Below are 46,833 nucleotides of genomic sequence, written 5' to 3'. Positions count from 1 at the left end.
GCGGCGGCACCAACTGAAGCCAGCTACCCACCCCGGGTTGGCGTCCCACCCCGGCGGGTAGTTGCTTCCCTTCGACTTGTCGCGGGAACTTCCCGCGACAAGTCACGTTCCGGCTTGGCCTGGCGCCTGCCAACGCAACCTCAGGGGACCGTGACGGCACCCAGCCACAGTCAACCCGACATCCGCAGCGTTCGCTGGAACGCGACGACAGCAGTTAAACCCGGAGAGGCGGGACTGCTAATTCCGGAGAGGCGGTGCTGTCAACCGCGTCCGGGTTGGATGGGGTAGATGGCTTCGACCCGGAAGCCGCCTTCGGGGGTGGGCCCGGCGTGGAAGCTGCCGCCGAGCAGCCCGGTTCGCTCACGCAGGCCGACCAGGCCGTGGCCGCCGGAGGGCAGACCGGCCGGTTTGTTCTCCGGCGGGTCGTTGCGCACCTCGACGAACAGGGTGTCCGGCCGGGCCACCACGCGTACCGCGGCCTCGGCGCCGACCGCGTGCTTGCGCACGTTGGTGAGGGCCTCCTGCACGGTCCGGTACGCCGCCCGGGACACCGGCGCCGGCAGCAGCTCCGGCACCGCCTCCATGGCCACGGTCACCTTCATGTCGTAGTCCCTGGCCAGCGCGCCCAGTTCGTCCAGCCCGGGGCGGGTGTCCTCCTCGCCGGTGCCGGAGCGCAGCACGCCGACCAGGTTGCGCAGCTCCTCCAGGGTCCGGGTGGACAGCTCGCGGATCGTGGTCGCGGCCTGGCGCGCCTCGTCCTCGTGCGTCGACACCTGCAACGCCCCGGCCTGCATGGCGATCAGCGTGACCTGATGGGAGACCAGGTCGTGCATCTCCCGGGCCAGCCGCGCCCGCTCGGCCGAGCGCACGGTCTGCTCCTGTAACCGGGACTCCCGGTCCCGGCTGGCGGCGAGCTGCGCGACCCGGGCGGACAGCTCCTGCTTGGCGGAGATCAGCAGGCCGATGGCGACCGGCATGCCGGCGTAGAGCCCGCCGTAGATGGCGTACCGGATGTGCGACTGGAGGCTCTGCGCGGCGAACAGGTTGAGCGGCCAGAGCACGAACCCGCAGATGAACACCAGCACTGCGCCGGCCCAGGTGAGCCAGTGCAGCTGCCGGCGCCGGGCCAGCGTGCCGAGCGCGATCATCGCGGCCAGCTTCGACCAGCCGGTGAGAAAGCCGGGCACGGTGACCAGCACGGCCAGGAACGGCCACTTGCGCCGGAACAGCATCGCCGCGCAGGCGACCGTGGACAGCACGATCTGGTAGGTGTTGGCGTTCTTCGGGAACACCAGCCAGACGTCGAGCACCGCGATGATCACCGCGACGCCGTCCGATGCGAAGCCCCTCGCCCGGCTGCTCGCTCGGAATCTGGCCAGCCGGTCGCGCAGCCTGGGTGCGGGCTGGGGGGAGGTGCCGGGTTCGCGGACCCCATCGGCGATGCTGTCGCTCGTGATGAGCGTGTGCGCGACCAGTGGGGCACCTCCCGTGTCGGTACCGACCCGACCGGTGGGTCGGTCGTCGGTGTTCACCCGTTGTTGTGGCAACTCGTCGCGGGTGCGAGCCTTGCGGCGCTGCTGGGCTGGCTGACGCTGTGGATGCGGCACGGATCGCCCTCCAAGTTGCTCGTCAATGGGGTAGACAGGGCGACGGTGCAGGTGGGACGGCGGACGGAAGAAAAGTGTGCGACAGCAAATCGCGCACTGGGGACGTGACGTGCCGGCTGAGCCTGTTCGTCCGGGTGCTGCCGGTGCCGGTGGCCGCCGAACAGGTGTACGAGGCGCTGTACCGGAACTCGCCGCACGCGTTCTGGCTGGACGGCGCCGGCTCCTCGAGGTTCTCGTTCCTCGGCGACGCCTCCGGCCCGCTGGCCAGGGTGGCGCGGGCGGACGTGTGGTCCGGGCGCGTGCGGGTGGACTCCGCGGCCGGGGCACAGACGATCGAATCGGGGTTCTTCGACTGGCTCCGGAGGGATCTTGCCCAACACTCCTGTGATACGCCCGGCATGCCGTTCGGGTTCACCCTGGGCTGGGTCGGCTACCTCGGCTATGAGCTCAAGGCCGAGTGTCACGGCGCCCGCGCGCACCGCTCGGCCCACCCGGACGCCTTCCTGATCTTCGTCGACCGCGGGCTGGCGTTCGACCACGACACCGGCGAGGTGTACCTGCTGGCACTGGCCCCGGCCGGCGACGAGTCGGCCGCGCACCGCTGGCTGGACGCGACGTGCTCCCGGCTGGGTGAGCTCGCCGCCACCGATCCGAGTGAACCCGCCGTCCCCCCGATCGGGGTTCACGGCGTCCGGCTGCGGCATGACCGGGATTCGTACCTGAGGATGATCGAGGCTTGCCTGGCCGCCATCCGGCACGGCGAGTCCTACGAGATCTGCCTCACCAACATGCTCGCCGTGGACGCCACCGTCGACCCCTGGCCGGCCTATCGCTACCTGCGCACCCGCAGCCCCGCCCCGTTCGGTGCGCTGCTTCGGCTGGGCGGACTGTCCGTGCTCAGCACCTCACCCGAACGGTTTCTCTCGGTCTCCCCCGAAGGAGTGGTGGAGTCCCGCCCCATCAAGGGCACCCGCCCCCGCGGCGCCACCCCCGCCGAGGACGCCCGCCTCCGCCGCGACCTCGCCACCAGCGAGAAGGACCGCGCCGAGAACCTCATGATCGTCGACCTGGTCCGCAACGACCTGAGCGTCTGCGCCGAGGTCGGCTCCGTCCACGTGCCCCGGATCTTCGACGTCGAGACCTACGCCACGGTCCACCAGCTCGTCTCCACCGTCCGCGCCCAACTCGCCCCGGGCCGCACCCCGATCGACTGCGTCCAGGCGGCCTTTCCCGGCGGCTCCATGACCGGCGCCCCCAAGATCCGCACCATGCAACTCATCGACGAGCTCGAACGTGGCCCCCGCGGCGTCTACTCCGGCGCCATCGGCTACTTCTCCCTCTCCGGTGCCGTCGACCTCAGCATCGTCATCCGCACCCTCGTCGTCGGCCCAACCTCAGCCACCCTCGGCACCGGCGGCGCCATCGTCGCCAACTCCGACCCCCACGCAGAATTCGAAGAAACCGCCGTCAAAGCCACCCCCATCCTCAACCTCCTCGGCATCGACTTCCCCGGCCGCTAACCCCCGAGGAACTGCACAACCTGCAACGCCGCCGCCAAACCTGTTGCACATCGGTCCGTGTCTGGTTCATTGCTGCCACTGACATTGATGCCGAACCCTTCGTCCGGTCCGGTGCCGACCACCACCTCGCAAATCCCCTTGGCCTCAGGGTTCACGCTTCGCGTCCTGGTCACCGGTGGGGCGACGGCCGGCCGCGGTGTCGAGATTGTTGTCGAGGCCGCGGTGGTCGGTGGTTGCGGTGTCGCACCTCCGGTTGTGCAGCCGGCCATCGCCGTAAGCAGGGCTGCACAGGCGACCATTACCGTGGCGCGGGCGCGGGCGGGTGATCGACGTGGTGTCCGTGACGTCATACCGGGCCCTTGTCGCCGCCGAGCCTCCGGCTGATTTCGCCATCGCCGTTCGCGTGCTCGGTTATTCCCAGCAAGTTGAGTTTGGTGCCCTCCTGGAGCATCCTGCTGAACTCGTCGTGGACCTTCTGGGGTTCCACGGACATGAAGTCCTCGGCGTCGGCGATGAAGGAGTTGACGAAGGTTTGGCGGGAGTCGGGGCTGGGGGTGCCGCCGGGGTAGGCGGGGAGGGAGACGGTGATGCCGGCTTTGTCGTACATGGCCATGACGGCGGTGCCGAGGCGGTGGGCGATGAGGGCTAGGTCCTCGTTGGTTGTCCAGCCGGGCATGGTCAGCCTTGGCCGTCGGCGCGGCGGTAGAGGGCGATGACTTCGCGGAGAGCCTGGCCCGTGGCGCTGATCCGGGTGCTGCCGGCGATCAGGCGCTCGCCGATGAGGTCGGTGAAGGTCTCGTAGGCGCCCTCGACGGTGGCGACCGCGTCGAAATGGCCGGGGCCTTCGACCGGATCATAGGTGAGGATCGTGGTGGCGGACGGCGCTAACGCGGCGGCGACGTCGGGGAGAACGGCGTTGGCCACCGGCTCCAAATCGGTGAGATCCAGTTCGAAGCCGCGGCAGGGCACGGGCACGGAATCGCTCCCCCTCAGGCGATGTGTCCGCGGGCAGATCCGTGGACAGCCCGGGTACGACGAGCTTAGTGAGCACTCCGTTCCGCGCTTAAGGCCATTCACTCGAATGGACCGGGTTTTCCCTTGTCGCTAACGCGATTGTGGACAAAGAATGGTCAGGCGAAGGGTGGGGTGAAGACGCCGGGGACCTTCGCGGCGGCGGGTTTGTCGAGGAGCCAGAGGGTGCGGCGCTGGCCGCGGGCACCGGCGGCGGGGACCTGGACCTCGCCGGCTCCGCCGAGGGCCATCGCGACGGCGGCGGCCTTGGTGGGGCCGGTGGTGGTCAGCCACACCTCGGCGGCGCGGCGGATCGCGGGCAGGGTCAGGGTGATCCGGGTGGGAGGTGGCTTGGGGCAGCCGTGTACGGCGACCACGGTCCGGTCGGTCTCGTAGACGGCGGGGGAGGAGGGGAACACCGACGCGGTGTGGCCCTCGCCGCCGACGCCGAGCAGGCAGACGTCGAAGTTCGGCACCGGGCCGTGGTCCTCCGGGCGGGAGGCGGCGGCCATCAGGTCGGCGTAGGCGTCCGCGGCGGCCTCCGGCTTGTCGCCGTACGGGCCGTCCGAGGGGGCCATCGCGTACACCCGTGAGGGGGTGACCGGCACGTGGTCCAGCAGGGCGGCGCGGGCCTGGGTCTCGTTGCGGTCCGGGTGCCCGGCCGGCAGGAACCGCTCGTCACCCCAGTAGAGGTCCACCCGGGACCAGTCGATGGCGTCCCGCGCCGGGGCGGCCCGCAGGTGCTGCAGGATGGCGATCCCGGTGCCGCCGCCGGTCAGCACCAGCGACGCCGAGCCCCGCGCGGCCTGCGCGTCGACCAACCGGGTTACCAGCCGCGCCGCGGTGGCCGCGGCCAGCAACTCGGCGTTCGGGTACACCACCACCTGGGGCGTCGTCATGTGCGGGTCTTTTCCCGGGTCTTGGCCGGGGCGGGTGCGGCGACGCGGCCGCGGACGATCTTGTCGAGGCCGTTGAGGGCGGACTCGTAGATCTCGTCGGGGTCGAGCCGGCGCAGCTCCTCGGCCAGGCAGTCGGCCACCGGGCGGCGTTGCAGGGCGACCCGGCGCACGGGCTGGCCGGGTTGGGTGAGTGTGCCGATCCGGCCGTCCGGGCGTTGGAGCAGGACGCTGCCCGACTTGCGTTGCAGCTCGACCGACACGACGCCCGGGCCGTCGGCCGTCTTGCCGCGCCGCACCGGCAGGTTCAGCCGCGCAGCGAGCCAGCCGGCGAGCAGGTCGGCGGAGGGGGAGTTGGCGTCGCCGACCACCGAGGCGCCGGTGATCGGCTCGAACGGCGGCAGGTCGAGGGCCGCGGACAGCAGGGCTCGCCAGAGCGTGAGCCGGGCCCAGGCCAGGTCCGTGTCGCCGTGGGCGTAGGACTTGCTGCGGGTGTCCAGCGCCCGGATCGGGTTGCGGTCGGAGGCCGCGTCGGTGATGCGGCGCTGGGCGAGCCGGCCGATCGGGTCCTTGGCCGGTACCGGCGGCGCCTCGAACGGCCACCAGGCCACCACCGGGGCGTCCGGCAGCAGCAGCGGGATCACGCAGCTCTCGCCGTGGTCGGCGAGCGGGCCGTACGGGCGCAGCACGATCACCTCGCTGGCGCCGGCGTCCCCGCCGACCCGGATCTGCGCGTCCAGCCGGGGCGCGGCCTTCTTCGCACCCCGGGCCACCACGATCACCCGGCACGGGTGTTCCCGGCTGGCCTGGTTGGCCGCGTCGATGATCTCCTCGGTGCGCGCGTCGTCCTCGGTGACGATCACCAGGGTCAGCACCCGCCCGAGTGCGTTGACCCCGCCCTGCTCGCGCAGGTGCACCAGCTTGCTGTTCACCTGCGACGTGGTGGTCGCGGGCAGGTCGATAATCATGGTCGCTCCAGCTCCGGCCGCAAAAGGTGTCGGCTTCCTCCGTGCGCTGCTCGGCGCTCGGTCCTCGCCCCTGGGCTGCTCCTCCGTCCAGCCGACACCGCGGCCTCCGCTTCCGCTCCTGTGATCACGGGCGCCTCCAGTGCCGCCCGGTGCGGGCGAGCATTTCGTCGGCCGACTCGGGGCCCCAGGTGCCGGCCGGGTACGGCTCGGGCTTGCCGTGCTTGTGCCAGTACTCGATCACCGGGTCGAGGATCTCCCAGGACCGCTCCACCTCGTTGCTGTTCGGGAACAGCGACGGCTCGCCGAGCAGAACGTCCAGCAGCAGCCGCTCGTAGGCCTCGGGGGAGGACTCGGTGAACGCGTGGCCGTAGGCGAAGTCCATCGAGACGTCCCGGACCTCCATGGTGGTGCCGGGAACCTTCGAGCCGAACCGCAGGGTGATGCCCTCGTCCGGTTGCACCCGGATCACCAGCGCGTTCTGGCCGAGCTCCTCGGTGGAGGTGTCGTCGAACGGCAGGTGCGGGGCCCGCTTGAACACCACGGCGATCTCGGTGACCCGGCGGCCCAGCCGCTTGCCGGTGCGCAGGTAGAACGGCACCCCGGCCCAGCGCCGGGTGTCGACGCCGAGGGTGATCGCGGCGTAGGTCTCGGTGGTGGAGTCCGTGGCGAAGCCCTCCTCCTCGAGCAGGCCGGGCACCTTCTGCCCGCCCTGCCAGCCACCGGTGTACTGGCCGCGTGCGGTGGTCTCGTTGAGCGGGCCGACCGGCTTGGTGGCCTCGAGCACCTTGAGCTTCTCGATGCGCAACGACCGGGGGTGGAAGGAGACCGGTTCCTCCATCGCGGTCAGCGCGAGCAGTTGCAGCAGGTGGTTCTGGATCACGTCGCGGGCCGCGCCGATGCCGTCGTAATAGCCGGCCCGGCCGCCCAGGCCGATGTCCTCGGCCATGGTGATCTGCACGTGGTCGACGTAGTTGGCGTTCCAGATCGGTTCGAACAGCTGGTTGGCGAAGCGCAGTGCCAGGATGTTCTGCACGGTCTCCTTGCCGAGGTAGTGGTCGATGCGGAACACCGACTCCTCGGGGAAGACGTCGTTGACGATTTCGTTGAGCTCCTTGGCGCTCTTCAGGTCGTGCCCGAACGGCTTCTCGATCACCACCCGGCGCCACCGCCCATTGTCCGGCTGGGACAGTCCGGCGCGGGCAAGTTGCTTGCACACCACCGGGAACGCGCTGGGCGGGATGGACAGGTAGAACGCGTGGTTGCCGCCGGTGCCGCGCTCGTTGTCGAGCCGCTCGACGACGGCGGCCAGGTTGTCGAACGCGTTGTCGTCGTCGAACGTGCCCTGCACGAACCGGATGCCCTCGGCCAGCCGCTCCCACACCGCCTCGCGGAACGGGGTGCGCGCGTGCGCCTTCACCGCGTCGTGCACGACCTGCATGAAGTCCTCGTCGGCCCAGTCCCGGCGGGCGAACCCGACGAGCGCGAAGCCCGGTGGCAGCAACCCGCGGTTGGCCAGGTCGTAGATGGCCGGCATGAGCTTCTTGCGGGACAGGTCGCCGGTCACCCCGAAGATCACCAGGCCGCACGGGCCGGCGATTCGGGGCAGCCGCTTGTCCCGCGGGTCGCGCAGCGGGTTGGTGAACGCTCGGGTCACCGGTTGACCTCCTGGAGCACGCGGACGACGTGGGCGATGCCGGCGGCCCGGTCGGTGAGGTGCAGGCGCAGCACGGGCCGCCCGAGCTCGGCGAGCACGTGGCCGTCGCCGAGCGCCTGGGCGCGTTGCAGGGTGCCGAGCGTGTACGGCCGGTCCGGCACCTCGAGATCCTTCTCCACCGCGCCGGTGAGCTGGAGGAACACCCCGTTGTGGTGGCCGCCCTTGTGGTATTGCCCGGTGGAGTGCAGGAACCGCGGACCCCAGCCGAACGTGGCCTGCAGCCCGGTGCGGCGGGCCAGCTCCGGGCGGAGCACGATTGCGGAGGCGTCGTCGAGCCGGTCCAGGTAGGCCTGCACGGAGATGTAGCCGAGCTGCGGCGCGGCGGCGAGAAACGCTTGCAGCGCCTCGGAAAGCGAGCCGGTGCCGGGAGGCAGCAAGCCGTCCGAGCCGTACACCTCGACCGGACCGTCCACAAGCGACGGTTCGCCAGCATCCGTACCAGGCGCGTCCAGCAAGGCCCGGGCGGCCTTCTTGGCGGCCTCCACGTCCGGCTGGTCGAACGGGTTGATCGCGAGCAGCCGGCCGGCGAACGCGGTGGCGTACTCCCACAGCAGCAACAGGCCACCGAGCGAGCCGTCGGTGCCCAGCGGCGCCACGTCACCGGGCTGGCCGATGGCCACCGGGGTGGCGTCCGGCCCGGCGCCGGCGAACCCGGGCGCGTCCGGACCCTCCACCACGACCGGCAGCAGGCCGGTACCGTTCTTGCCGGTGGACTCGGCGATCAGCTGCTCGACCCAGTCGCCGAACCCGGTGATCCCGGAGCCGCCGTCTTGAATGGGTACTGTGGCGAAGACCACCTTCTCCGCGCCCCGGGCGTGCGCCGCGCCGAGTGCCGAAGCCAGCCGCAGTGCCGGATTCTCCTTGCCGTCGACGGAAAGCTGCCGGGCGGCGGCCGCCGCGTCGTCCAGCAGTGCGGCCACGTCGGCGCCGGCCAGCCCCGCGGGCACCAGGCCGAACGCGGTGAGCGCGGAGTAGCGCCCGCCGACATGCGGGTCGGCCCGGAACACCTTGCGGTAACCGGCTTCTGTGGCCAGCGTGTCCAGCGGCGAGCCCGGGTCGGTGACCACCACGATCCGCGACGCGGCGTCGATTCCGCTGGCGTTGAACGCCTGCTCGAAGATCCGCCGGTGGCTGTCGGTCTCCACGGTGGAGCCAGATTTGGACGAGACCACCAGTACCGTCCGGCTGAGGTCGCCGGCCAGCGCGTCGGCGACCTGGTGCGGATCGGTGGTGTCCAACACGACGAGCGGGACGCCGGCGGTGCTGGTGATCACCTCGGGGGCCAGCGACGAGCCGCCCATCCCGGCCAGCACCACCCGATCGACGCCCTCGGCGCGGAGGTCCGCCCGCAGCGCGTCGATCTCGGCGAGCAGCGGGCGGGAGGTCTCGTGCAGCGTCGTCCAGGACAGCCGGATGGCAGCCTCGGACTCCGCCTCCGGACCCCACAGGGTCGGGTCCTGTGCCGTCAACTTCGATGCGACGCGCTCGTTGGCCAGTTGCTCGACCAGAGGGGCGGCCTCCTCAGCGAGCCGCTCGTCCACAATGGTCACCGCGACCTCGGCGAGATCGTCAGCCACGCTCAGCCCTCTCCCTTGCCCGCGGCCAGATCCAGCTGGCCCTGAACGGTTTCCAGCAGCTCCTGCCAGGACTTCTCGAACTTCTCCACGCCCTCGCGCTCGAGCACCTCGTACACGTCGTCGATGTCCACACCGGCCGCGGCCAGCTCCTCGAACACCTGCCGCGCCTCACCCGCGAGCCCGGTCACGGTGTCGCCCGGAACGTCGCCGTGGTCGGCGAACGCCAGCAATGTCTTCTCCGGCATGGTGTTCACCGTGTCCGCCACGATCAGCTCGCGCACGTACAGGATGTCGGAGTAGTCCGGGTTCTTGGTGCCGGTGGACGCCCACAGCGGACGCTGCGCCGTCGCGCCGGCCTCGGCGAGCGGCTGCCACCGCGGCTGCGCGAACGTCTCCTGGAACGCCGCGTAGGCCAGCCGCGCGTTTGCCACGGCCGCCTTGCCGCGCAACGCTTTCGCCTCGTCCGTGCCGATCGCATCGAGCCGCTTGTCCGCCTCGGTGTCCACTCGGGACACGAAGAACGACGCCACGGAGTGGATCTTCGAGATGTCGTGCCCGTTGGCCTGGGCCTGCTCCAGCCCGGCCAGGAACGCGTCCATCACCTCGCGGTAGCGCTGCACCGAGAAGATCAGCGTCACGTTCACGCTGATGCCCTCGGCGAGCGTGCGGGTGATCGCCGGCAGGCCCGCCTTGGTGGCCGGGATCTTCACGAACAGGTTCGGCCGGTCCACGGTCTTCCACAGGTCCTGCGCCTCGGCCACGGTCTTGTCGGTCTCGTGCGCCAGCCGCGGATCCACCTCGATGGACACCCGGCCGTCCACCCCGCCGGTGGCCTGCCAGACGTCCCGGAACAGGTCGCAGGCGTTGCGCACGTCGTCGGTGGTCATCGCGCGGACGGCGGCGTCCAGTGATGCGCCGCGCGCGGCCAGCTCGCGCACCTGCGGGTCGTAGACCTCGGCGTCCGACAGCGCCGCGGCGAAGATCGTCGGGTTGCTGGTCACGCCGACCACGTGCCGGTCGCGGATCAGCCCGGCCAGGCTGCCGCTGACCAGCCGTTCCCGGGACAGGTCGTCCAACCAGATGGACACCCCGGCTTCGGCCAGGTCGGCCAGTCGATCAGTCATCGTTCTACCTTCATCCTTTCCGCGACTCTGCGCGCCGACGAAATCGCTCCGGCAGGGCTTCAGTTCGCTGCAGTGTGCTGTTGACAACGGTTGAAGCCCTGCCACCGCGATCGCGTGCCTTCGGCCGGGGCGCGCTCCCTGGTCGCCTTGGTTGCCGCGAGGTCATGGGGCATCCGCCGCCCGTTCAACGCTGCGCTTTGCCGCAGCCACAACGTTTTCGGTGGTGAACCCGAACTCGCGGAACAGGGTCTGGTAGTCCGCGGAGGCGCCGTAGTGCTCGATCGAGACGATCTCCCCGGCGTCGCCGGCGAACCGGTACCAGGGCTGCGCGACACCGGCCTCCACGACCACGCGGGCCCGCACCGCCGGCGGGATCACCTCGTCGCGGTAACTCGCGTCCTGAGCGTCGAACCACTCCACGGACGGCAGGGACACCACTCTCGTGCCAACGCCTTCGGCCTCGAGGACCTTCCGCGCCTCCACCGCGAGCTGCAGCTCGGAACCGGTGGCGATCAGCACCACGCGGGGGTCGCCGCCGGTCGCGTCGGCCAGCACGTAGCCGCCCCGGCGCACCCCCTCGGCGGCCAGCTCCCGGGTGCCCTCGAGCACCGGCAGGTTCTGCCGGGTGAGCGCAAAGCCGACCGGGTTGGCGGTCTGCTCCAGCGTTGCCCGCCACGCCGCCGCGGTCTCGTTGGCGTCACCCGGCCGCACCATCACCAGCCCGGGAATGGCCCGCAGCGCCGCCAGGTGCTCGATCGGCTGGTGTGTCGGGCCGTCCTCGCCGAGCCCGATCGAGTCGTGCGTCCAGACGTAGATCACCGGCAGCTTCATCAGCGAGGCGAGCCGGACCGGCGGGCGCATGTAGTCGCTGAACACCAGGAACGTGGCGCCGTACGGGCGGGTCGGCCCGTGCAGCACGATGCCGTTGAGCACCGAGCCCATCGCGTGCTCGCGCACCCCGAAGTGCAGCGTGCGCCCGTACGGGTTGGCCGCCCATTCCTTTGTGGACGCTTCGGTGGGGGCGAACGAGTCGGCGCCCTTCATCGTGGTGTTGTTGCTCTCGGCCAGGTCCGCCGAGCCGCCCCACAGCTCCGGCAGCACGTCGGCCAGCGCGCTGAGCACCTCGCCGGAGGCCTTGCGGGTGGCCAGTCCCTTGGCGTCCGGCGCCCAGCTCGGCAGCTTCTCCGCCCAGCCCTCCGGCAGCTTGTAGGCGCGGGCCCGGTCCAGCAGCGCCTTGCGCTCCGGGTTGGCCGCGGCCCAGGACTCGAAGCCCCGCTCCCACTCGGCGCGGGCCTGCTTGCCGCGCTCGGCGACCTGCCGGGTGTGGGCCAGCACCGCGTCCTCGACCGCGAACCACTTCTCCGGGTCGAAGCCGAGCAACTCCTTGACCGCGGCCACCTCGTCCGCGCCGAGGGCCGAGCCGTGGGCCTTGCCGGTGTTCAGCTTCTTCGGCGCCGGGTAGCCGATCACCGTGCGCAGCTGGATGAAGGACGGCCGGCCGGTCTCCCGCCGGGCCGCCTCGATCGCGTCGAGGATGGCCACCACGTCCTCGCCGCTGTCCACGGTCTGCACATGCCATCCATACGCCTCGTACCGGGCCGCCGTGTCCTCGGAAAGTGCGATGTTGGTGTCGTCCTCGATGGAAATGTCGTTGTCGTCGTAGATCACCACGAGATTGCCGAGCTGCTGGCGGCCGGCGAGCGAGGACGCCTCGGAGGTGACGCCCTCCTCGATGTCGCCGTCGCTGGCGATCACGTAGACGTAGTGGTCGAACACGCTCTCGCCGGGGGCCGCGTCCGGGTCGAACAGCCCGCGCTCGCGGCGTGCGGCCATGGCCATGCCCACGGCGTTGGCCAGGCCCTGGCCGAGCGGCCCGGTGGTGACCTCGACGCCCGCGGTGTGCCCGTACTCGGGGTGGCCCGGGGTCTTCGAGCCCCACGTGCGCAGCGCCGCGATGTCCTCGATCTCCAGGCCGTAGCCGGAGAGGAACAGCTGCAGGTACAGGGTCAGGCTGGAATGGCCGGCGGAGAGCACGAACCGGTCCCGGCCGATCCAGTCCGGGTCGCTGGGGTCGTGGCGCATGATCCGCTGGAACAACGCGTACGCCGTGGGCGCCAGGCTCATCGCGGTGCCGGGGTGGCCGTTGCCCACCTTCTGCACGGCCTCCGCGGCCAGCACCCGGACGGTGTCCACGGCACGCCGGTCGAGATCTGTCCAGTCGTCCGGCACCCGGGTACGCACGCGATCGGCGAGTTCCGCCGGAATATCAAGGCTGATGGACACGAACGTGAACTCCTGCCGTCACATGGGCGAACACCCGCTTCCGGCCTTCGCCCCACGTCATCCCTCGTCGAGGCCAGCGTAGTCGGGTACCCAGGGGCGCGTGTTCCGTAACCGTGCTCGGCGCGTCGGGTGTACCCGACCCCGGTGATCAGGGCGGGCGAAGCTACGATTTCGCTCGTTACCGACCTGACCATGAGGAGCGAGATGCCGCCGGTGCGCACCGACGTGAGCTCCTCGACGCCGCGCACTCGGAGAACCGTGCTGCGCGCCTACGTCGCGCTGACCAAACCCCGGATCATCGAGCTCCTCCTGGTGACCACGGTCCCGGCGATGATGCTCGCCGCCCGCGGCATCCCGTCGCCCTGGCTCGTGTTCGCCACCCTCTTCGGCGGCACCCTGGCCGCCGCCAGCGCCAACGTGCTCAACTGCGTGGCCGACGCGGACATCGACGCGATCATGCGCCGCACCCGCTCGCGGCCGCTGGCCCGGCACCAGGTCGACACCCGGCACGCCCTGATCTTCGGGCTGGTCCTCGGGGTGCTCTCGTTCGCCTGGCTCTGGGCGACCACGAATCTCCTCGCCGCCGCCATGGCCGTCGGCGCGATCCTGTTCTACGTCCTGGTCTACACGCTGGTGCTGAAACGCCGCACGGCCCAGAACATCGTCTGGGGCGGCGCCGCCGGCTGCATGCCGGTGGTCATCGGCTGGGCCGCGGTGACCGGCTCCGTCAGCTGGCCCGCCCTGGTCATGTTCGGCGTGATCTTCTTCTGGACCCCGCCCCACTTCTGGGCCCTGGCCATGCGCTACCGCGAGGACTACGCCCGCGCCGGCGTCCCGATGCTGCCCGTCGTCGCCACGGCCGAGCGGGTAGCCCGGCAGATCGTGATCTATTCCTGGGTCATGGTGGTGTGGACGCTGCTTCTCGTTCCGGTCACCGGCTGGGTTTACGTGTCGTTCGCTCTGCTGGCCGGGGTGTGGTTCCTGACGTATGCGCACAAGCTGCACGCGAGCGTGCGGCGGGGCGAGAACGGCAATCCGATCAAGCTGTTCCATTTGTCGAACAGTTATCTGACCCTGGTTTTCGTCGCCCTGGCGGTGGATTCGGCGCTGAGCCTGCCGGTGGTGGGTTTGCCGTAGCTCGCTACCCGCGATTTCGCGGGCAGCGAGGCTAAACGGCCATCATCTACTTTGCGGTACCACGATATCCGACCGGACCCTCGTTGGGGAACTGGGCGGTGCCCGAGAACGACTGGCCATTGTCGAAGAACGTGATCGTGGCGGAACCGTTCGGGCCGGACCAGGTCACCGTCGTGCCCGTGGCGGGACGGCTGTCGGCCGGGACAACCTGGTTGCGGTTGGCAATGGCAATGGTGAGCTCGTGATCGTCGTGCCACTCGGCGTCGAGACCGCCCCACTGAATCTTTGTCGCATATCTTGCCACGGTTACCCCGTTTCTCGTCGCAGTGCTCCGCCCGATCCCGATCGGGCCACCCATTGTTCTATCAGTGGACGAGCATGTCCGGAAGGCGAACCACCCTAACGGACCAAAGCCGCGCGTTTTGTCGTCCAATCACCGGACAAATACTGAACAGATATTTACGGCTTGAGCAGTCGGGTGAGGAGTAGGTCGAGCGCGGCCTGGCCGGACGCCCGGGCTTCGGCGGGATCCTTGGCGTGGACGATGAGCTTGGCGGCTTCTCCTACGGCGCCGGCGACCATGTGGGCCAGGGCTTCGATGTTCTCCTCGGGGAGGAGTCCGGCGCGGGCGATGCGGCGGAGGCCCGTCTTGAGCCGCCCCAGGGTGTGCTGCTCGTCGAGTTCGCGGTAGCGGTCCCAGCCGACGACCGCCGTCGCATCGAGGAAGGCGATGCGTTGGAGGGCCGGGTCGACGGCGACGTCGAGCCAGGTGGAGCAGCCGGCGCGGAGGCTTTCGACCGGGTCGTCGTGGGCGCGGGCGGCGTCGGCGGAGGCGTCGGCGATCCGGGCGATGACTCGATCGAGGACGGCGTCGAAGAGGTCGGCCTTGGTCGGGAAGTGGTGGTAGAAGGCGCCGCGGGCGACGCCGGCCGCGCCCAGGATGGCGCCGACGGGGGTGGCTTCGTAGCCGTTGGTGCCGAACAGGTCGAAGCCGACGGAGACCAGCCGTTCCCGGGTGGTCTTGCCGCGTTCGATCCTGAGGTCCACGGGATGAGGGTAGCCGACCGACTGTCGGTCTGTTAGATTCCAGACCGACAGTCGGTTTGTTTGCTTAACCAGGGGAGACACCATGCAACTCACCGAACCTCAGCTCCAGACCGTCACCCTCGACGACGGTTTGAACCTGGCCTACCGCGAGCTCGGCTCCGGCCCGCCGGTGCTGCTCCTGCACGGCTGGCCCACGTCGTCCTACTTATGGCGCAACGTGATGCCGGTGGTCGCCCGGCGCAACAGCGTGATCGCGCTCGACCTGCCCGGCTTCGGCGGCTCCGGCAAGCCGGTGGATGTCCGCTACACGTTCGACTTCTACGAGCGCGCGCTGGACGGCCTCACCGCGAAGCTCGAAATGGACGACCTGGGCATCGCCGTGCACGACCTCGGCGGGCCGATCGCGTTGCACTGGATGATGCGCAATCCTGGCCGGGTCACCCGCCTGGCGCTGCTGAACACGTTGGTATATCCGCAACTCCGGCCCGACCTGATCGAGTTCCTGCGGACCGTCAGCAACCCGGACACCCGTGACCAGCTCACCGGCCCCGACGGCCTCGAAGGCATCATGCGCACCGGGCTCGCCGACCCCGACCACCTCACCGAAGACATCCTGGCCGCGGTCCAGCACCCGTTCCACACCCCCGAGGCCCGGCAAGCTCTGGCCCTGGCCACGCTCGGCCTGGACCCCAAGGAGTTCGCCAAGATCGCCGACTGGCTGCCGTCGCTCGACATCCCGGTCCGGATCGTCTACGGCGAGCGCGACCAGGTCCTCACCGACGTCGCCGACACCATGACCCGGGCCGCGAAGGACCTCCCGCAAGCCGAGGTCACCACCCTGCCGAACGCCGGTCACTTCCTCCAGGAGGACGAGCCGGAGCGGGTCGGCGAACTCCTCGCCGACTTCTTCGCCCGCTGACTCAGGACACCGCGTTGAGCAGCCGCTCCACGGTGGGGTCGTCGAGGGATTCCTTGATGCACTGCCACAACGCGAGGTTGGTGGCGGCCCAGCGGGAGTAGGTGGCGGCGGCCTCGGGGTTGTAGAAGTAGTAGCCCTCGTCGTGCACGTCCTGCTGCTCGCCGACGATCTTGTCGGCCAGCTCGCGCAGGCTGACGCCGTTTTCCGCGAGGTAGCGGTGGGCGAGCACGACGGGGGTGACCGGCAGCGCCTTGAACAGGGTGTCGGCGTCGCTGAGCGCCTGGGCCTCGAGCGAGATCTCCCGGTGCCGGTTGGCCATCTCGGCTTCCCGGACGATCCGGTCGATCCAGCCGGCCACGGGCTTGGCGACGCCGGAGACGGCGAGGATCTCCAGCCGCAGCCGGCGGCCGGCGGCTGCCGAGGAGTTGCGCGCCACGATGTAGTTCACGTCGTGCACCAGCGCCGCGGTCTCCACCACGGCCGCGTCCGAGCCGTTGAGATGGGCGAACTCGACGGCCTTGGCGCGCACGAAGCTGACGTGGTGCCAGCCGTGGAACTGCAGCCGGGCGGCGTGCCGCTGGCAGAGCTGATGGACCTGGCGGTCCACAGCCTCGACCGACGTTCGCGACACCGTGCTGACCGCGACCGGAGCCGGAACCATGTTCTCGGCGGACATCGCACCCCTCTGCCGGCCGGCGTAGGCGGCAGGCCGTGGGGTGCATGGTAGACGCAGAAACGAATTATGTCTTCTGTGGAGCCTCTCGCCGTCGGGTTTGCACCGTTTTCGTCACAGCCCGCTGGCCAGCTCGCCGAGCCGCGACTCGACCGGGACGTGCCGGTGGCCGACGCCGGTGACCGGGTCGAAGGACAGGCTCCACGGCGTCACCGGCCGCGATTTGACCAGGAACGTCAGGGTGTCGTCGTGGGCCAGCGGGATGCGGTGGAACTCGCTGGACAGCATCGAGCCGATGGCGCCGACCTCGCAGGTCGCGCTCCGCTGCAGGGCGACCGAGGTGATCATCCCGGTGATCGGGTCGAGGTCGGCCTGGAAGGCTTCGTGCAGGTAGCCGCCGCGGACGATGGTGGTACAGAAGTGGTAGCGGTGGTTGTGCACCGAGTCGGCGTAGCCCGGCCGCCAGTCCTGCTGCGGTTTGTACTCGTGCAGCCAGAACGTGAACTGCTCGCCCGGCACGTCGCGCAGACACCAGGCGAAGTGCGTGGTCGTCTCGCGGGACCGGCTGCTGACCTCGTCGGCCTGCTCGGGCGGCAGGTTCAGCAGGTGCGAGCGCAGCGTGCCGAGCAGGTCGGGCCGGTCGACCCAGGACTCGAAGGACTCCTCGACGAGCTCCCAGCGGTTGGCGAGGGGCGTCTCGACGCCGTCGAGCCGGTCGGCCAGCTCGGCCAGTGCGGAGAACTGGATGAGCAACTTTCATCAGCTCCCCAGGTGGGCGGCCAGCGTGAACTCGTGCCGGAACGCGTGGAACTTGCCCTCGAGGTCGAGGAACCGGTCCTCGGTCATCGGGCAGCCGGTGACCCGTTCGAACTGGGCGAGGAAGTCGCCGCGGGTGGTGTCCGGCGTGATCACCACGTGCCCGGCGTCCCGGGTGTTGCGCAGGCGCTGGAACTCGGCACGTTCCATGTTGTAGATGAACGACCCCTCGGAGAACCGCAGCGTGCGCGGGTAGAGCTGGGCCGAGCCCGAGTCGCTGTAGAGCGTGATCCACACGCTGTCGTCGAACATCTCCAGGCGGTCCAGCGGCGGGTCGGAGATCAGCGTGACGTCGATGCGGCTGCACCGGGCGCGCGCCAGGTACAGCCCGAGCAGGCCGATGTGGATCTCCTCGTGCAGCCGGTCCTGGATCGTCTCGAAGTCGGCGAGGGCGCCCTCGTGCCGGATCAGGTACCGGGCCCGGCCGGTGATGGCGCTGCGCTCCCGCGGATCCGCGACGACCGCGCGCACCTCCCACTCGGACCGGGCGAGCAGCAGCCGGGCGGCGGCGTACCGGCCGGAGAAACCGCGGAAGAAGAACTGCCGGGCGCGCCGCAGGTCCTCCATGAGCAGGTGGTTGAGCGCCGGGTTCGGGTCGTTGGTCGGCTCGAACACGTGCGTGGGGAAGAACTCGCGGTTCAGCGAGCGATATTCGGCGGACAACTCCTGGAAGGCCCGGCGGTTCTCCTCGATCAGCGGGTCCAACATGGCCCGCTGCGCCGCGCTGGCGGTGATCAGTGTCTGGCCGAATCCCACGATGGCGGTCACCAGGGTGCCGGTGGCGAGCGCCGTGACGATGTTCTTCAGCGTGCCGGGGGACAGCGTGGCGGAAACGATCATCGACCCACCGGAGACCACGATCAAGGTCAGCAGCAGCAGGCCTGTTCTGGTCCAGAAGATCTCTTGAATCGGATTGCCGCGGCCCTTGTCGTCCGCGCGCAAGCGGGGTCACCTCCTTGGGGCGCCCGATCGGATGACCGCAAAACGTATCCGAACGAGCGCGTGCCGTCACACTACGCGCACCTTGACCCCTGTGAAATAGGGAATTCGGGTGACTCCGCGTGATTACATTGAGCTACGGAATGTAAATCTACAATCACGCAGAGGTGACAATAGGGATCACTTGAAGCAACCGGCCGACAACCGCCGGAGGACTCGTCACCCTGGGATGAGCAGCAGCTTTCCGGTGGTCCGCCGGGACTGGAGATCCTCGTGCGCCCGGGCCGCGTCGGCCAGCGGATAACGGCCGCCGATCCGCACCGACAGCGCTCCGGAGTCGAGCGCGTCGAACACCTCGCCGGCCCGCCAGCGCAGCTCCTCCGAGGTGTCCGCGTAATGGGCGGTAGTGGGTCGGGTCAGGTACACCGAGCCGGCCGCCCGCAGGCGCTGCGGGTCGACCGGCGGGACCGCGCCACTGGCCGCTCCGAACAGCACCAGCATGCCGCGCCGGGTCAGGCTCGCCAGGCTGCCGTCGAACGTGGTCCGCCCGACGCCGTCGTAGACCACCTCGACGCCCTTGCCGTTCGTGAGCCGGCGGGTCTCCTCGGTGAAGTCGACCTCGGTGTAGCGGATCACGTCGTCGGCCCCGGCCTCCCGGGCCCGTTTCTCTTTGTCCACAGTGGACACAGTGGCGATCACCCGGGCGCCCTTGGCCTTGGCGAACTGCACGATCATCGACCCGGTGCCGCCCGCGGCCGCGTGGATGAGCACGTCGTCGCCCGGCCGCACCGGGTAGGTGGAGACCACCAGGTAGTGCGCCGTGACGCCCTGCAGCAGCGCGGCCGCCGCGGTCTCGTCGTCGATGCCGTCCGGGATCCGCACGGCGGTGTCGGCGTTGATCAGCACCTGCTCGGCGTAGCTCGCCGGGCCGCCCATCCAGGCCACCCGGTCGCCGGGCGCGAAGCTGGTCACCTCCCCGCCGGCCGCGACCACCGTGCCGGCACCCTCCTGGCCGGGCACGAACGGGAGATCCCGCGGGTACATCCCGTCGCGCATGTAGGTGTCGATGAAGTTGACCCCGGCCGCGGCCACGTCGACCAGGAGCTCACCCGGGTGCGGGGACGGCGGGTCGATTTCGCCGTACTCCAGCACCTCCGGGCCGCCCGTCCTGCGCACCAGGATCGCGTGGGGCACCTGTGACTCCTTCCTCGACGCGGGTGCGCGCCGCGCACCAGACCGTGGCCGTAGCGATGATCACCAGCATGGCGCCCAGCACGTGTAGCGACACCAGTACCTCTGGTACTCCGGTCCAGTACTGCACGAACCCGATCGTGCCCTGGGCCAGCACAACCGCGACCAGCAGGCCGTAGCGCACCTTCAACGCCCGCGGCGCGCCGAGGCCGAGCAGCACACCCAGCGCGATCAGCAGGCCGAGGAACACGAACAGGAACGCGGAGTGCACGTGCGCCAGCGTCTCCACCGGCAGCGCCAGCCGCGGCGTCTTCGGGTCGCCGGCGTGCGGCCCCGCCCCGGTCACCAGGGTGCCGGCGATCAGCAGCGCGGCCAGCACGACGATCTGGGCGAGCAGCAGCCCGCGCACCCCCGGCGGCCCGACCGGGCGCGCCGGTCCGTTGCCTTCGCCCACCGCGTGTACGAGCAGCACCGCCAGCCACACCATCACCGTGGACGCCAGCAGGTGCACCGCGACCGTCCACCAGAGCAGGTCCAGCCGGACCGTCACGCCGCCGAGCACGCCCTGGACCACGACCCCGATCGGCATGGCCGCGGCCAGCTTCAGGTAGCGACCGCGCCTTCGGCTCAACCACGCCAGAACGAGGCAGGCCAGCGCGATGATCCCGACCACGCCGGTGAACAGCCGGTTGCCGTACTCGATCCACTGGTGCAGCGTGGCGAACTCGGGGTGCTCGATCGGGAACATGCTGCCGGGCAGGCACTGCGGCCAGGTCGGGCAGCCCAGCCCGGACCCGGTGACCCGCACGACCGAGCCGGTCACCGCGATCAGCGCCTGGGTCGCCACGACCGCGATCGCGCAGGCGCGCTGGATTCCGCGCCCGGGCACGGGGAGGCGGTCGAGCATCGGCACCCGTTGATCGTAGGTTCGCGGAATTCGCGTGCCGGAACCGGGGACTCGCGTGCTGGAACCGGGGACTCGCGGGATCCCTAGGAGAGGCGGGTGGTCCGGGTGGCGAGCGCGCCGGCCGCCGCACCCCAGGCGGCCAGCACCGCGAACACCGACCAGCCCGGCGTGCCGCCGGCCAGGGCGGTGCGCATGCCTTCGGCCAGGGCGCCGGACGGGAGCAGCGTGACCACGTCCCCCAGCGGCCCGAGCGAGCTCGCCGGCACCACGATTCCCCCGCCGAGCAGCAGCACGAACCACAGGATGTTGGCCAGCGCCAGCACCACCTCGGCCTTGAGCGCGCCGCCGAGCAGCACTCCCAGCGCGCCGAACGCGAGCGTGCCCATGATCACCAGCAGCACCGCCCACAGCAGCCCGGCCGGGGCGGGGGACCAGCCGAGCAGCGCCGCCACCACGCCCAGCACGACGAGCTGCACGGCGACCACGGCCAGCTCGGCGAGCACCCGCCCGGCGACCAGCAGCCAGCGTGGAAGTGCCGTGGCGGCAAGGCGTTTGAGCACCCCGTAGCGGCGGTCGAAACCCAGCGCGATGGCCTGCCCGGTGAACGCCGAGGACATCACGGCGAGCGCCAGCACCCGCGGCGTTACCGCGTCGATCCGCGACCCCGACACCGGGAACACCGTGATCAGCGTCAGCCCGACCAGCAGCACCAGCGGGATCAGCAGCGTCAGCAGCACCTGCTCGCCGTTGCGCAGCGTCAGCAACGCCTCGGTGCGGGCCTGCGTGACCAGCATGCGCACCGGCCGCCCCCGCCCCGGCGCCGGAGCAAAGGTGCCGGCCGGAAATGTTGTCACGGTGTCTCCAGCTCGCTCCTGGTCATGGAAGGGGGAAGGGGTGGCGGGTTTGGTCTGCTGGGCGCGGGTATTCGGGGCTGGGGTCAAGATCGGCGTTTGGGGCGCTGTACCCGCGCCGAGCGCGGACAGGCAGCCCGAAACGGTGATGGGTGTGGTCCCTCGGGAGGGAGTTGTCGATCTCAACTGGGGGGAAGTGAGGCTGGTGTGACCAAGGGGTTCGGTGAGGCGCTGGCGGCGCCCAGGATGGTGCGCTGAATGCGTCTTTCAGTGCACTGAGCGCGGTGAAAGACGCATTCACCGCACCCCATTCCGCCACAAGCGCACCACTAACCACACCAGTCACCGCGCACCACCCTCTCGCCCTCCAACCTGAGCCTGAGGCTGACAGAGGGTGTCTCATGACCGAAGGTCCCGTCCGGTCAGCTCGAGAAACACGTCTTCGAGCGAGCGCCGGCCGACGTGCAGCTCCTCGGCCAGCACACCCTGTGCCGCGCACCAGGCGGTGACCGCCGAGAGCACCTGCGGGTCGGCCTTGCCGGAGACGACGTAGGAGCCCGGCGCCGGCTCGTGCACCTGGCAACCCTCCGGCAGCACGTCCGACAGCCGCGTGGTATCCAGCCCGGCCGCGGCCCGGAACCGCAGCTGGGCCGCGTCCGGCCGCTCCAGGGTCAGATCGCGCGGGCTGCCCTCGGCCACTACCTGCCCGTGGTCGATGATCACCACGTGGTCGGCGAGCGTCTCGGCCTCCTCCATCACGTGCGTGGTCAGCAGCACGCTCACCCCGTCCGCACGAAGCGCCGTGACCAGGTCCCAGACCAGCCGCCGGGCCTGCGGGTCGAGGCCGGCCGTCGGCTCGTCCAGGAACACCAGCTCCGGACGGCCGACAATGGCGCAGGCCAGGGAAAGCCGCTGCCGCTGACCGCCGGAGAGCCGCTTGTACGGAACGCGCCGGGCCGCGGTCAGCCCCAGCACGTCCAGCAGCCAGGCCGGGTCGAGCGGGGTGGCCGCGCAGGCCGCCACCAGGTTGATCATCTCGTCGGCCCGCACGCCCGGGTAGGCGCCGCCACCCTGCGGCATCACCCCGATCCGCGGCCGCAGCCGCTCACCCTCGGTGTTCGGGTCCAGTCCGAGAACCCGGACACTGCCCGCGTCCGGTCGCAGAAACCCCTCGCAGACCTCGATCGTGGTGGTCTTCCCGGCCCCGTTCGGCCCCAGCAGCGCCAGCACGGTTCCGCGCTCCAGCCGCAGATCCAACCCGGCCACCGCGGTGACCGATCCGTACCGTTTGGCCAGCCCCCGGACGGCCACGGCGGGATCGGTACTGCTCACAGGTGGAAAGCCTAGGGCGTTCTGATCGCGCCGGGTTTGCTGGGGAGGTACCGGTAGACCAGCAGCAGGCCGAGCGCGACCACGATCAGCGCGGCCCCGTAGGTGTAGGGCAGCACGAAGGTGTGCCCGTCGAACGTGTTGCCGGTCGGCGGCAGGGCGACCGCGAGTGCCACGCTGACGAGGGTGGCCGCGGTGCGGAACCGGGTGTTGCCGGCCGCCGCGGCCAGCGGGAGCGCGGCCCAGAGCAGGTACCAGGGCTGCACCGTGGCCCCGAACAGGAGCACGGCGCCGAGCCCCACGCCCAACCCGATCAGCGGCCGCAGCCGCCAGCGGAAGCTGTCCAGCAGCAGCTTCGCCGCGATGGCCGGGCCGAGCACCGCGCCGATCACCCGGCTGACCGCGATCGTGGCGTCGATGTGGTTGCCCAGCCCGAGCACGATCCCCAAACCCCCCGCGGCGAAGCCGAGCGAGGTCATCGGCGCCATCCAGCTCTTGATCGTGCTCGCCGTGTTGAGCGTGCCCACCCAGCCGAACCCGTGCCGGCCGAGCCCGCTGGCCAGCGCCGCCGCCGCCAGCACCACCAGGAAGATCACCGCGAGCCCGGCGGCCGCGCCCAGCAGTTGCCGCCACCGGCCGCCGAGCCGGCGCGCGATCATCACGCCGAGGAACCCGAGGGCGAGCGCGGCCGGCACCTTCACCGCCGCACCGCAGGTGATCACCGCCGCGCCCAGGGCGTAGTGCAGCAACTCGCCGCGCTGCCAGGGCGGGAACGGGCCGTCCGGGTCGATCCGCGGCATCCGGCGCAGCGCCAGCTCGAACCCGACCAGCATGAGCCCGATCGCCAGCGCCTCGTTGTGCACGCCGACCACGAGGTGGAACAGCACCAGCGGGTTGGCCGCGCCCAGCCACAGCGCGCTCACCGGCTCGACCCCGAACCGCCGGGCCAGCCGCGGCAGCGCCCAGACGATCAGGGCCAGGCCGATCAGGGCCAGCACCCGGTGCAGCGCCACCCCCCACACCACGTGCGCGCCGGTCAGGTAGTTGATCACCTTGCCGACCGCGATGAACAGCGGCCCGTACGGCGACGGGGTGTCCCGCCACATGGTCGGCACGCCGCGGGTGAGGTCGTCGTCGTTGCCCAGCGCCTGCGACGGGCCCACCGCGTACGGGTCGAAGCCGCGCGCGGCGATCTCGCTCTGCGCCAGGTAGCTGTACACGTCCCGGCTGAACATCGGCACGGCGACCACCAGCGGCGCGGTCCACATGACCAGCGTGCGGGCCAGCTGCGGCAGCGAGATCAGCCGCTCGCGGCCGGGCCAGGCCAGCCGGCCGAGGGCGAGCCAGCCCAGCACGATCATGAACATGCCGGTGAACGCGATGGCCAGCGCGACCGTCGGCATCCGGGTGAACAGGCCGAGCACCGGCAGCTGGAAGACCGGGTTGAACACCGGCGCGGCTCCGGCGCCGAGCGAGCCGACGGCGAGCAGCAGCGAGCCGATCGTGCCGAACCGCCGGATCACGTCGAGCTGCCGGCGTTCCTTGGCGTCCAGGGCGGTGGTGGGCGCGGTCGGATCGGCGTCACGGCACGCGACGTCACTCCGCGTTTCTCCGGGCACCACGTGCGAAGGGTAATCGAGCCGGACTTTCGTGAGCCGAGTCACCTTGCCCGGGGGTGACTTTGCCAAGGTCCGGGAAATACGACACACTGGTGTTGTGAAAAACGAGCAGGCCGGCGAGGGCCGCACCAGGCATGGTGTGGCGCGGCTGCTGCTCGAGGATGGCCCGGTCTCGGCCACCGTGGTCGCCGACGCGCTCGGGTTGAGCATGACCGCCGTGCGCCGGCACCTGGACGCGCTGGTCGCGGACGGTGAGGCCTACACCAGGGACGCCCCGGTCCGGGGTCACCGGGGCCGCGGCCGCCCGGCCAAGCTCTTCCTGCTCACCGAGACGGGCCGGGCGCGGTTCGGCCACGCCTACGACGACCTGGCGATCAGCGCGATCCGCTTCCTCGGCGAGAGCGGCGGCGAGCAGGCCGTGCGCGCGTTCGCCGAGCGCCGGGTCGCGCGCCTGGTGGAGCCGCACCGCGCGGCGATCGTGGCGCAGGACGACCCCGAGGAGCGGGCGAAGGCCCTCGCCGAGGCGCTCACCCGGGAGGGCTACGCTGCCTCGACGCGCCAGGTGGGGGCGGGGGAGCAGCTCTGCCAGCACCACTGTCCGGTCGCGCACGTGGCGGCCGAGTTCCCCCAGCTGTGCGAGGTGGAGACGGCGGCGTTCGCCGACCTGCTCGGCACGCACGTGCAGCGGCTGGCCACCATTGCCCGCGGCGACGCCGCGTGCACCACACACGTTCCGTTGGGCGGTCCCGGACCCGCTCACCGGGAAACCACCACAACCGAAGGGACGCCTTCATGACCACCGCTGCCGAGCAGCGCCTGCAGTCCCAGGGCGAGACCCTGGCGGCTATGGGCAACTACGAGTTCGGCTGGGCCGACTCGGACGTCGCCGGTGCGAGCGCGCAACGTGGCCTGTCCGAGGCCGTCGTCCGTGACATCTCGGCCAAGAAGAGCGAGCCGGAGTGGATGCTCGAGTCCCGGCTCAAGGGGCTGCGCCTGTTCGACCGCAAGCCGATGCCGAACTGGGGCGCGGACCTGTCCGGCATCCACTTCGACAACATCAAGTACTTCGTGCGGTCCACCGAGAAGCAGGCGGCCACCTGGGAGGACCTGCCGGAGGACATCAAGAGCACCTACGACAAGCTGGGCATCCCGGAGGCTGAGAAGGCCCGCCTGGTGTCTGGGGTCGCCGCGCAGTACGAGTCCGAAGTGGTCTATCACAAGATCAATGAGGAGCTCGAGAAGCTGGGCGTGATCTTCCTCGACACCGACACCGCGCTCAAGGAGCACCCGGAGCTGTTCGAGGAGTACTACGGCTCGGTGATTCCGCACGGGGACAACAAGTTCTCCGCGCTCAACGGTGCGGTGTGGAGCGGCGGGTCGTTCATCTACGTGCCGAAGGGCGTGCACGTCGACATCCCGCTGCAGGCCTACTTCCGGATCAACACCGAGAACATGGGCCAGTTCGAGCGGACGCTGATCATCGTCGACGAGGGTGCCTACGTGCACTACGTCGAGGGGTGCACCGCGCCGATCTACAGCTCGGACTCGCTGCACTCGGCGGTGGTGGAGATCATCGTGAAGAAGGGTGGCCGCTGCCGTTACACGACCATCCAGAACTGGTCGAACAACGTCTACAACCTGGTCACCAAGCGCGCCAAGGCGGAGGCGGGCGCGACCATGGAGTGGATCGACGGCAACATCGGCTCCAAGGTCACGATGAAGTACCCGTCGGTGTACCTGATGGGCGAGCACGCCAAGGGCGAGGTGCTCTCGATCGCGTTCGCCGGTGAGGGCCAGCATCAGGACGCCGGCGCGAAGATGGTCCACATGGCACCGCACACGTCCTCGACCATCGTGTCGAAGTCGGTGGCCCGGGGCGGCGGACGGACCTCGTACCGCGGCCTGGTGCAGGTGAACAAGCGGGCCAACAACTCGCGCTCCACGGTGAAGTGCGACGCGCTGCTGGTGGACACGATCAGCCGGTCGGACACCTACCCCTATGTGGACATCCGCGAGGACGACGTGTCGATGGGCCACGAGGCGACCGTGTCCAAGATCAGCGAGGACCAGCTGTTCTACCTGATGTCCCGGGGTCTCACCGAGGACGAGGCGATGGCCATGGTGGTGCGCGGGTTCGTCGAGCCGATCGCGCGGGAGCTGCCGATGGAGTACGCGCTCGAGCTGAACCGGCTCATCGAGCTGCAGATGGAAGGGGCCGTCGGCTAGATGACGACCGCTGCACAGACCCCGCACTCGCACGGTGCGGTGGTTCCACAGTCCTCGCGCGCCGAATGGTTCTCCTCCTTCGACGTCGACGCGTTCGAGGTGCCCGGTGGCCGTGAGGAGATCTGGCGGTTCACCCCCATGCGCCGGCTGCGCGGCCTGCACTCCGGAGCAGCCGCGACCGGATCGGCGAAGATCGAGGTAAGCGCCGGTTCCGACGCCTTGGTGGAGACCGCGCGCCGCGGCGATGAGCGGCTCGGCGCCGCCGGCACACCGGCCGACCGGATCGCCGCGCAGGCGTGGTGCTCGTTCGACGAGGCCACCGTGATCACCGTGCCGCGCTCCTCCACCCCGACCGATCCGATCATGGTGACGGTGACCGGTCCGGGCGAGGACGCCGTCGCCTATGGCCACCTGCAGGTTCGCGCCGGGCAGTTCGCCGAGGCGGTCGTCGTGATCGACCATCGTGGTTCGGGCACGTATGCCGACAACGTCGAGTTCGTCGTGGACGACGGGGCTCGGCTCAACGTGATCGCCGTGTACGACTGGGCCGACGATGTGGTGCACGTGTCCGCGCAGCATGCCAGGCTCGGCCGGGACGCGACGTTGAAGCACACCGTGATCACGTTGGGCGGCAATGTGGTGCGGCTCAGCCCGACCACCACATTCACCGACCGCGGAGGAGACGTGGAGCTTCTGGGGCTCTACTTCGCCGATGCCGGCCAGCATCTCGAGCACCGGACCTTTGTGGACCATGCGGTGCCGAACTGTCGCAGCCGGGTGACCTACAAGGGCGCTCTGCAAGGGGATGGCGCCCATACGGTGTGGGTCGGTGATGTCCTGATCCGTGCCGCCGCCGAGGGCACCGACACCTTCGAGTTGAACCGGAACCTGGTGCTCACCGACGGCGCCCGGGCGGACTCGGTGCCGAACCTGGAGATCGAGACCGGGGAGATCAAGGGTGCCGGGCACGCCAGCGCCACCGGCCGGTTCGACGACGAGCAGCTGTTCTACCTGCAGGCCCGGGGCATCCCGGAGGACCAGGCGCGCCGGCTGGTGGTGCGCGGGTTCTTCCACGAGATCCTCGTAAAGATCAACGTTCCCGAGTTGCGGGACCGCCTCGAAGCCGCGATCGAGGCCGAGCTGGCAGCCGTCGGCATATGACCGTGACCACCACGAGAGACTGAAGGACAGATGGCCACCCTCGAGATCAAGGACCTGCACGTCTCGGTCGTCGCCGACGACGTCGAGAAGGAGATCCTCGCCGGTGTCGACCTGACCATCCGGGCCGGCGAGACGCACGCGATCATGGGCCCGAACGGGTCCGGCAAGTCGACCCTGTCCTACGCCGTCGCCGGCCACCCCAAGTACACGGTGACGTCCGGCTCGGTCACGCTGGACAGCGAGGACGTGCTGGCCATGACCGTGGACGAACGTGCCCGCGCGGGCCTGTTCCTGGCCATGCAGTACCCGGTCGAGGTGCCCGGCGTGTCCATGTCGAACTTCCTGCGCACCGCGGTGACCGCGATCCGTGGCGAGGCGCCGAAGCTGCGGCACTGGGTCAAGGAGGTCAAGGAGGCGATGTCCGCGCTGGACATCGACCCGGCGTTCGCCGAGCGCAGCGTGAACGAGGGCTTCTCCGGCGGCGAGAAGAAGCGGCACGAGATCCTGCAGCTCGCCCTGCTCCAGCCGAAGATCGCGATCCTGGACGAGACCGACTCCGGCCTCGACGTGGACGCCCTGCGCGTGGTTTCCGCCGGTATCAACAAGTTCAAGGCGGACGGCGACGTCGGCGTCATGCTGATCACGCACTACACCCGGATCCTGCGGCACATCACCCCGGACTTCGTGCACGTGTTCGCCGGTGGGCGGATCGTCGAGTCCGGCGGGTCGGAGCTCGCCGAGCGGCTCGAGGACGAGGGTTACGAGCGGTACACAGGCAAGCAGGAAGCCGCGAGCATCGGCTGAGAGGGGTTGTCATGTTCGACGTCGAGGCGGTCCGCAAGGACTTCCCGATCCTGGAGCGCCGCCTGGCCGACGGGCAGCCGCTGGTCTATCTGGACAGCGCGAACACCTCGCAGAAGCCGCGCTCGGTGATCGAGACCCTGACCGAGCACTACGAGCTGCACAACGCCAACGTCGCGCGCGCGGTGCACCAGCTCGGCGAGGAGTCCACCGCGGCGTTCGAGGGTGCCCGGGACAAGATCGCGGCGTTCGTGCGGGCACCGAGCCGCGACGAGATCGTCTTCACCAAGAACATCAGCGAGGCGCTCAACCTGGTCGCCAACGTGCTGGCCTGGGCCGAGCCGCCGTACCGGGTGGGGCCCGGCGACGAGGTCGTCATCACCGAGATGGAGCACCACTCCAACATCGTGCCGTGGCAGCTGCTGACCCAGCGCACGGGTGCGACGCTCCGCTGGTTCGGGGTCACCGACGAGGGCCGGCTCGATCTGTCCACTGTGGATGAACTGATCAATGAGCGGACCAGGGTGGTCGCGCTCACGCACGTGTCCAACATGCTGGGCACGATCAACCCGGTGGCTGAGATCGCCCGGCGCGCCCACGAGGTCGGCGCGCTGGTGGTATTGGACGCCGCGCAGGCGGTCCCTCAGCTGCCCTACGACGTCACCGCCACCGGCGCCGACCTGATCGGGTTCACCGGCCACAAGATGGTCGGCCCCACCGGGATCGGCGTGCTCTGGGGCCGGCGTTCCGTGCTCGAAGCGCTGCCGCCGTTCCTGGGTGGCGGCGAGATGATCGAGGACGTCAGGATGGAGCGGTCCACCTACGCCCCGATCCCGCACAAGTTCGAGGCCGGCACGCCGCCGATCGCCCAGGCCATCGGGCTCGGCGCCGCGGTCGACTACCTCACCTCGCTGGGAATGGACAACGTCGCCGCGCACGAGCGGCAGATCACGGCGTACGCCCTGGAGCGGCTGCAGGCGGTGGAAGGGCTGCGGGTGCTCGGCCCGGCCACGGTCGAGGACCGCGGCGGCGCGGTCAGCTTCACCCTGTCCGGCCTGCACCCGCACGACATCGGCCAGGTGCTCGACGCGCGCGGCATCGCGGTGCGCGGCGGCCACCACTGCACCAAGCCGCTGCACCGGCGCTTCGGCGTGCCGGCGTCCACCCGGGCCTCGGCCTACCTGTACTCCACCCCCGCGGAAATTGATGCGCTCGCCGAGGGGTTGGAACAGGTGAAGCGGTTCTTCGGGGTGGGGTGAGCGAGCTTGCGAGCGAACAATCAGGCACTGCCCCGGCGCCGAGGGACGAGGCGCCGGGGTTGCCAGCGCCGAGCTTGCGAGGCGGTGGTTTGACACGTGCAGCTACAGCAGATGTACCAGGAGATCATCCTGGACCACTACAAGCACCCGCACCGGCGCGGGCTGCGGGACCCGTTCGACGCGGAGTCCTACCAGCTCAACCCGACCTGCGGGGACGAGGTGACGCTGCGGGTCCGGCTGTCCGGCACGGGCTCGCTGGCGACGGTCGAGGACGTGTCCTACGAGGGCCAGGGCTGCTCGATCAGCCAGGCCGCCACCTCGGTGCTCACCGACCTGGTGGTCGGCCGCAAGGTCAAGGAATCACTGTCCACAGTGGACGCGTTCGTGGAGATGATCCAGGGCCGCGGCCAGGTGGAGCCGGACGAGGACGTGCTCGAGGATGCCGTGGCCTTCGCCGGCGTCGCGAAGTACCCGGCCCGGGTCAAGTGTGCTTTGCTGGGCTGGATGGCGTTCAAGGACGCGGTGTCCCGCGCCGAGGGAGGCGAAGCCCCATGACCGAACCCACCGCCGACCTGGCCGAGATCCCGGACATCGAGGAGGCCATGCGCGACGTGGTCGACCCCGAGCTGGGCATCAACGTGGTCGATCTCGGCCTGGTCTACGACATCCGGGTGGAGGACGACAACACCGCCACCCTGGACATGACCCTGACCTCCGCGGCCTGCCCGCTCACCGACGTGATCGAGGACCAGACCCGCGCCGCGCTGACCGCCGGCCCCGGCGGCGGCCTGGTCAAGGACTTCCGCATCAACTGGGTCTGGATGCCCCCCTGGGGCCCCGAAAAGATCACCGAGGACGGCCGCGAACAGCTCCGCGCCCTCGGTTTCACCGTCTGACCGCAGTCAGGACAACCGGGCCGCGATGATCTTCGCGGCCCGCTCGAGCATAGCCAGCTCGTCCGGGGTGGCGTCGTGTAGGAGTTTCGCGATCGTGCGCACCCGGGCGGCGCGGCCGCGTTCCAGAAGGCGGCGGCCGGTCGGGGTGGCTTCGACGAGGACGACGCGGCGGTCGCCGGTGGAGCGGTTGCGGCGGACCAGGTCGTCGGACTCCAGGGCGTCGACGAGCTTGGTGATGTTCGGCGGGGAGACGCGTTCGAGGCCGGCGAGCCGGCTGATCGGTTGGGGGCCGCCGAACACCAGGACGGAGAGCAGGGAGGCGCGCGGGCCGTCGAGGTTCATGCCGACGTCGGCGGAGGCGGCGAGGCGGAGCAGGCGAACCGTGGCGGAGTGCAGCAGGTTGGCTGTCTCGTGGCGCTGGTCGGCGGGTAGGCCGGCCGGGCGGGCGGGCAGTTGACCGCGTTCTTTAACCATGGTTATCCTTTCACCTGGGTTAAGGGTAGGAGGAAGCATGGCAGTTGGTCCAGTCGGCCAGGTTCACATCAGCGTCACCGACCTCGACCGGGCGATCGGGTTCTACCGCGACGTGCTGGGCATCCCGATGCTGTTCCGGGTGCCGGGCCGCCCGATGGTGTTCTTCCAGTCCGGCCAGGTCCGGCTCTACCTGGGGGTGCCCGAGACGCCGGCGTACCGCAGCCAGGTCATGGTCTACTTCACGGTCGAGGACATCGACGCCGAGTACGCCCGGCTGGTCGCCGCCGGTGCGCCGATGGCCAAGCCGCCGCACATCGTGCACAAGGGGGAGTCCGAGCTGTGGATGACGTTCTTCACCGACCCGGACGGCCACAACCTCGCGCTCATGGAGGAGCGCCCGCTCGGGTGACCAGGCCCACGGCCGCCGATCTGGAAGCCGCCCGTACCCGCACCATTCCCGACGTGATCACACCCGGCCTGGCGGTGCTGTTCTGCGGCATCAACCCCGGCCTCTACTCGGCGGCCACCGGCCACCACTTCGCCCGTCCCGGCAACCGCTTCTGGCCGGCGCTGCACCTGTCCGGGTTCACCCCACGCCAGCTCGCGCCGGCCGAGCAGGCGCTACTACTCACCTATGGGCTCGGCGTGACGAACGTGGTCGCGCGAGCCACCGCCCGCGCCGACGAGTTGACCGCCAGCGAGCTCCGCCAGGGTGCCGAAAGGTTGACCGCACTGGCCGCCGAGTACGCGCCCAGGTTCGTCGCCGTCGTCGGAATCTCCGCCTACCGTACCGGTTTCAACCGTCCACAAGCGACCATCGGCGAGCAGCCGGACCGTCTCGGCGGGTCGCGGCTGTGGGTGCTACCCAACCCCAGCGGCCTCAACGCGCACTACCAGCTACCTCAGCTGGCTGACGAGTTCCGCGCCCTGTATCAGCGGGTGCAGAATGTGACATTGCCGCCATAGAAGGAAAGCAATGTCATATTGCTTCCCAGGTCAATTGGCCCAGGTGTTGCACGCGGCGAACGACTTGCTCTGGAAGCCCTTGGCCAGCCAGGCGGCCGCGTCAGGCGGAGCGTCCACTGTGGATAATCGGTCGCGGATCTCGTTGGTGATGTTGGCATCCACGGCGCCCTGGCCGGCCATCGCGCCGGCGGCGGCGCCGGCGAGGCAGGTGGCCTGCTGGGCGAGCCGGGTGTCGAGGTCCGCCGGCGCGGCGCCCGGTTGCTTGCGGGCGACGGCCTGCAACGCGGTCAGCCCGGTCGCCTCCTGCACCGCCCTGGCGTACTCGCGCAGGAACACCCCGAAGTAGCGGCCCGGGTAGCGGTCGTCGTGCTCGACGTCGCGCAGGTGGGCCGGGGTCATGTACACCGTCGCGCGGCACTGGGTCGGCCGGTCGGTCGGGTTCACCGGCCCGCACTGGGTGCTCGCCGGACCACCCTGGACGGTGACGAGCTGGATCGGCAGCGTCGGCAGCCCGGCCGCGGTCAGCGCGCCGCCCCACACCGCGTCGGCGCAGATCTTGGCCTCCTGGAAGAACTTCGCCTGCCGCTCGTCGGCCGGGTCGAACCGGGTGAGCGCGCACACCGTGGTGCCCAGCGTTGCGTCCGAAGTGGACAATGGATGGCGGGCGAGGGCGGCGCGGGCGTCGGCCGGGGGAGTGGACGCCGGAGCGCTGGAGGTCGTCGCCGGGGGTGGCGGCGGCTCCGGGTTGGAGGTGGCGGTGGGTGCCGGTGGCAGCTCGGTCACCGGGCGGGCCGTGCCGGCGAGATGCTGAACGGGTTGGCGCATCGCGAAATACACGAGCGCGCCGACCACGAGGGTGATCACCAGCACGGCGGCGCCGTAGGCCGGGCCGCGCTCGGCTTGCACCATCAGCATCTGCTGCTCGTGGTACTCCAGGCGCTGCCGCGCCCGCCACGAACCGACCGGCAGCGGCGGCTCGTCGCCGGCCGCGGCCGTGGGCGTGGCCGGCTCGGAATCTCCGGCGTCGGGTGAGGTCATCAACGAACCAGACTAACAGCGGACCGCACCGGCAAGGTTGCGAAAAGTAGTTGAAGCCGGCGCCGTCACCCCTCGCTGAGCAGGCAAGGCAGAATGGAGGGGAGCGCGAGGAGGATGCGGGTGGACGTTGGTGATCTGCGCGGGGTCGTCGCGCTGGACGGCCCGTCGGGCACCGGAAAGTCCACCGTGGCGCGGCGGGTTGCCGTCCTGCTCGGTGCGAGCTACCTGGACACCGGGGCGATGTACCGCGCCGTGACGCTGGCCGTGCTCCGGGCCGGTGCCGACCCGGCCGACGCGGCGCGGGTGATCCCGATCGCCGAGGCGGTCGACCTGCGGGTGGGCACGGACCCCGGCCACCCCGCCGTGCACCTCGACGGCGAGGACGTGGCGCGGGAGATCCGCGGGCCGGCGGTGACCCGGGCGGTGTCCGCGGTGTCGGCGATCCCCCGGGTACGCGAGCTGCTGGTGGACCGGCAGCGCGCGATCATCGAGCAGGAGCGCGCGCGGCATCGGGGCATCGTGGTCGAGGGCCGCGACATCGGCACCGTGGTCGCGCCGGACGCCGCGCTCAAGGTGTTCCTCACCGCCTCCTCGGACGCGCGGGCGCTGCGCCGGTCCCGGCAGGACGTGGCCGAGGGCCGTCTGTCCACTGTGGACGCCGCGCGCCGGGACGTGGACCGCCGGGACCGGCTCGACTCCTCCCGGGCGGCCTCCCCGCTGCGCGCCGCCGACGACGCCGTGCTGGTGGACACCACCGAGCTCGACCTGGCCGGGGTCACCGCCCTGCTGATGTCCATTGTGGACGAGCGTGGTCTGCGCGGGGTGGCGGCCGAGCGCACCGGACGGTGACGACGGTGGGACCCGCGCTGCCCGAGGGCGCCAAGCCCTGGCTGCACGACTTCGCCCGGTGGCTGGCCGGCTGGCTCTACCGCCCGGCGTACCGGATCCGGGTGCACGGCCGGGACCGGATTCCGGCCACCGGTCAGGTGGTCCTGGTGGCCAACCACAGCTCGTTCATGGAACCGCAGCTGATCTTCGGCCTGGTCCGGCGGCGCTCGGTGTTCCTGGTGAAGTCCGAGATCTGGCGGGGCGTTCTCGGCCGGCTGCTGGGCTGGCTCGGGCAGCTGCCCATCCGCCGCGGCACTGCCGACCGGGCCCCCCTCATGGCGGCAGTACAGTTCCTGCGACTGGGCGGCCTGGTCGGCGTGTTCCCCGAGGGTAGCCGGGGCAGTGGTGACATGCTGCATGCCGAGCAGGGCGCGGCCTGGCTGGTGCGCACGTCCGGCGCGGTGGTGCTGCCGGTGGCCACCCGCGGCACGAGGCGGCCGGACGGCAGCGGGCGCCGGTTCCGCCCGGCGGTGGACATTCTGGTCGGCACGCCGTTCACGGTGACCGTCGCCCGGGGACGGTCCGGCCTGGCGGCGGCCACCGAGGAGATCCGGGGCCGGCTGGCCGACCTGGTGTGCGAGCTTGACGAACGACGAGGGCGGAGATGACCGAGGACGGCAGCTGGGCCGACGAGTCCGAGTGGACCGCGGTGGACGAGGAGTTCGGGCACCCCGACGAGGAGGGTGGCGAGCCGCCGCAGCCGGTGCTGGCCGTGGTCGGCCGGCCCAACGTCGGCAAGTCCACGCTGGTGAACCGGATCCTCGGCCGCCGGGAGGCGGTCGTGCAGGACATCCCCGGCGTGACCCGGGACCGGGTGGCCTACGACGCGATGTGGTCCGGGCGCCGGTTCACCGTGGTGGACACCGGTGGCTGGGACCCCGGTGCGGTCGGCCTGGGCGCGGCGGTCACCGTCCAGGCGGAGCTCGCCATGGCCACCGCGGACGCGGTGCTGCTGGTGGTGGACGCGTCCGTCGGGGCGACGTCGACCGACGAGCGGGTGGCCAAGGTGCTGCGCCGGTCCAAGCGTCCGGTGTTGCTGGCCGCCAACAAGGTCGACGACAACCGGCTGATGTCCGACACCGCCGCGCTGTGGTCGCTCGGCCTCGGCCACCCGCATCCGGTGAGCGCGCTGCACGGGCGCGGCTCCGGCGACCTGCTCGACGCCATCCTGGCCGCGCTGCCGGAGACGCCGCGGGAGACGTTCGGGCCGTCCGGCGGGCCGCGCCGGGTCGCCCTGATCGGCAAGCCCAACGTGGGAAAATCCAGCCTGCTCAACAAGTTGACCGGGGAGGAGCGGTCGGTGGTGCACGAGGTCGCCGGCACCACGGTGGACCCGGTCGACTCGCTGGTCGAGCTGGACGGCGACGTGTGGCGGTTCGTGGACACCGCGGGCCTGCGCAAGCGGGTGAACACGGCCAGCGGCACCGAGTACTACGCGTCGCTGCGCACCCGGGCGGCCATCGAGGCGGCCGAGGTGGCGATCGTGCTGCTGGACGCCAGCGAGCCGATCGCCGAGCAGGATCTGCGGGTGCTGACCATGGTCGTGGACGCCGGCCGGGCCTGCGTGCTGGCGTTGAACAAGTGGGACCTGGTCGGCGAGGACCGGCGGTACGAGCTGGCCCGCGAGCTCGACCGCGGCCTGGTCCGGGTGCCGTGGGCGGAGAAGGTCAACGTCTCCGCGCTGACCGGGCGGTCCGTGCGCAAGCTCGCCCCCGCGCTGCGGACCGCGCTCGCGTCCTGGGACCAGCGGGTGCCCACGGGCGCGCTGAACGCCTGGCTGGGCGAGCTGATCGCGGCCACTCCGCCGCCGGTGCGTGGCGGCAAGCAGCCGAAGGTGCTCTTCGCCACCCAGGCGCAGACCCGCCCGCCCACGCTCGTGCTGTTCACCACGGGCTTCCTGGAGGCCGGGTACCGCCGGTTCCTCGAGCGGAAGTTCCGCGAGCGGTTCGGCTTCGCCGGCAGCCCGGTGCGAATCTCCGTGCGGGTGCGGGAAAAGCGCCCGCGCAAAGGCCGGTGACAGCACTACCATCGAACGCTTCGCCAAGGAGGATGCCGGTGCCGGTACGGGTAGTGATCGCCGACGACGAGCGGTTGCTGCGTACTGCGCTGAGCGTGCTGCTGTCCGCCGACGGCCGGATCGAGGTCGTCGCCGAGGCCGCCGACGGGCTCGAGGCACTGGAGGCCGTGCGGGTGCACCGCCCGGACGTCCTGCTGCTCGACGTGCAGATGCCCGGCACCGGCGGCCTGGACGTGCTCGGTGCGGTGCTCGCCCTGCCCGACCCGCCGGCCACCGCCATCCTCACCACGTTCGACCTCGACGACTACGTCGCCACCGCCCTGGATCTCGGCGCGCACGGATTCCTGCTGAAGGACGCCGACCCGGAGTTCCTCGCCCGGGCCGTGCTGGACCTCGCGTCCGGCGGCGCGGTGCTCGATCCCCGGATCACCGCCCGACTCCTGCCGCGGCTGCGGGTCGCGGGTGGCCAACTCCACCAGAGTTCGGTGCTCGAGGCGTTGAGCGCCCGCGAACGCCAGGTTCTCGGCCTCCTGGCCTCCGGTCGCCCCAACGCCGAGATCGCCAGCCAACTCGGCCTCACCGAAGCCACCGTGAAGAGCTACGTCTCCACCTTGTTGACCAAGCTCGGCGTCCAGAACCGCGTGCAGGCCGCGTTGCTGGCCCAGCGCACCATCGGCGTCCGTGAGGAGTTGTGACCGCGCCGGCCGGCACGGCGACGGCTTAGAGTGACCGGAGTTGACCAGGCTGGAGGTGGAACCATGCCGCGCTGGCTCTGGGTGCTGCTCGGCGAGATCGTGGTGGTCGCGAGCCCCGTGGCGGCCGCGCTGCTGTCCCACCCGACGCCGTTCTCCTTCGCCCTGCCGACCGCTCTGCTGGCCTCCGCGGCGCTGCCCCTGCGGCTGCGCTGGCCGTGGCTGGCCATGCTGCTCTGCCTGCCCGGCCTGGTCGGTGGCCTCGGCTGGCCGCCCGCGATCATCGCCCTGTACCGAATCGGCCGCGTGTACCGCTTCCGGGTGACCCTCGTCTGGGTGGCCGCCGGCCTGATCGCCATGCTCCTCCCGCTGCACCTCAAGCTCGCCATGCCCTGGCAGGACCGGGTCATGAGCGTTGCGTTCAGCGTCTTCGGCCTCCTCGGCCCGGCCGCGTTCGGCGTCCTCGTCCGCCTCCGCCGCGAGCTCATCGCCTCCCTCGCCGAAACCCGCCGTGCCCGCTCCGCCGAACTCGAAGCCCGCATCGAGTCGGCCCGCGCCGCCGAACGCGCCCGCATCGCCCGCGAGATCCACGACGCCGTCGGCCACCACGCCACCCTGATCGCCGTCCAGTCCGCCGCCCTCGCCGCCACCGCCCCGGACGACGCCACCCGCGAAGTCGCCCTCCGCCTCCGCGTCCTCGCCCGCGAATCCCTGGCCGAAATGCGCGCCGCCCTAGGCCTCCTCAACGACACCGCCCGCCCCCTGGGCCTGGCCGACCTCCCCGACCTCCTCACCCGCGTCTGCCGCGCCGGCCTCCACATCGACTTCGACGGCGACGTGTCCGCCGACGACACCAGCCCCGCCGTCGGCCGCGCGATCTACCGGATCGTCCAGGAAGCCCTCACCAACGTCACCAAACACGCCCCGGCGTCGTCCGTCCAAGTCCGCCTAGTCCGCGACACCCCCCACGTCCTCGTGTCCATCGTCAACGCCCCACCCACCCGCCCCCCGACACCCGCCACGGACGGCCCCGGCGGCACCGGCCTCGAAGGCCTCACCGAACGGGTGAACACGGTCGGTGGCACCCTCCGCGCCCAACCCCTCCCCGACGGCGGCTTCTCCGTGCTTGCCGAACTCCCCCTCCACCCCCCTACGAAAGTCGAGCCCGCCCACTCAACTTCCGGCGGTACTACCCCGACCCTCAGTGAGCCATAGTTGCCCCCGTCGGCGTCGCCAGGGGAGCGACGAAGGGCCGAGGGGATCGCAGGGACTCGCACACGCGAGTCCCTGCCTGGGCAAAAGCGACGCCGACCCAAACGTCTCCCCGGGGGTACGCTAAGCTGTCGCGGCACCCCCACCCGGGGATGCGGCCGGGCTGTGGCGCAGTTTGGTAGCGCACTTGACTGGGGGTCAAGGGGTCGCAGGTTCAAATCCTGTCAGCCCGACGGCTTATGATGGCCGCTGACCTGGATATCATCCCAGGTCAGCGGCTGTTCTTATTCTCGCGGTTGATCTTTGGTGATCGTCTTCAGGTGTGGCTTTGATCGAGTATGGGGTGATTCTGGGGCGTCGTGCTCCATATTTGATCACCGCCCTCATGGTCGTCGGATATGTTTGTGCAGGTCAGCGGAGTGGGTGGCGGCGCGTGGGTGGTGGAGCCCGTGACGATCCCTGCGGGGTGCGGTGAGATCTCGTTGGGTAGGCGTCGTCGGATCCATCCCGTGCGCGGGGTGACCGGTGGCGGGGTCGGGTGGGCGGCGATGGCATGGCGGGCGTCGAGCCAGGCTTGTTTGAGGGCGGCTTGGATGCGGGCTTCGATCTCGTCGGCGACGTGGCTGTAGACCTCGGCGACGCGTTTGTCGAGGCGGTGGCCGAGGCGTCGGGCCTGGGCGATTTCGGGGATGCCGGCGGCGATGAGCCAGGTCTTGTGGCTGTGCCGCAGTTCATGAAAGGTCAGGCCAGGTCGGATCGGGTGGGTACGCACCGGTGGGTCGGGTTGGTCGTGGTTGCCGTCGAAGGCTGGGTTGAAGGTGCGGGTGCGCCAGCTGCGGCGCCACAGGAACCCGCCGTCGGCGTTGGCGAACACGGGGGAGTAGTCGTGGGCGTCCAGGTGGTGTTTGAGCAGGACGGCTAGGAACGCCGGGAGGGTGACGGTACGGGCGCTGGCTCCGGTCTTGGGTGCGCCGAGCCACTGGCGATAGGCGCTTTCCTTCAGCCCGCCCAGGTCCGGGTCGATGACGATGATCCGCTCGTCGAGGTGGGTATTGGGGCGTTGCAGCCCGGCGAGCTCACCCCAACGGCAGCCGGTCCAGGCGGCCGTGACGATGAGCAACGCGCTGCCGCGATCGTGCAACTGGGCGGCTTGCAGTGCGCCGCGCAGGACTTCCTCTGGGGTGGCCCACAGCATTTCGCGGTGGATGTGGCGGGCGCGCTTGCCGCGGTTGCGATGGTGGTGGACGGGGTTGGCGGGGATGAGGCCGTCGTCGACGGCGTCGCTGAGGATGCGCCCTAGCAACCCGATGATGCCTTGCACTGTGGAGTGCTCGTAGCCACACGCGTACAACTCAGCCGACCACCGGTTGATGTCACTGCTGTGGATGTCGCCCAGGGCCAGGTGGGCGAAGCGGGGACCGATATGCTTGGTGACCAGGTATTGGCAGTTCTCGGCGGTGAGTTCGTCGATGTCGAGGGTGGGCCACCAGCGTGGCAGCCACTCGTCGAGCGTCAGCTGGGCCAGCGCCGGGTCGTGGTGTGCGTGCCGCCGTTGGTCGACTTCGATCTCCCGGGCGCGGTTCTGTGCGGCCTTCCGAGAGGGGAACCCGCCTTCCGACACGACCGAGCCGTCGCTTCGACGGCATCGAACTCGCCAGTGTTTGCTGCTGGTGCGTTCGGTCCAGGCCATGACGACCTCCTCACGAGGTGACATTTGCCCCTCCTGTGATCCGCTCCGGCCGACCAGAACGCAAGTACCTGACCGAGTGAACGGATATGGCTCCTTTGCGTGGATGTGATTACATTTCCGAATGCTCTGCATGTTGGTAGGTGTCGGCCGGCTCAGTCATGACAGGGCTGCGCCGTCTGGGCCGCTCGGTTAGTCGGGTCGTTGCGAGGCTCATGTGCGCAACGTGAGAGAATCTGCTGTGGGTACCCGATCGGGTGATACATGACTGTGGTACTGGACTACGCAGCGTGGTTTTGCTATTGATTTGGGCGTGATGGATGATCCTGACGTCGAGGGCGGGCTGGGGTCGTTCGCAACGCGAAAAATGAGCGTGTATCGGCTGTATTCGTCCGGATCGTTGCGTGACCTGGTGGCCCTGAAGGTTCTCGATGACCGTGAGGAGAGGTTCGAAGTCCAGGAGGTTGAGGTCGGCTCGCTGCCGGCTCTGCTGGTGTCGGGCGAGTCCGAGGCGGGCCCGGTGGAATGGACGGCGGCGATCACGTCCTTGACCGGGGTGGATCTGGGATTCATCAGCACAACCGCGTCAGCCGCTCTGTTCCTCCAGGTAGACGAGGTCCACTATGCCTTGGCCTTTGGGCAGGGATGGCGGTACCTGCGGGAGAGCAAGGTCGACCGTCAGTTCGGGCTGGATGTCGCGGTGCGTCTACTTGACCCCGATGAGATCCGGCAGATCACCCGGTGGGCGTTGAGCGCCAAGTCGCGAGTGGACCGCAACATGGTTCCCGGGGGCCAGGGCCTGTGGGCGTTCGGGCTTCGCGAGCATGCCGAGCTGGTGCGTAACCTCACCGGCAAGGTCGACGGCGGTGCCGCAGTTGACCTGACCTACGTTCGCCGCCGCGGCACGTATCGAAACTTCCGGCTCAGCCTCGAATGCGGCGACGGACTCCATGCCCCGTTGGGTATCGAGGGCGAGTCATTGGTCTCGGATCTGCGGGAGTTGACCCGAGTTGTTGACGCGATGGACGTTCATCCTCGGCTCGAGCCGCTGCAGTGGGTCCGTCGACTGGTCCCCAGTAACGACCTGTGCGAGGTGCTTGACTCGACGGCGGTCGACCTGCTGGCGGAACCGGATCCGGTGCGCGGTGAGATCGGCATCGCCTATCCCGCCCGGTACTACGACGGTCCTGGCGTACAGCGGTACCGAGGCAACATCGGGTCAGTGGTCATCGACACCGACGAGCTCACCATTGAGCATCTTCAAGACGGCGTACGGCACCACCCGCGAGACGATTACCTCCGGGTGCTGCGCTCCAGCAGCATCGAAGGGCTCGACGATGCCGGCCTGAGCCTGGGTGGCGACGTGTCCGCGCTGCACTGGATGGCCGCGGAGGTCATCGACCCGACCTACCGGTTCGTTCTTCTCGACGGCGACTGGTACGAACTCGGCGAGAAGTACCTGAACCACGTGGACCGGGTCGTGTCCGAGGCGTTCAAGAACACGCCGCCCTGGACGCTGCCGCGCTGGGAGGACGCGCCGCGCAACGAGGATGGCATCGTAGTCGAAGGGGCATACAACCGCTATGTCGCCGACACCGACCACCGTTTCCTCTGTCTGGACCGTAAGCTGGTCAAAACGCGTATCCATCCCCGCGGGTTCGAAACGTGCGATCTTCTCGGACCGGATAACGTGCTGGTACATGTGAAGAAGGTGAGCAGCGACACCGGGTCGTCCGTGCTGAGTCACCTGTTCGCTCAAGGACTAGTGGCCGTCGAAAGCCTGACTGACCAGGCCACCTGGAACAAGTACGTCGAGCTGGTCGGAAAGCAGGACGCGGCACGGGCTGACGCGCTTGGCCACCGCCCAGCCGGACTGGTGTACGCCATTCACCGTTCAGACAAGCCGTTGGAGCCGAACACGTTGTTCACCTTCGCACGATCTGCCCTGGTATCCGCATCGGTAGCGTTGACAACCTACGGAATACCACTGCAGATCAGCGTGATCCCGTGAATCCTCTTGATCGACGATTCGCCGGCGTTTAGCGGCTCACCCGAGAATCACGCACCGTGGCGACTTTCATGGACCAGGAAAGTACCTGTTTCGACTTGGTGCATCATCATGATGAGAAGCTTGGTTGCGTAGTCGGTGCTGTCCAACTGGCAAAGAATTGATATATCTTTCGGTCACTTTCAGTTAACTTTGGCTGCTGCGGTCACACTTTTGCGATGCAGGTGAATCCTCTCCCGGGGAGCCCAACGAGCTCCTATGTCCCAACGAAGCCTGGAGGACTCTCTGTCGCGTCCCCTTTCGATTGCAATACTCAATCGGAGATGACGCTGTTGTAGCTATCGCCGCGCGGATGGTCTCTACGCCGTGCAATATGATCAACATAGCCACGTTTGCGTCGGGTCGGCCGGCGAATCGTCGAAATCTAAGGGTGAACAGGGCTAGTGCTGCTGTCTGATCCAGGTGGCCGGGCCGAATTGGATTAATCGCGGAATGCGAGATCCAAAACCGGCCGCCTCTTCGAAAATGACAGCGCCGGACTCGCACCACCACAGGGCAAACACGGGTCCTGGCTCAACATCGCCGAGATCGAACTCTCCGCCCTCACCCGCCAATGCCTCGACCGACGCATCGACGACATCGACATCCTCAACACCGAACTCGCCGCCTGGCAGACCGCCGTCAACACCGACCAACGCCAAGTCCAATGGCACTTCACCACCCAAGACGCCCGCACCAGACTCCGCCACCTATATCCCAAACATTAGAAGCGACGGTCTACTAGCCGTGTGGCGGGCAGTATGGGCTACGCTGCCCAACAACGCCGTCATGATGGCTCGGTTCCGCTACCTGACCACGCGCGCGGACAACCGTCTCGCCGCGCAACAAGCTCGCGCGGCCTGCGCTGCGGCACTATTGCGCTGGCTGCACGTCATCGTCACCCGCAAAAGTTCGATGGGATCCCTCGATCGCCGCCGGCGACAGAGGTTGTCAGGCCGCAGCCTGACCGCCTGGCACCGCTAGCCATCGGCACCCTTCACGGTGCGCAACTCCTGCGCCACGAACTCGGGCGGGGCAAGCCCGAACGTCCCTCGAGGAACCCACCTCGCGCATGAGCATGGGCAGCCCCGCCCGTCCCCTCACCAACTCGGTTGAACGCTGTCGGGAACAACCCGCTTGCACGCTAGGTAGAGCACGAGGAGACGGGCCGGAGCCCCCGCCCACTTGACATTCCCTGCGTTACGCTGCTCATGCCGCCGAGCGGGCGGTAGGCATGAGCGAGCCCGGCAACTCCCGCCCCACGGCGATCTCGCGAACGCTTTCCGCGCGCCCGTAGGGCACCAACCGGACCTGGGCTGACCTGTGGACATGTTTGATCAGGTGAGTGGCCCCGGGAGGACGCTCTCGACCGGCCGTGGAAGCGCTCCGGCCGGTTCCTGGCCAGCCGGATGCTGACCGCGACTCGACTATCGCCGACCTGGCGCCGGAACCCACCTGCGGTGCGAGTTTCGGCGGTGTACGAACGACGTCAGGGACCGTACCCCTTCAGACCCGCCCCATTGTAGACAAATTCGTGACACGGCCGGACCTGGTTTCAAATACAAATAATTCTCGCGATCTGTGCTATCTTGATGCGGACAATTAGCATCTCCACACGAGAGCACAATGACCCTGTACCGCCGTCTGCCGTTCTGTTGGAATCCACGGAGTCGTCCAGAGCAAGGGAGAATCATGCTAGCGATTCGACAGACTCCGTTCACTCGCGGCCGGCGGGTATTGCCGTTCGTGTTGGCCCTCGTGGCGGTCGTGCTCGCGCCGGTCCCGGCGGCCCAGGCAGCGGCCATTCCCACCACGCGGGCGTATGTCACAAATCTCAGTTTTAGGACATTGTCGGTGATTGACACCACCACCGACACGGTCAGCGCCACCATCCCGGTCGGCGTGTACCCGGTTTCAGTGGCGGTGAACCGGGCCGGTACCCGAGCATATGTGGCCAACGGCTTGTCAGACACCGTGTCGGTGATCGATACCGCCGCCAACGCGGTCAGCGCCACGATTCCGGCCGGCCCGAGCCCATGGTCGGTGGCGGTCAACCCGGCCGGTACCCGCGTGTACGTGGTCAACAGCGGCTCGGACACCGTGTCGGTGATCGACACCAGCACCAACACGATCCGCGGCACCGTCCATGTCGGCGCCAATCCGGTGTCGGCGGCGGTGAACCCGACCGGTACCCGCGTGTACGTGGCCAACAGCGGCTCGAACACCGTGTCGGTGATCGACACCAGCACCAACACGATCCGCGCCACCATCCCGGTCGGCTCGACCCCGCTGTCGGTGGCGGTCAACCCGGCCGGCACCCGCGCCTACACGGCCGACAGCGGTTCGGTGACCGTGTCGGTGATCGACACCGCCACCAACACGGTCGGCGCCACGGTCACGGGGTTCACCGCGTATCCCTATCAGTTGGGGATCAGCCCGTCAGGAGCCACCATCTATGTGACCCATGCCGGCGCGTCCGGCGACCTGTCGGTGATCGACACGGCCACCAACACGATCACCGCCACGGTCACCACTGGGTTCTTTTACAGCGCGGGCGTCGCGGTCGACTCCACCGGCACGCTGGCCTATGTCGGCGGCAACAGCGATTTCGGGGTGGCGGTCATCGACACCGCGACCAATAAGGTGACCACCACCATCCCCGGCGTTCCCGGAGCCTTCGGAATCGCGCTCAACGGTCGCCGGCATGCACGTTCACCGGATTCTTCTCGCCGGTGAACAACCCGCCGGCGGTCAACACGGTGTCCGCCGGGCGGACCGTGCCGGTCAAGTTCAGCCTGGACGGCAACCAAAGTTTGACCGTCCTTGCCGCCGGTTCCCCAGCCTCCCAGCAGATCGACTGCGCCACCGGTGACCCCATCGGCCCCATCGAGAAAACCACCTCACCCGGATCCAGCGGACTGTCCTACAACCCCACCACCGACACCTACACCTACCTCTGGCACACCAACCGGACCTGGACGGACACCTGCCGAACATTCATCCTCACCCTCGACGACAACACCACACACACCGCCACCTTCCAGATCACCTGACCAGGGTGTTTGAACTGATGAATGTCCTATGTCCTGGTACAGCCAGATGAGACGCAGTGCCCAGGCAGGACTCGAACCTGCGCCCCCTCCGGAGACAACGCGGCGTCTTACCAAAGACACTCTTCTGCCGATGAGCGGTCGGTGGAGGTCAGGCGCCGGCGTCAATTGAGTAGCATCCGTCTGGACGTACCAGGACCATGCGCGCATGACACAGAACGCGACGTCGGCGGCGCGGGGGTGTGTTTTCTGTGCCATTGTGGCCCGGCAGGCCGAGGCCAGTGTGGTGTACGAGGACGCGATCGTTGTGGTCTTCATGGACCTGAACCCGGTCACGCCGGGCCATCTTCTCGTCGTGTCACGCGAGCACGTGGTGGGCCTGGAAGACCTCGATGCGGCCACGAGCGCTCACGTTTGGTCGGTCGGTCATGACATGGCGCGAGCCTTGCGACGCTCAAGCATGGGCTGCCAGGGAATCAACGTTCTGCTGTGTGACGGCGAAGTCGCCTTCCAGACGGTCTTCCACTTCCACCTTCACGTCATCCCTCGCTACGCAGGAGACGGCTGGACCCTCAAGGCCGAGTCGCTGGAACGCGAGAGATCACTCCTCGACAGCGACGCGCAAGCGATCAAAGACGCTATCGCGTCGACGGACTGACTGGTCACTTCCGCTCACGCCGCTGATCGGGCGTGCTGCCGAGTGCTTCGGTGCTCAACGCGGCCGGCAATACTGCGCACCGAACTGGAGCAGCTGCCTCCTGCGGAATCACCTGGTCGGGTCGCGCCAGGATGGGTGGCATGAATCCGGTCCCAGAGGATCGTGCAGGTCCCGCCGATTCGGCCCGGGCCAACGACTATGACAGCTTCGCCGAGGCGTACACGGCCGAGAACGAGACCAGCCTCGTCAACGCCTACTACGAACGGCCTGCGATGCTGGAGCTCGCCGGGGAGGTGGCCGGCAGGCGGATCCTCGACGCCGGTTGCGGCTCGGGTGCCCTGTCCGCGGCATTGCGCGCTCGCGGAGCCGTGGTGACCGGCATCGACACGAGCGCCGCGATGTTGGAGCTGGCCCGACGGCGCCTCGGCGCCGACGCGGACCTGCGGGTCGCCGACCTGGCCAGCCCGCTGCCCTTGCCGGACGGCGAGTTCGACGACGTCGTCGCCTCCTTGGTGCTGCACTACCTGCAGGATTGGGGGCCAACGCTCACCGAGCTGCGACGTGTCTTGAGGCCCGGTGGTCGGCTACTCGTCTCGGTCGACCATCCCTTTGCCGCCTACGGCAGTCAGCGCCTGGCCGGAGGCAGTCCCAACTACTTCGAGACCTACAACTGGACCTTCCACTGGACCATGGGCGGCCAGACCATCCCGATGAGCTTCTGGGCCCGGCCACTGCACGCGATGACCGACGCCTTCACCGCGGCCGGGTTTCGCCTCTGCGTCATCAGCGAGCCGCAGCCCGTGCCGGCCGCCCGCGAGCTGTTCCCCAAGGAATACCCAGCCCTCACCACCAACCCGAACTTCCTGTTCTTCGTCCTGCGACCCGCCTGACCACTGCCACCGCACGAGACGATCCGAGCCGGCCAACCCTGCCAAACGCCCGCTCATGCCGCGTATCGGGCGTTGGAGGATGCGGGCCGAACGTGCGCTCATGCCGCAGACAGCGTGATCGATTTGTCGGATGACTGGGCCGTGCTCAGCGTGCTGAGGTATGACGACCACTTCATCGGCGGTTCCCGCTGTCTTCGAGGACGATCTTGTTCTTCGGTTGGCGGCCTCGGCGTATCTGGGCCGGTTCACGGGTGTCTCTCGGACGCACACTGAGTCTGATCTGCGGCTGTTCTTCGCGTGGTGCGTTGACCAGCGGTTGCGGCCGTTGGAGGTGCAGCGGGCGCAGGTGGAGCGGTATGTGCGGTGGATGCAGGAGGTCCGCCGGTTCAAGCCGTCGACGGTGTCGCGGCGGATGGCCGTGGTCGCCGGTGTTGCGCGGCGTTGAAGTTGCCGATGGGTGAGGCGTTGTGGGTGCCGATGGTGTGGGGCGACCAAACCCCGCCGGGTGGTGCTGCGGCGGGGTTTGGTCGGTGAGGTGCCGTGGTTGGTCGGCGTGGTGCCGGTTAGTCGACGACCTCGGTGACGGCGGAGCGGGTGGCGGGTTCGTCGACGAGGTTCTTGCCGGAGGCGAAGGCGGCGACCAAGGATTGCAGGGCGAGGTTGTTGACCGCGCGGGGGTAACCGCGGCTGGTCTGGTGGATCAGCGTGGTGGCGTCGTCGGAGAACAGGGTGTCGGAGCGTCC

At 69.5% G+C, this 46,833-nt stretch carries 46 protein-coding genes, 1 tRNA gene and 1 pseudogene; 24 read left to right on the top strand and 24 right to left on the bottom strand.

What is annotated here, in order from left to right:
* Positions 1-260 precede the first annotated feature (260 nt).
* Entirely contained in the window at positions 261-1,457 is a 1,197-nt protein-coding gene (locus tag VGR06_RS00440; RefSeq protein WP_414637115.1) for a sensor histidine kinase, read from the bottom strand.
* A 254-nt stretch (positions 1,458-1,711) separates the two neighbouring features.
* Between VGR06_RS00440 and pabB the strand changes: the two genes are divergently transcribed.
* Positions 1,712-3,127, top strand: a complete 1,416-nt coding sequence (pabB, locus tag VGR06_RS00435; RefSeq protein WP_327556879.1) for an aminodeoxychorismate synthase component I — start codon at positions 1,712-1,714, stop codon at positions 3,125-3,127.
* Positions 3,128-3,473: 346 nt separating this feature from the next.
* Here the strand turns inward: pabB and VGR06_RS00430 are convergent, their stop codons facing one another.
* The 8 genes from VGR06_RS00430 to tkt all read right to left on the bottom strand — a co-directional run bounded on the left by VGR06_RS00430 (position 3,474) and on the right by tkt (position 12,694).
* Positions 3,474-3,803 (bottom strand): hypothetical protein, encoded by a 330-nt coding sequence (locus VGR06_RS00430; RefSeq protein ID WP_327556878.1) that lies wholly within the window; start codon positions 3,801-3,803, stop codon positions 3,474-3,476.
* A gap of 2 nt (positions 3,804-3,805) precedes the next feature.
* A complete protein-coding gene (locus tag VGR06_RS00425; protein WP_327556877.1) occupies positions 3,806-4,102 on the bottom strand; it encodes a hypothetical protein in 297 nt (98 codons plus the stop codon).
* Between the two features lie 155 nt (positions 4,103-4,257).
* Positions 4,258-5,037 (bottom strand): 6-phosphogluconolactonase, encoded by a 780-nt coding sequence (gene pgl, locus VGR06_RS00420; protein WP_327556876.1) that lies wholly within the window; start codon positions 5,035-5,037, stop codon positions 4,258-4,260.
* On the bottom strand, positions 5,034-6,002 hold the full coding sequence (gene opcA / locus VGR06_RS00415; RefSeq protein WP_327556875.1) for a glucose-6-phosphate dehydrogenase assembly protein OpcA: 969 nt from the start codon (positions 6,000-6,002) through the stop codon (positions 5,034-5,036). The genes pgl and opcA overlap by 4 nt, the downstream gene beginning before the upstream one ends.
* Before the next feature lie 124 nt (positions 6,003-6,126).
* Positions 6,127-7,656, bottom strand: coding sequence for a glucose-6-phosphate dehydrogenase (gene zwf, locus VGR06_RS00410; protein ID WP_327556874.1), 1,530 nt, complete (start codon positions 7,654-7,656; stop codon positions 6,127-6,129).
* Positions 7,653-9,293 carry a glucose-6-phosphate isomerase gene (locus tag VGR06_RS00405; protein ID WP_327556873.1) on the bottom strand — a complete coding sequence of 547 codons (1,641 nt, stop codon included), beginning with the start codon at positions 9,291-9,293 and terminating at the stop codon, positions 7,653-7,655. The genes zwf and VGR06_RS00405 overlap by 4 nt, the downstream gene beginning before the upstream one ends.
* A 2-nt stretch (positions 9,294-9,295) precedes the next feature.
* Positions 9,296-10,417: a transaldolase gene (tal, locus tag VGR06_RS00400; protein ID WP_327556872.1), complete on the bottom strand. Its 1,122-nt coding sequence runs from the start codon at positions 10,415-10,417 to the stop codon at positions 9,296-9,298.
* 162 nt (positions 10,418-10,579) lie between these two features.
* On the bottom strand, positions 10,580-12,694 hold the full coding sequence (gene tkt / locus VGR06_RS00395) for a transketolase (protein ID WP_327556884.1): 2,115 nt from the start codon (positions 12,692-12,694) through the stop codon (positions 10,580-10,582).
* Between the two features lie 210 nt (positions 12,695-12,904).
* Between tkt and VGR06_RS00390 the strand changes: the two genes are divergently transcribed.
* Positions 12,905-13,837: a heme o synthase gene (locus VGR06_RS00390; protein ID WP_327556883.1), complete on the top strand. Its 933-nt coding sequence runs from the start codon at positions 12,905-12,907 to the stop codon at positions 13,835-13,837.
* A gap of 46 nt (positions 13,838-13,883) precedes the next feature.
* Here VGR06_RS00390 and VGR06_RS00385 read toward each other — a convergent pair whose 3' ends face one another.
* Entirely contained in the window at positions 13,884-14,195 is a 312-nt protein-coding gene (locus VGR06_RS00385) for a hypothetical protein (protein WP_327556871.1), read from the bottom strand.
* Positions 14,196-14,296: 101 nt separating this feature from the next.
* Positions 14,297-14,884: a TetR/AcrR family transcriptional regulator gene (locus VGR06_RS00380; protein ID WP_327556870.1), complete on the bottom strand. Its 588-nt coding sequence runs from the start codon at positions 14,882-14,884 to the stop codon at positions 14,297-14,299.
* An 82-nt stretch (positions 14,885-14,966) separates the two neighbouring features.
* Between VGR06_RS00380 and VGR06_RS00375 the strand changes: the two genes are divergently transcribed.
* Complete coding sequence (locus tag VGR06_RS00375) at positions 14,967-15,803, top strand: alpha/beta fold hydrolase (RefSeq protein WP_327556869.1); 837 nt, start codon at positions 14,967-14,969, stop codon at positions 15,801-15,803.
* A gap of 1 nt (position 15,804) precedes the next feature.
* On the opposite strand, the gene VGR06_RS00370 is transcribed toward VGR06_RS00375, so the two are convergent.
* From VGR06_RS00370 to mptB, 8 genes are all read right to left on the bottom strand, one after another.
* Positions 15,805-16,479 carry an HD family phosphohydrolase gene (locus tag VGR06_RS00370; RefSeq protein WP_327556868.1) on the bottom strand — a complete coding sequence of 225 codons (675 nt, stop codon included), beginning with the start codon at positions 16,477-16,479 and terminating at the stop codon, positions 15,805-15,807.
* Between the two features lie 111 nt (positions 16,480-16,590).
* A complete protein-coding gene (locus VGR06_RS00365) occupies positions 16,591-17,229 on the bottom strand; it encodes a hypothetical protein (protein WP_327556867.1) in 639 nt (212 codons plus the stop codon).
* Between the two features lie 6 nt (positions 17,230-17,235).
* A complete protein-coding gene (locus VGR06_RS00360) occupies positions 17,236-18,234 on the bottom strand; it encodes a hypothetical protein (protein WP_327556866.1) in 999 nt (332 codons plus the stop codon).
* A gap of 216 nt (positions 18,235-18,450) precedes the next feature.
* Positions 18,451-19,425, bottom strand: coding sequence for a quinone oxidoreductase (locus VGR06_RS00355; RefSeq protein WP_327556865.1), 975 nt, complete (start codon positions 19,423-19,425; stop codon positions 18,451-18,453).
* A complete protein-coding gene (locus VGR06_RS00350; protein ID WP_327556882.1) occupies positions 19,337-20,329 on the bottom strand; it encodes a COX15/CtaA family protein in 993 nt (330 codons plus the stop codon). Before VGR06_RS00350 ends, VGR06_RS00355 begins: the two co-directional genes overlap by 89 nt.
* A gap of 83 nt (positions 20,330-20,412) precedes the next feature.
* Entirely contained in the window at positions 20,413-21,183 is a 771-nt protein-coding gene (locus VGR06_RS00345) for an ABC transporter permease (protein WP_414637114.1), read from the bottom strand.
* Between the two features lie 396 nt (positions 21,184-21,579).
* Positions 21,580-22,512: an ABC transporter ATP-binding protein gene (locus VGR06_RS00340; RefSeq protein ID WP_327556864.1), complete on the bottom strand. Its 933-nt coding sequence runs from the start codon at positions 22,510-22,512 to the stop codon at positions 21,580-21,582.
* A gap of 11 nt (positions 22,513-22,523) precedes the next feature.
* Complete coding sequence (mptB, locus tag VGR06_RS00335; protein ID WP_327556863.1) at positions 22,524-24,131, bottom strand: polyprenol phosphomannose-dependent alpha 1,6 mannosyltransferase MptB; 1,608 nt, start codon at positions 24,129-24,131, stop codon at positions 22,524-22,526.
* Positions 24,132-24,225: 94 nt separating this feature from the next.
* Between mptB and VGR06_RS00330 the strand changes: the two genes are divergently transcribed.
* From VGR06_RS00330 to VGR06_RS00300, 7 genes are all read left to right on the top strand, one after another.
* Complete coding sequence (locus VGR06_RS00330) at positions 24,226-24,924, top strand: metalloregulator ArsR/SmtB family transcription factor (RefSeq protein ID WP_327556862.1); 699 nt, start codon at positions 24,226-24,228, stop codon at positions 24,922-24,924.
* Positions 24,921-26,354, top strand: a complete 1,434-nt coding sequence (gene sufB, locus VGR06_RS00325) for a Fe-S cluster assembly protein SufB (RefSeq protein ID WP_327556861.1) — start codon at positions 24,921-24,923, stop codon at positions 26,352-26,354. The genes VGR06_RS00330 and sufB overlap by 4 nt, the downstream gene beginning before the upstream one ends.
* Positions 26,355-27,515, top strand: coding sequence for a Fe-S cluster assembly protein SufD (gene sufD, locus VGR06_RS00320; RefSeq protein ID WP_327556860.1), 1,161 nt, complete (start codon positions 26,355-26,357; stop codon positions 27,513-27,515).
* A gap of 30 nt (positions 27,516-27,545) precedes the next feature.
* Positions 27,546-28,319, top strand: coding sequence for a Fe-S cluster assembly ATPase SufC (gene sufC / locus VGR06_RS00315; RefSeq protein WP_327556859.1), 774 nt, complete (start codon positions 27,546-27,548; stop codon positions 28,317-28,319).
* Positions 28,320-28,330: 11 nt separating this feature from the next.
* A complete protein-coding gene (locus VGR06_RS00310) occupies positions 28,331-29,575 on the top strand; it encodes a cysteine desulfurase (RefSeq protein ID WP_327556858.1) in 1,245 nt (414 codons plus the stop codon).
* A gap of 96 nt (positions 29,576-29,671) precedes the next feature.
* Complete coding sequence (sufU, locus tag VGR06_RS00305; RefSeq protein WP_327556857.1) at positions 29,672-30,130, top strand: Fe-S cluster assembly sulfur transfer protein SufU; 459 nt, start codon at positions 29,672-29,674, stop codon at positions 30,128-30,130.
* Complete coding sequence (locus VGR06_RS00300) at positions 30,127-30,471, top strand: metal-sulfur cluster assembly factor (protein ID WP_327556856.1); 345 nt, start codon at positions 30,127-30,129, stop codon at positions 30,469-30,471. Before sufU ends, VGR06_RS00300 begins: the two co-directional genes overlap by 4 nt.
* Before the next feature lie 6 nt (positions 30,472-30,477).
* On the opposite strand, the gene VGR06_RS00295 is transcribed toward VGR06_RS00300, so the two are convergent.
* On the bottom strand, positions 30,478-30,945 hold the full coding sequence (locus VGR06_RS00295; protein WP_327556855.1) for a MarR family winged helix-turn-helix transcriptional regulator: 468 nt from the start codon (positions 30,943-30,945) through the stop codon (positions 30,478-30,480).
* 37 nt (positions 30,946-30,982) lie between these two features.
* Between VGR06_RS00295 and VGR06_RS00290 the strand changes: the two genes are divergently transcribed.
* Both VGR06_RS00290 and mug read left to right on the top strand, forming a co-directional pair.
* Complete coding sequence (locus VGR06_RS00290) at positions 30,983-31,354, top strand: VOC family protein (RefSeq protein WP_327556854.1); 372 nt, start codon at positions 30,983-30,985, stop codon at positions 31,352-31,354.
* The gene (mug, locus tag VGR06_RS00285; RefSeq protein ID WP_327556853.1) at positions 31,351-31,911 is read left to right on the top strand and encodes a G/U mismatch-specific DNA glycosylase; all 561 of its coding nucleotides are present in this window, start codon (positions 31,351-31,353) and stop codon (positions 31,909-31,911) included. The genes VGR06_RS00290 and mug overlap by 4 nt, the downstream gene beginning before the upstream one ends.
* A 30-nt stretch (positions 31,912-31,941) precedes the next feature.
* Here the strand turns inward: mug and VGR06_RS00280 are convergent, their stop codons facing one another.
* Positions 31,942-32,949 carry a hypothetical protein gene (locus tag VGR06_RS00280; protein WP_327556852.1) on the bottom strand — a complete coding sequence of 336 codons (1,008 nt, stop codon included), beginning with the start codon at positions 32,947-32,949 and terminating at the stop codon, positions 31,942-31,944.
* A 114-nt stretch (positions 32,950-33,063) separates the two neighbouring features.
* On the opposite strand from VGR06_RS00280, the gene cmk reads away from it, so the two are divergent.
* The 6 genes from cmk (at position 33,064) to VGR06_RS00250 (ending at position 37,991) form a co-directional block, all read left to right on the top strand.
* Positions 33,064-33,798 carry a (d)CMP kinase gene (gene cmk, locus VGR06_RS00275; protein ID WP_327556851.1) on the top strand — a complete coding sequence of 245 codons (735 nt, stop codon included), beginning with the start codon at positions 33,064-33,066 and terminating at the stop codon, positions 33,796-33,798.
* 5 nt (positions 33,799-33,803) lie between these two features.
* Positions 33,804-34,445: a lysophospholipid acyltransferase family protein gene (locus VGR06_RS00270; RefSeq protein WP_327556850.1), complete on the top strand. Its 642-nt coding sequence runs from the start codon at positions 33,804-33,806 to the stop codon at positions 34,443-34,445.
* Positions 34,442-35,854, top strand: a complete 1,413-nt coding sequence (gene der / locus VGR06_RS00265) for a ribosome biogenesis GTPase Der (protein WP_327556849.1) — start codon at positions 34,442-34,444, stop codon at positions 35,852-35,854. The genes VGR06_RS00270 and der overlap by 4 nt, the downstream gene beginning before the upstream one ends.
* Positions 35,855-35,886: 32 nt before the next feature.
* A complete protein-coding gene (locus VGR06_RS00260) occupies positions 35,887-36,549 on the top strand; it encodes a response regulator transcription factor (protein WP_327556848.1) in 663 nt (220 codons plus the stop codon).
* Positions 36,550-36,612: 63 nt separating this feature from the next.
* On the top strand, positions 36,613-37,761 hold the full coding sequence (locus tag VGR06_RS00255) for a sensor histidine kinase (RefSeq protein ID WP_327556847.1): 1,149 nt from the start codon (positions 36,613-36,615) through the stop codon (positions 37,759-37,761).
* Positions 37,762-37,917: 156 nt separating this feature from the next.
* Positions 37,918-37,991, top strand: a tRNA-Pro gene (locus tag VGR06_RS00250).
* A gap of 83 nt (positions 37,992-38,074) precedes the next feature.
* On the opposite strand, the gene VGR06_RS00245 is transcribed toward VGR06_RS00250, so the two are convergent.
* Complete coding sequence (locus tag VGR06_RS00245; protein WP_327556846.1) at positions 38,075-39,448, bottom strand: site-specific integrase; 1,374 nt, start codon at positions 39,446-39,448, stop codon at positions 38,075-38,077.
* 313 nt (positions 39,449-39,761) lie between these two features.
* Here VGR06_RS00245 and VGR06_RS00240 point away from each other — a divergent pair, with 313 nt between their 5' ends.
* On the top strand, positions 39,762-41,456 hold the full coding sequence (locus VGR06_RS00240) for a DUF6119 family protein (RefSeq protein WP_327556845.1): 1,695 nt from the start codon (positions 39,762-39,764) through the stop codon (positions 41,454-41,456).
* Positions 41,457-41,893: 437 nt separating this feature from the next.
* On the opposite strand, the gene VGR06_RS00235 is transcribed toward VGR06_RS00240, so the two are convergent.
* Entirely contained in the window at positions 41,894-42,178 is a 285-nt protein-coding gene (locus VGR06_RS00235) for a hypothetical protein (RefSeq protein WP_327556844.1), read from the bottom strand.
* A gap of 1,072 nt (positions 42,179-43,250) precedes the next feature.
* On the opposite strand from VGR06_RS00235, the gene VGR06_RS00230 reads away from it, so the two are divergent.
* The 5 genes from VGR06_RS00230 to VGR06_RS00210 all read left to right on the top strand — a co-directional run bounded on the left by VGR06_RS00230 (position 43,251) and on the right by VGR06_RS00210 (position 46,535).
* Entirely contained in the window at positions 43,251-44,228 is a 978-nt protein-coding gene (locus tag VGR06_RS00230; RefSeq protein ID WP_327556843.1) for a YncE family protein, read from the top strand.
* Positions 44,225-44,545, top strand: a complete 321-nt coding sequence (locus VGR06_RS00225) for a PxKF domain-containing protein (RefSeq protein ID WP_327556842.1) — start codon at positions 44,225-44,227, stop codon at positions 44,543-44,545. Before VGR06_RS00230 ends, VGR06_RS00225 begins: the two co-directional genes overlap by 4 nt.
* Positions 44,546-44,750: 205 nt before the next feature.
* Complete coding sequence (locus tag VGR06_RS00220; RefSeq protein WP_327556841.1) at positions 44,751-45,200, top strand: HIT family protein; 450 nt, start codon at positions 44,751-44,753, stop codon at positions 45,198-45,200.
* A 140-nt stretch (positions 45,201-45,340) separates the two neighbouring features.
* A complete protein-coding gene (locus VGR06_RS00215; protein WP_327556840.1) occupies positions 45,341-46,090 on the top strand; it encodes a class I SAM-dependent methyltransferase in 750 nt (249 codons plus the stop codon).
* A 160-nt stretch (positions 46,091-46,250) separates the two neighbouring features.
* Positions 46,251-46,535, top strand: a complete 285-nt coding sequence (locus VGR06_RS00210) for a hypothetical protein (protein ID WP_327556839.1) — start codon at positions 46,251-46,253, stop codon at positions 46,533-46,535.
* A 118-nt stretch (positions 46,536-46,653) separates the two neighbouring features.
* On the opposite strand, the pseudogene VGR06_RS00205 reads toward VGR06_RS00210, so the two are convergent.
* A pseudogene (locus VGR06_RS00205) lies at positions 46,654-46,833 on the bottom strand (AAA family ATPase); the annotation flags it as partial.

It is taken from the genome of Actinophytocola sp., assembly GCF_036002505.1.
Lineage (GTDB): Bacteria > Actinomycetota > Actinomycetes > Mycobacteriales > Pseudonocardiaceae > DASYTH01.
Note: the sequence above shows the minus strand (reverse complement) of the source record. Positions and strands in the feature narration are given on the sequence as shown.

Bases quoted from the DNA above. Each gene is read 5' to 3' on its own strand.
- VGR06_RS00430 (WP_327556878.1), bottom strand. From the start codon at position 3,803: ATGCCCGGCTGGACAACCAACGAGGACCTAGCCCTCATCGCCCACCGC.
- pgl (WP_327556876.1), bottom strand. From the start codon at position 5,037: ATGACGACGCCCCAGGTGGTGGTGTACCCGAACGCCGAGTTGCTGGCC.
- opcA (WP_327556875.1), bottom strand. From the start codon at position 6,002: ATGATTATCGACCTGCCCGCGACCACCACGTCGCAGGTGAACAGCAAG.
- tal (WP_327556872.1), bottom strand. From the start codon at position 10,417: ATGACTGATCGACTGGCCGACCTGGCCGAAGCCGGGGTGTCCATCTGG.
- VGR06_RS00390 (WP_327556883.1), top strand. From the start codon at position 12,905: ATGCCGCCGGTGCGCACCGACGTGAGCTCCTCGACGCCGCGCACTCGG.
- VGR06_RS00385 (WP_327556871.1), bottom strand. From the start codon at position 14,195: ATGGGTGGCCCGATCGGGATCGGGCGGAGCACTGCGACGAGAAACGGG.
- VGR06_RS00375 (WP_327556869.1), top strand. From the start codon at position 14,967: ATGCAACTCACCGAACCTCAGCTCCAGACCGTCACCCTCGACGACGGT.
- VGR06_RS00370 (WP_327556868.1), bottom strand. From the start codon at position 16,479: ATGTCCGCCGAGAACATGGTTCCGGCTCCGGTCGCGGTCAGCACGGTG.
- VGR06_RS00350 (WP_327556882.1), bottom strand. From the start codon at position 20,329: ATGCTCGACCGCCTCCCCGTGCCCGGGCGCGGAATCCAGCGCGCCTGC.
- sufB (WP_327556861.1), top strand. From the start codon at position 24,921: ATGACCACCGCTGCCGAGCAGCGCCTGCAGTCCCAGGGCGAGACCCTG.
- sufD (WP_327556860.1), top strand. From the start codon at position 26,355: ATGACGACCGCTGCACAGACCCCGCACTCGCACGGTGCGGTGGTTCCA.
- sufC (WP_327556859.1), top strand. From the start codon at position 27,546: ATGGCCACCCTCGAGATCAAGGACCTGCACGTCTCGGTCGTCGCCGAC.
- VGR06_RS00310 (WP_327556858.1), top strand. From the start codon at position 28,331: ATGTTCGACGTCGAGGCGGTCCGCAAGGACTTCCCGATCCTGGAGCGC.
- VGR06_RS00300 (WP_327556856.1), top strand. From the start codon at position 30,127: ATGACCGAACCCACCGCCGACCTGGCCGAGATCCCGGACATCGAGGAG.
- VGR06_RS00295 (WP_327556855.1), bottom strand. From the start codon at position 30,945: ATGGTTAAAGAACGCGGTCAACTGCCCGCCCGCCCGGCCGGCCTACCC.
- VGR06_RS00290 (WP_327556854.1), top strand. From the start codon at position 30,983: ATGGCAGTTGGTCCAGTCGGCCAGGTTCACATCAGCGTCACCGACCTC.
- VGR06_RS00280 (WP_327556852.1), bottom strand. From the start codon at position 32,949: ATGACCTCACCCGACGCCGGAGATTCCGAGCCGGCCACGCCCACGGCC.
- cmk (WP_327556851.1), top strand. From the start codon at position 33,064: ATGCGGGTGGACGTTGGTGATCTGCGCGGGGTCGTCGCGCTGGACGGC.
- der (WP_327556849.1), top strand. From the start codon at position 34,442: ATGACCGAGGACGGCAGCTGGGCCGACGAGTCCGAGTGGACCGCGGTG.
- VGR06_RS00260 (WP_327556848.1), top strand. From the start codon at position 35,887: ATGCCGGTGCCGGTACGGGTAGTGATCGCCGACGACGAGCGGTTGCTG.
- VGR06_RS00255 (WP_327556847.1), top strand. From the start codon at position 36,613: ATGCCGCGCTGGCTCTGGGTGCTGCTCGGCGAGATCGTGGTGGTCGCG.
- VGR06_RS00245 (WP_327556846.1), bottom strand. From the start codon at position 39,448: ATGGCCTGGACCGAACGCACCAGCAGCAAACACTGGCGAGTTCGATGC.
- VGR06_RS00240 (WP_327556845.1), top strand. From the start codon at position 39,762: ATGGATGATCCTGACGTCGAGGGCGGGCTGGGGTCGTTCGCAACGCGA.
- VGR06_RS00220 (WP_327556841.1), top strand. From the start codon at position 44,751: ATGACACAGAACGCGACGTCGGCGGCGCGGGGGTGTGTTTTCTGTGCC.
- VGR06_RS00215 (WP_327556840.1), top strand. From the start codon at position 45,341: ATGAATCCGGTCCCAGAGGATCGTGCAGGTCCCGCCGATTCGGCCCGG.
- VGR06_RS00210 (WP_327556839.1), top strand. From the start codon at position 46,251: ATGACGACCACTTCATCGGCGGTTCCCGCTGTCTTCGAGGACGATCTT.